At 69.2% G+C, this 57,671-nt stretch carries 44 protein-coding genes and 3 pseudogenes (1 of these 47 running past the window's edge); 16 read left to right on the top strand and 31 right to left on the bottom strand.

The genetic code is table 11. From position 1 onward, the window contains the following. From F4X11_02690 to F4X11_02660, 7 genes are all read right to left on the bottom strand, one after another. Window positions 1-1,725 carry the 5' portion of a response regulator gene (locus F4X11_02690; GenBank protein ID MYN63928.1) on the bottom strand. The gene continues 114 nt to the left of window position 1, outside the view, so 1,725 of the gene's 1,839 nt are visible here — the first part of the coding sequence; its start codon is at window positions 1,723-1,725; its stop codon lies beyond the left edge, outside the window. Between the two features lie 594 nt (window positions 1,726-2,319). Further along, window positions 2,320-3,348 (bottom strand): hypothetical protein, encoded by a 1,029-nt coding sequence (locus tag F4X11_02685; protein ID MYN63927.1) that lies wholly within the window; start codon window positions 3,346-3,348, stop codon window positions 2,320-2,322. Between the two features lie 489 nt (window positions 3,349-3,837). After that, window positions 3,838-5,268, bottom strand: a complete 1,431-nt coding sequence (locus F4X11_02680) for a caspase family protein (GenBank protein ID MYN63926.1) — start codon at window positions 5,266-5,268, stop codon at window positions 3,838-3,840. A 10-nt stretch (window positions 5,269-5,278) separates the two neighbouring features. Continuing rightward, window positions 5,279-5,620, bottom strand: a complete 342-nt coding sequence (locus F4X11_02675; protein ID MYN63925.1) for a hypothetical protein — start codon at window positions 5,618-5,620, stop codon at window positions 5,279-5,281. Between the two features lie 468 nt (window positions 5,621-6,088). Then, a complete protein-coding gene (locus F4X11_02670) occupies window positions 6,089-7,198 on the bottom strand; it encodes a lipase family protein (GenBank protein MYN63924.1) in 1,110 nt (369 codons plus the stop codon). Window positions 7,199-7,287: 89 nt separating this feature from the next. Continuing rightward, window positions 7,288-9,105, bottom strand: coding sequence for a PQQ-binding-like beta-propeller repeat protein (locus F4X11_02665; protein MYN63923.1), 1,818 nt, complete (start codon window positions 9,103-9,105; stop codon window positions 7,288-7,290). 109 nt (window positions 9,106-9,214) lie between these two features. Beyond that, window positions 9,215-9,571 carry a hypothetical protein gene (locus tag F4X11_02660; GenBank protein MYN63922.1) on the bottom strand — a complete coding sequence of 119 codons (357 nt, stop codon included), beginning with the start codon at window positions 9,569-9,571 and terminating at the stop codon, window positions 9,215-9,217. Window positions 9,572-9,795: 224 nt separating this feature from the next. On the opposite strand from F4X11_02660, the gene F4X11_02655 reads away from it, so the two are divergent. From F4X11_02655 to F4X11_02640, 4 genes are all read left to right on the top strand, one after another. Continuing rightward, a complete protein-coding gene (locus F4X11_02655; protein ID MYN63921.1) occupies window positions 9,796-11,043 on the top strand; it encodes an epoxide hydrolase 1 in 1,248 nt (415 codons plus the stop codon). Window positions 11,044-11,158: 115 nt separating this feature from the next. Next, complete coding sequence (locus F4X11_02650) at window positions 11,159-11,605, top strand: hypothetical protein (protein ID MYN63920.1); 447 nt, start codon at window positions 11,159-11,161, stop codon at window positions 11,603-11,605. A gap of 224 nt (window positions 11,606-11,829) precedes the next feature. Beyond that, window positions 11,830-13,215 carry an AAA family ATPase gene (locus F4X11_02645; protein ID MYN63919.1) on the top strand — a complete coding sequence of 462 codons (1,386 nt, stop codon included), beginning with the start codon at window positions 11,830-11,832 and terminating at the stop codon, window positions 13,213-13,215. Between the two features lie 12 nt (window positions 13,216-13,227). Then, window positions 13,228-13,671 carry a hypothetical protein gene (locus F4X11_02640; GenBank protein ID MYN63918.1) on the top strand — a complete coding sequence of 148 codons (444 nt, stop codon included), beginning with the start codon at window positions 13,228-13,230 and terminating at the stop codon, window positions 13,669-13,671. Between the two features lie 40 nt (window positions 13,672-13,711). On the opposite strand, the gene F4X11_02635 is transcribed toward F4X11_02640, so the two are convergent. The 3 genes and pseudogenes from F4X11_02635 to F4X11_02625 form a co-directional block, all read right to left on the bottom strand. Next, a complete protein-coding gene (locus tag F4X11_02635) occupies window positions 13,712-15,226 on the bottom strand; it encodes a sulfatase (GenBank protein ID MYN63917.1) in 1,515 nt (504 codons plus the stop codon). An 860-nt stretch (window positions 15,227-16,086) separates the two neighbouring features. Further along, window positions 16,087-17,049, bottom strand: a pseudogene (locus F4X11_02630) (SMP-30/gluconolactonase/LRE family protein). A gap of 97 nt (window positions 17,050-17,146) precedes the next feature. Beyond that, entirely contained in the window at window positions 17,147-18,223 is a 1,077-nt protein-coding gene (locus F4X11_02625; GenBank protein MYN63916.1) for a serine hydrolase, read from the bottom strand. A 194-nt stretch (window positions 18,224-18,417) separates the two neighbouring features. On the opposite strand from F4X11_02625, the gene F4X11_02620 reads away from it, so the two are divergent. Both F4X11_02620 and F4X11_02615 read left to right on the top strand, forming a co-directional pair. Then, entirely contained in the window at window positions 18,418-18,834 is a 417-nt protein-coding gene (locus F4X11_02620; GenBank protein ID MYN63915.1) for a YccF domain-containing protein, read from the top strand. Between the two features lie 57 nt (window positions 18,835-18,891). Further along, window positions 18,892-19,389: a hypothetical protein gene (locus F4X11_02615; protein ID MYN63914.1), complete on the top strand. Its 498-nt coding sequence runs from the start codon at window positions 18,892-18,894 to the stop codon at window positions 19,387-19,389. Window positions 19,390-19,466: 77 nt separating this feature from the next. Here F4X11_02615 and F4X11_02610 read toward each other — a convergent pair whose 3' ends face one another. Both F4X11_02610 and F4X11_02605 read right to left on the bottom strand, forming a co-directional pair. After that, entirely contained in the window at window positions 19,467-20,795 is a 1,329-nt protein-coding gene (locus tag F4X11_02610; protein ID MYN63913.1) for a glycosyltransferase family 4 protein, read from the bottom strand. Window positions 20,796-20,943: 148 nt separating this feature from the next. Next, on the bottom strand, window positions 20,944-22,305 hold the full coding sequence (locus tag F4X11_02605) for a PQQ-binding-like beta-propeller repeat protein (protein MYN63912.1): 1,362 nt from the start codon (window positions 22,303-22,305) through the stop codon (window positions 20,944-20,946). Window positions 22,306-22,526: 221 nt separating this feature from the next. Between F4X11_02605 and F4X11_02600 the strand changes: the two genes are divergently transcribed. Next, window positions 22,527-22,979 (top strand): FKBP-type peptidyl-prolyl cis-trans isomerase, encoded by a 453-nt coding sequence (locus tag F4X11_02600; protein ID MYN63911.1) that lies wholly within the window; start codon window positions 22,527-22,529, stop codon window positions 22,977-22,979. 18 nt (window positions 22,980-22,997) lie between these two features. Next, complete coding sequence (locus F4X11_02595; GenBank protein ID MYN63910.1) at window positions 22,998-23,453, top strand: hypothetical protein; 456 nt, start codon at window positions 22,998-23,000, stop codon at window positions 23,451-23,453. A gap of 246 nt (window positions 23,454-23,699) precedes the next feature. On the opposite strand, the pseudogene F4X11_02590 reads toward F4X11_02595, so the two are convergent. Continuing rightward, window positions 23,700-24,863, bottom strand: a pseudogene (locus F4X11_02590) (hypothetical protein). Window positions 24,864-24,989: 126 nt separating this feature from the next. Between F4X11_02590 and F4X11_02585 the strand changes: the two are divergent. From F4X11_02585 to F4X11_02575, 3 genes are all read left to right on the top strand, one after another. After that, the gene (locus tag F4X11_02585; protein MYN63909.1) at window positions 24,990-26,354 is read left to right on the top strand and encodes a HupE/UreJ family protein; all 1,365 of its coding nucleotides are present in this window, start codon (window positions 24,990-24,992) and stop codon (window positions 26,352-26,354) included. Window positions 26,355-26,529: 175 nt separating this feature from the next. After that, window positions 26,530-28,932 (top strand): carbohydrate binding family 9 domain-containing protein, encoded by a 2,403-nt coding sequence (locus tag F4X11_02580; protein ID MYN63908.1) that lies wholly within the window; start codon window positions 26,530-26,532, stop codon window positions 28,930-28,932. Between the two features lie 43 nt (window positions 28,933-28,975). After that, window positions 28,976-29,155: a hypothetical protein gene (locus tag F4X11_02575; GenBank protein MYN63907.1), complete on the top strand. Its 180-nt coding sequence runs from the start codon at window positions 28,976-28,978 to the stop codon at window positions 29,153-29,155. 29 nt (window positions 29,156-29,184) lie between these two features. On the opposite strand, the gene F4X11_02570 is transcribed toward F4X11_02575, so the two are convergent. The 4 genes from F4X11_02570 to F4X11_02555 all read right to left on the bottom strand — a co-directional run bounded on the left by F4X11_02570 (window position 29,185) and on the right by F4X11_02555 (window position 32,718). Beyond that, window positions 29,185-29,571, bottom strand: a complete 387-nt coding sequence (locus F4X11_02570) for a type II toxin-antitoxin system VapC family toxin (protein ID MYN63906.1) — start codon at window positions 29,569-29,571, stop codon at window positions 29,185-29,187. Continuing rightward, the gene (locus tag F4X11_02565) at window positions 29,564-30,304 is read right to left on the bottom strand and encodes an AbrB/MazE/SpoVT family DNA-binding domain-containing protein (protein ID MYN63905.1); all 741 of its coding nucleotides are present in this window, start codon (window positions 30,302-30,304) and stop codon (window positions 29,564-29,566) included. The genes F4X11_02570 and F4X11_02565 overlap by 8 nt, the downstream gene beginning before the upstream one ends. 110 nt (window positions 30,305-30,414) lie before the next feature. Continuing rightward, window positions 30,415-30,732 (bottom strand): hypothetical protein, encoded by a 318-nt coding sequence (locus F4X11_02560; protein ID MYN63904.1) that lies wholly within the window; start codon window positions 30,730-30,732, stop codon window positions 30,415-30,417. Window positions 30,733-30,786: 54 nt separating this feature from the next. Beyond that, window positions 30,787-32,718 (bottom strand): hypothetical protein, encoded by a 1,932-nt coding sequence (locus tag F4X11_02555; protein ID MYN63903.1) that lies wholly within the window; start codon window positions 32,716-32,718, stop codon window positions 30,787-30,789. Here F4X11_02555 and F4X11_02550 point away from each other — a divergent pair. Then, window positions 32,690-35,194 (top strand): CRTAC1 family protein, encoded by a 2,505-nt coding sequence (locus F4X11_02550; GenBank protein ID MYN63902.1) that lies wholly within the window; start codon window positions 32,690-32,692, stop codon window positions 35,192-35,194. The genes F4X11_02555 and F4X11_02550 overlap by 29 nt on opposite strands. A gap of 69 nt (window positions 35,195-35,263) precedes the next feature. On the opposite strand, the gene F4X11_02545 is transcribed toward F4X11_02550, so the two are convergent. The 7 genes from F4X11_02545 to F4X11_02515 all read right to left on the bottom strand — a co-directional run bounded on the left by F4X11_02545 (window position 35,264) and on the right by F4X11_02515 (window position 40,321). Further along, window positions 35,264-36,337, bottom strand: coding sequence for a hypothetical protein (locus F4X11_02545; GenBank protein ID MYN63901.1), 1,074 nt, complete (start codon window positions 36,335-36,337; stop codon window positions 35,264-35,266). A 300-nt stretch (window positions 36,338-36,637) separates the two neighbouring features. Beyond that, window positions 36,638-37,219, bottom strand: coding sequence for a hypothetical protein (locus F4X11_02540; GenBank protein MYN63900.1), 582 nt, complete (start codon window positions 37,217-37,219; stop codon window positions 36,638-36,640). 121 nt (window positions 37,220-37,340) lie between these two features. Then, window positions 37,341-38,204: a hypothetical protein gene (locus F4X11_02535; GenBank protein MYN63899.1), complete on the bottom strand. Its 864-nt coding sequence runs from the start codon at window positions 38,202-38,204 to the stop codon at window positions 37,341-37,343. Between the two features lie 135 nt (window positions 38,205-38,339). Then, window positions 38,340-38,783, bottom strand: a complete 444-nt coding sequence (locus tag F4X11_02530) for a hypothetical protein (protein ID MYN63898.1) — start codon at window positions 38,781-38,783, stop codon at window positions 38,340-38,342. A 243-nt stretch (window positions 38,784-39,026) separates the two neighbouring features. Beyond that, window positions 39,027-39,686 carry a matrixin family metalloprotease gene (locus F4X11_02525; protein ID MYN63897.1) on the bottom strand — a complete coding sequence of 220 codons (660 nt, stop codon included), beginning with the start codon at window positions 39,684-39,686 and terminating at the stop codon, window positions 39,027-39,029. 16 nt (window positions 39,687-39,702) lie between these two features. Further along, complete coding sequence (locus tag F4X11_02520) at window positions 39,703-40,128, bottom strand: type II toxin-antitoxin system VapC family toxin (GenBank protein MYN63896.1); 426 nt, start codon at window positions 40,126-40,128, stop codon at window positions 39,703-39,705. Then, a complete protein-coding gene (locus tag F4X11_02515; GenBank protein MYN63895.1) occupies window positions 40,079-40,321 on the bottom strand; it encodes an AbrB/MazE/SpoVT family DNA-binding domain-containing protein in 243 nt (80 codons plus the stop codon). The genes F4X11_02520 and F4X11_02515 overlap by 50 nt, the downstream gene beginning before the upstream one ends. Window positions 40,322-41,022: 701 nt before the next feature. On the opposite strand from F4X11_02515, the gene F4X11_02510 reads away from it, so the two are divergent. Beyond that, a complete protein-coding gene (locus F4X11_02510; protein MYN63894.1) occupies window positions 41,023-42,294 on the top strand; it encodes an ImmA/IrrE family metallo-endopeptidase in 1,272 nt (423 codons plus the stop codon). Window positions 42,295-42,351: 57 nt separating this feature from the next. Here the strand turns inward: F4X11_02510 and F4X11_02505 are convergent, their stop codons facing one another. Further along, window positions 42,352-43,536 (bottom strand): 2'-deoxycytidine 5'-triphosphate deaminase, encoded by a 1,185-nt coding sequence (locus F4X11_02505; protein ID MYN63893.1) that lies wholly within the window; start codon window positions 43,534-43,536, stop codon window positions 42,352-42,354. Window positions 43,537-43,727: 191 nt separating this feature from the next. Between F4X11_02505 and F4X11_02500 the strand changes: the two genes are divergently transcribed. Then, on the top strand, window positions 43,728-44,120 hold the full coding sequence (locus F4X11_02500; GenBank protein ID MYN63892.1) for a DUF2384 domain-containing protein: 393 nt from the start codon (window positions 43,728-43,730) through the stop codon (window positions 44,118-44,120). Then, a pseudogene (locus F4X11_02495) lies at window positions 44,080-44,458 on the top strand (hypothetical protein). The gene F4X11_02500 and the pseudogene F4X11_02495 overlap by 41 nt, the downstream one beginning before the upstream one ends. Before the next feature lie 4 nt (window positions 44,459-44,462). Here F4X11_02495 and F4X11_02490 read toward each other — a convergent pair. From F4X11_02490 to F4X11_02465, 6 genes are all read right to left on the bottom strand, one after another. Further along, window positions 44,463-46,013, bottom strand: a complete 1,551-nt coding sequence (locus F4X11_02490; GenBank protein MYN63891.1) for an ankyrin repeat domain-containing protein — start codon at window positions 46,011-46,013, stop codon at window positions 44,463-44,465. A gap of 99 nt (window positions 46,014-46,112) precedes the next feature. Next, on the bottom strand, window positions 46,113-47,465 hold the full coding sequence (locus tag F4X11_02485; protein MYN63890.1) for a DUF1552 domain-containing protein: 1,353 nt from the start codon (window positions 47,463-47,465) through the stop codon (window positions 46,113-46,115). Then, window positions 47,462-49,870, bottom strand: coding sequence for a DUF1592 domain-containing protein (locus F4X11_02480; protein ID MYN63889.1), 2,409 nt, complete (start codon window positions 49,868-49,870; stop codon window positions 47,462-47,464). The genes F4X11_02485 and F4X11_02480 overlap by 4 nt, the downstream gene beginning before the upstream one ends. Before the next feature lie 89 nt (window positions 49,871-49,959). Further along, a complete protein-coding gene (locus F4X11_02475; GenBank protein ID MYN63888.1) occupies window positions 49,960-51,231 on the bottom strand; it encodes an epoxide hydrolase in 1,272 nt (423 codons plus the stop codon). 88 nt (window positions 51,232-51,319) lie between these two features. Beyond that, window positions 51,320-52,672 (bottom strand): DUF1552 domain-containing protein, encoded by a 1,353-nt coding sequence (locus F4X11_02470; protein ID MYN63887.1) that lies wholly within the window; start codon window positions 52,670-52,672, stop codon window positions 51,320-51,322. Between the two features lie 83 nt (window positions 52,673-52,755). Continuing rightward, window positions 52,756-55,221 (bottom strand): DUF1592 domain-containing protein, encoded by a 2,466-nt coding sequence (locus tag F4X11_02465; protein ID MYN63886.1) that lies wholly within the window; start codon window positions 55,219-55,221, stop codon window positions 52,756-52,758. A 325-nt stretch (window positions 55,222-55,546) separates the two neighbouring features. Here F4X11_02465 and F4X11_02460 point away from each other — a divergent pair, with 325 nt between their 5' ends. Beyond that, the gene (locus F4X11_02460; protein MYN63885.1) at window positions 55,547-57,130 is read left to right on the top strand and encodes a hypothetical protein; all 1,584 of its coding nucleotides are present in this window, start codon (window positions 55,547-55,549) and stop codon (window positions 57,128-57,130) included. Window positions 57,131-57,671 lie beyond the last annotated feature (541 nt).

Raw genomic sequence — 57,671 nt, 5'->3', positions numbered from 1 at the left:
GTCGACTATCGCCCACCGCTCCAGGTCCGCCAGCGTTCCCGAGGTCGCGGGCGGCCCTCCCGGCGCGCCGGGAGAGGAAGGAGGGGGTGGGAGCACTTCGGAGGGAAGCGTGGCCGCCTGGAGCACGTCGGAAGTCTCCAGCACGAGACTGCGGCAGATGACGTTCTCCAGTTCGCGCACGTTGCCGGGCCATTCGTACCGCACCAGCAGGGCGATCGCGGCGGGGGAAATGGTCCGTACGGCTAAGTCCAGCCGGTCGGCGTGCTTTTTGCGGAAGTGCTCGGCCAGCAGCGGGATGTCCTCCTGGCGCGTCCGCAACGGCGGGACGTCGACAGGAAACACCGCGAGCCGATAGTACAGGTCCTCCCGAAACGCGCCCTCGCGCATCGCGGCTTCCAGATCGCGGTGCGTCGACGCGACCACGCGGACGTCGATCGGGATGGCGGCGGTCCCACCGACCCGGCGGATCTCGCGCTCCTGCAGCACCCGCAGCAACTTGGCCTGCAGGACGACGGGCATGTCGCCGATCTCGTCGAGCAGCAGCGTGCCGCCGTCGGCCTGCTCGAAGCACCCGGCGCGCCGCGCCGTCGCGCCGGAGAACGCGCCCCGCTCGTGCCCGAACATCTCGGTCTCCATCAGCGTCTCGGGCACCGAGGCGCAATTGATCGCGACGAACGGACCCTTCCTGCGCGGCCCGTTGAAGTGCAGGGCCCTGGCGACGAGCTCCTTGCCCGTGCCGCTCTCGCCCGTCACCAGCACGCCGACATCGCTGTCGACGACGCGCCGCATCAGGTCGCCCACCTTGCACATCCCCGGACTCGACCCGATGATTCCGCTGAAAGCGTAGGTGGCCTCGAGCTCGGAGCGCAGCCGGCCAACTTCCGCCTTCATCCGCTCGATCTCGATCTCGCGCGACACGTCCCGGTAGACAACCAGGTGGCCTATGCGCTCGCCACTGCTGTCGGACACCGGTTGCGTGAACTGGTAGAACAGCGCCGACCCCTGCGCCGCGGTGCGGCGCGGGTGCGGCTCGACCACGCGCGAGCGCGCGGTCGGACCGACCGTCGCTATCCGATTCGGTACTTGGAACTCCGGCGAGCACTCCCGGAACCGCCCGGCCGCAGCGCTCAGCGACAGCTCGCGCAACTCGTCGGGGGTCCGGTCGAACAGCGCCTCGTACCAACGGTTGGCGAAAACCAGCCGTTCCGTCCCGTCATACATCGCGATGGCGTCGCCGGTGGCGTCGAGCACGGCCTCCAGGCGGCGGTGAGAATCCGTCAGTTGCCGGCGCCCCTCGGCGAGGTCCCGCTCCAGGTTCCACTTCTTCACCAGCGACAGGCTGATCTGCTGGACCTCTTCGCGGGCGAAGGGCTTGCGGATGTACAGCAGCTTGTGCAGCAGGTCGACGTCGCCGATGATGGCGGAGAGCGGCTTGTCGGAGTACGCGGTCATGATGACGACCTCGAGGTTGCGGTCTACAGCCCGCATGCGGCGCACCGCCTCGACGCCGTCGATGCCCGGCGGCATGCGCACGTCGACGAAGGCGACGGCGATGGGCTCGTTCCGCTCGTGCGCCTGCGTGACGGCGGCATAGCCTTCCTGACCGCTCCGCGCGTGCCGCAGATCGAACGGCGGGAACCGGAGCCCGGACGAACGGTTCGGCGGATCCATGAAGGCCGCCACCAGGTCGTCCGACGCCGCCGTCGTGCGGCGCGGCAGCAGCATCTCCCGGAAGTCGTCGTGGATTTGTTCTTGATCGTCCACGACCAGAACGCGTGAATTCACCGGCCGGCCTCCTGGCAAGAACTAGCGTGGCGCACTCGGCGCCGGGATCGGCTGGTACCCAGCGAAATCTGAAACCGGAGCAAGGCCGGCCCCTCGACCCCGCGGTCACCGTCAGAGAGTCGGGCCTCGCTGGTCTCCGTCCACGCGCAATTCATACAAATGAAAGCACTTTCGTGTCATCTCTCATTTGGAGGAGATAGACGGGCCCGGATAGGAGCAAGAAAGGGTTTGCGCGGCCCTTCCGACAGCGTCGGGCCCCGAGCAATCGCCGACCCACGGGGGTCGATGCCGGTAAAGCCCGTCTTACCCCATGTTAGGGGTATAACGTGGCGCGGATAGGGCAAGAAAGTGCAGGCGCCGCCTGGCGCCGCCCTTGAACGGCTGGGGATGAAGGAAGAAGCGGGATAGGAGGAGCCCGGCTCGCTGCCGGCGGCCGTCGGCGGCGCGGCAGCGCCCACGCGGCCAGGACCCGCTGCGCCAGGGCGATTTGAAGCCGCTCGACGGACAGGCGACAAGCCGGTCGTCGGCGCCGTCTCAGCGCAGCGGAAAGGCGTACAAGGCCAGGACCCGCTGCACCAGGGCGATTTGCCCGGACAGGCCCTGCTGCTTGTAGACCTGCTTCAGCAGCCAGCGGACGTAGCTTTCCTTGTAGCCTGTCGTCGCGGCGATCTCGCGCACCGGCCGGCCCTCGGCCAACAGCGCCGACACCCGACCCTCCTGCGGCGTCAGGCCGAGCAGCGCCGACACCCGACCCGGGTCGATACGCGGACGGATCGCCGGGTCGACCACCAGCACCAGCGCCGCCGCCCGGCGGCCACCGAAGTCCGCCTGTGCGGGCTCCATGGGGTGTACATGAAGCTCCAGCCGCGACCGGAGCACGGGGCGCTGGATCCGTATCGAACCGCCGGCCGGCGGCGTCGCGCTTCCGAAGACCGGCAGCGCACGCTTCAGCAGCCGCTGCAGGCGGCCATCATCCGCCGGCAGCGAGGCGCGCAGGGCGCCGTCGCGGTCGGACAACCCCTCGCCGCGGCGCAGGATGTCCCGCGCGGGGTCGTTCGCCGCCAGCACGCGCCCGCCGCGGTCCAGGTGCAGGACGCCGATCCGGCTGTTCTCGATCAGGCCGGCCGTACCGGCGCCCAGCGCAGCGGCGCCGGCCAGCGCCTGGCGGACCAGGACGAACTGGCGGACATGCGGCAGCAAAAACTCGACCAACTCGAGTCGATCGGACTGCCAGTCACCGGTCGCGATCGGGTCGGCGAAGCCCCAGATGATCCGCAGGCCGTCCGGCCCGCCGAGGGGAATGCACAAGCCGTTCTGGCAGCGGCAGTGGAGCCATGCCTCGTTGTACGCCGCCGACGTCCTCAACTCCTCTTCGGTGTACAGGGCGGGGGTATGAACGACTTGGCCGGCGGGCAGCTTCCGGATGCGGGCCGGCGCTTCGTCGTGCGGGTAGTAGACATCGTAGTACTCGCGCGCCAGATCCGGTCGAGGCTCGCCACGGTACAGATACCGGACGAAGTGGACGCGCGCGTCGTCGCCCGTCCCTTCGCCGACTATAAGCACGTTGCCCGCGGTGCCTCAGGCCTCGTCGATCAGGGCGGCCGTGGCGGGCCAGTGGGCATCGTCGAGCGCGGCCTGATGCAGCGACGCAAGGATACGGTCGAAGGCATCGAGCGGGTTCACGACACGTCCTCCCACGCGACTGCTGGGCGCCGTCCGGCCCCCTCCGGGGCCCCAAGCCCGGAATGCCGAGCGTGAGGAAGACGCAGTCGCATCCTACACACGCGCCGGGAAGGCCGCCATCTCCCATTTACAGGCATGGCGTGGCGCGGGTGGGCAAGAGTATCGTCGAACATCGCGGTAATGACTGGTCGCGCAGTGGCGCGAGCATCCAATCGTCGATGGTGAGCAGGTCGAGCTTCGTCAACCGGACGAGCAGCCGCGCGGGCTATGTTCCGAGCAGCGCTACTGACGACAGTGCGGGCGCCGACGCCGACCGAAGAGGCCGTACGCAGGGCATCCCGCCACGCGCCGGTGCACGCAGCCCCCCGACTACTGCTGCCACAAGTTCTTCGCGACCCAGATGACGAGCGCCGCGAACGTCATCAAGAGGGTCGCCGTGAGCGCACGGCGACCGATGGAGGAGCTTCCCAGCAGGTAGACGGCGTCCCTCGCGCGCAGCCCTTCCATGATCTCGTACTCTTCCCATTCCTGGGGCGGCGACGACTTGGGTGCGAGCATGGGCAGCTTCGGCCGCCAGCGCCTGAACGCGAACAGGAGGACCGAGGCGGAGAACAACAGAACGGCGGCGCCCCCGGACATTCCGACGACTGTCCCGATGATCCATTCGGGGCTCCAAGCGTCCTCCGCCGCGGGATCGAACCAGAGCGCCGCGCCGGCCATCGCCAGACAGACCACGCTGAGCGCCATCGCACCGTACCCGATGTAGGTCTCCTCCTCCCAACTGAGCAGCAGTGTCTGGACCTCTCTCGGGACCTTGCCCCACTCGCCGTCCGTCAGTATGTACGGCGGGACCCGGATGCGCACGGGCTCCTGTTGCTCAACCGGCGGTCGTTTCTTGCGGGTCTTCGGGCCCGGCGACGACCCTCGATCCTCGTCGGTCCCGTCCGGTTCGGTGGTCGGGGCGGGGGGACGCGCAGCCCCGGCCAGCACGTTCGGGAAGAGCGGGATCACGTGCACTTGGCCGTCCTTCTGTCTCGGCGACGAGACGTGCGGGCGGATGACGTCGGTGAAACGCTTCTTGAGCCGCTCGCTGATCAGCTCGGCCAGGTCACCGAACGACAGCCTCTCCGGCGCGGCCTGGTCTCCTTCTCTCAGAATCCGCAGCAGCTCGCCCGTGAACACGGTGTCTCGCAGCCCCTCGGGCGCCAGCGCCGGGTCGCTGTTGCCGGCCGAGCACAGCAGTGCGATCCCGCTGGTCGGAAACGCATGCCGCGTCTTCTGGACGGCCACGTCGGCCGGCCCCGACGACAGGAATATCTTGAACGTCGCGGCGGAGAAACAGGCATCGAAGATCAGGTGACCGCGCAGGTTCCGAACCGCCGCCTTGATGGTCTTCGCCAGCGCCTCGATGCGGATGCTCGTCCCCTCGAAGTCCGGTCCGCGTGTCTTGCAGATCGGCAGATAGTAGTCCTTCGACTCCGAGAACGAGCCGTGGCCGACGTAGTAGAACAGCAGGTCCCGCACCGGCCGCTGCTCTTCCTGCAACGCGTCCTTCCTCTGGCTCAGAAAGCCGTGGACCCGCTCCAGAATCTGTTGGGGGTACGCCGACTGGTCGTCGATGACCGCCAGGACGTTGTCCCCGTCGATACCCAGCCCGTTCGGGTCCAGGAGGTACTCCTGCATCGCCTCGGCGGAGTGCCTGCACGCAGCGTTGTCTTCGTAGTCGCTGGCCTCCCACCGGCTGTTGCCCATGACCACCGCCAGCGCCCGCTGCGGGTCGAATTCGCCTTGCTCGCTCACACCGGCCTCCTCATGAACGTTCTCCGAACAGCGTCTCCGCCAGGCGCGCGACGTGCCGGCCGGCCAGGTTGTCGACCTCCACGACCGTGCCGTCGGGTCTGGTGAACCGCAATGAGGCCCTGGGATTCCGACTCAGGAACGCCTGGATGCCCCTCGCAATAGCCAGCGTCGCGCTGCTGCCCAGAACGATGGCGAGAATGGCGCCGCCGTCCAGATGCCCCTTGTTCCCACTTCGCCTCTCGACCGACACGGTGTGGTCCGAGTCCAGGAGCGTCTCGCGCAGGTCACTCGCGAGGACGTCCGCATCCGCCATCGACTCGCTGGCGACCTGGATCAGGTACGGACTGGCCAAGGCAACCTCCAGCACATGGCAACGTCAGTGACGGAGCCGTTGAAGCGTAGACCGCAATGCCCCTTACATACTCCGGCATGGCAAGGTCTGTCATCTCCCATTTGGGAGGCAGGCGAGTGGCGCGGGCGACATCGCGCTTGTGCTCCAGCCAGCCCGAATCGCATTGCGCCCCGGGGGCGCCGGGGAGAGACCGGTCGTCGGCACCCTGCGTACCCCAGCACGGAGGGTCTGTCATATCCCATTTGGGAGACAAGTGGAGTCAGGCCGGGAGTGAAGGAAACGGGAAGGGAGGTAGCAGCGGGGGCCGCGGTGACGTCCGGCATGCCGTCTTCGACGGCGACCTTCACCGCCGGCAACCCTGCTAGTGGTCCGTCACGCCCTAATCTTCGGACACGGACATGGGTTTACAGCCCGGAATCGTTGACGATAACGGCACCGCGCATCCGAAAATCTAGTCGTGGCGCAGCACTAGAGATCCTGTTGCCGCTTCTGCGCGAAGGCGCGCAGCTTCGCGCGGTAGAGTCCCATGTCGTGGTACTTGTCGCAACGCAGGCCGCGGTTGAACTCCCGGCGCAGTACCCGTCCGATCACGCGTCCGATCCGCACGAGCGGCGATACCGCGAACTCCACGCGAAGGTTCGGGAAGTCACCGGTCGGGCCCGCGGGGCAGACGTTGAGATAGCGCTGGTACCCGTAGTGACGGTATCCCTGGAACTTGACAAGGCCGTCCGCCAGTTTCTCCGCGGGGCTGATGACCGTACCGACGATCCGCAGCGCGTGCTTCGCAAGAGAGACGGTTCTATGGGACGGGGGCACGAACGGAACGGGATCGACGCCGTTGACCAGGCGGTAGACGGGCGTCCGGAACCGGTCCATGAGACCCGTGTCTCCAACCCGCGGCGCGCCGAACGTGTAGCACGCCGCGAGGCTGTCGCCGTTGAGGTACCAGGTCGCAAGCGTGGCCAGAGCGCCGCCCAGCGAGTGGCCGGTGATGAAGAGCGGCAGGTCTTCATCGCCCTCGAGCAGCGGGCCGATCTGCGCGCGAACGGAGAGAAACGCGTCGTTGAACCCCCGGTGCACGTTGCCCAGCACCCTGCCGCCCGAGCTGCACACCTGCGTCGTGGCCGCGTCCAGGTTCATCATCCAGTCCTTGACCCGCTGCGTCCCGCGGAACGCCAGCACGGCCATGCCGGGCCCGTCGTCGGGCCGTCTCACCGCGACATAGCCCTGCGTGTCGGTGGCGGCGTCGAACAGGACCCCCTTGAGGCGGAATTCTCCCGCGGCGAGAGCACGCCGGAGCAGTGCGTTGTTCTTGGTCGCTCCACCTTCGCGAGCCGGACCCAGCAGCGCCGCGAGCCCTCGCAGTCGCTCGACGATCTGTTCCGTGTCCGTGAGCTCGGCGAGTTCTCGCGCGAGGGACAGAATCGAGCTGTCGTCCTCCTGGTCGAATCTTGTGTAGGCGAGTTCCGCCATGATTGCCATGAGCCACGCCGCGCGGTCGCTGTAGGCTGCGCGTTTGACCGGCGCCCGCGGGTAGTCCCGGATGCGCCGCAGATCGTCTGCCGCGTCCTGGATCATGACGACTTCCGTTCAGTATCGTCCGGGCGGGGCGGAACGGACGAAGGCGGCCGAGGGCGCCTTGTCGGGACGGCGTCCTCGGCGCTTGGTCAAGGCAGCGTAAACACGAAAAGGTTGTTGCCCGAGCTCGGACGCAGCTCCGGGGTCAACCGGTTGAAGTGCGACGACGTCCCCGCGTTGCCCGTGCCGAACGCGATGTACTGCTTGCCGTCGACCGCGTAGCTGATCGGAAAGCCGCTGACGGGCGAGCCGAGGTTGATCTCCCACAGCACCTCGCCGGTCTCCTGGTCGAAGGCCCGGACCCGCCCGTTGACATCCCCGCCGAAGACCAGGCCGCCCCCGGTGGTCACGAGCGACAGCGTGCCCGCGCGCTGCTCGTGGAGCCAGACCGTCCTGCCGGTCTCCGCCGAGATCGCCCGCACGGTGCCCGCGTTCTCGTTGCCCGGCGCCAACTGGTGCCGGTAGGCGATGGCATAGGTGGTCGAGCGGTTCTCGGTCGGCAGGGTCGGGGTATCGTCGTTGAACACCCGCGTCGCGAGCATGCGCGCGCAGGTGTTGCGCAACGGCATGTACATCGTGTTGGTCAGCGGGCTGTAGGCGCCGGCCTCCCAGTCCTTGCCGCCGTTCCAGGTCGGGCAGGCGAAGACCTCCTGACCCACCGTGTTGAAGACCACCTCGGCGTTCTCCGTCACCTCCCCGGTCGCGCCGTCGATGCTGCTGATGACGTTCTGGGTGACGGTGGGGGTGGCCCACAGGAACTCGCCCGTCTCGCGGTCGAGCGTGTAGACGACGCCGGTCTTGCCGGGGATGCCGGTCAGCACCTTCCGGACCTCTCCCGGCCGCAGGCGCGGGTTGATCCAGCTCACCTCGGACGGGTCGGGCGCGACCGCGGTGTCGACGAGGATGCGCTCGAAGGGATGGTCGAGGTCCCAATGGTCGTTCAGGTGCTGGTAGTACCAACGGATCTCGCCGGTGTCGATGTCGAGCGCCAGCGTCGAGTTGTGGTACAGGTGCGTGTTGTCGACGCCGCCGAGCATGAACTTGGGGGCCGGCGAGGTGACCGACGTGCCCTGGTAGAACAACCGCAGCTCCGGGTCGTAGCTGCCGGCCACCCAGGTGCCGACGTGGATCCGCTCCTCGAAGGGCACGCCGCCCCACGTCTCGTCGCCCGGCTCGCCCGGGGCCGGCACCGTCCGCCGCCGCCACAGCTCCTCGCCGGTGCGTGCGTCGTGGGCCACGATCACGCACGACTCCGGCCCGCCCCGCGGCCGGCAGCTTCGCCCGGAGACGGCCCTGCCGTCGGCGATGATCGGCCCCGAGCTGTGTCCGGCCGGAATCACCTTGTAGTCGAAGATCTGCGTCTCCCAGGCGATCTCGCCGGTCGTGGCGTCGAGCCCGAAGAAGTAGTCGTCGTCGCTCGTGTTGACGATGAACCGGTCGTAGATGGAGATGTTCCGGTTGCTGCGCGCGTTGCCGCCGACGTACTCGTAGACGTCTTCGGGCAGGTCGCGCCGGTGCTGCCAGATCAGGTCGCCGGTCGCCCCGTCGATCGCCTCGATCACGTCGTTCGACTGCGGCATGTAGAGCACGCCGTTGTAGGCCAGCGGCGTGCCTTCCTGGCGCCCCTCGGCGAGCCCCCGCGTCCAGACCATGCGGATCCGGTGCACGTTGTCCCGGTCGATCTCGTCCAGCGGACTGTAGCCCCAGCCGTCCGGCGTCCGGCGCCACGACAGCCAGTCGCCGTCCGCCGGGTTCTGCAGCATCTCGTCGGTGACCGGGACGAACTCGGCGGATGACTGGGCACTGACCATGGTGGGCGCCGACAGGAGCGCCGTCACGAGGAGCGCGATTCCGATTGCGTGTCGTGATCCGCGGAACTGCATCTGCATCGTTCGGCTCCTCGTCATGGTTCACGTGTGATCCGCCGTAGCTCCTCCCACGACAGCCTCATGCGCAGCGCGCCTGGGACATGCTATCCCACCGCTGCCGCTGGCAGTCCCGCAGAAACCGATACGTCTACTGCTCGGCGAGCGGCAGGAAGATCGAGATCCGATCCTCGTCGCCGATGGCCCGCGAGATGTGCCCCTGGCCGGTGGTGTCCTCGGCGAGCAGGATGTGGCCGGGGTACAGCCGGACCTTGGTGCCGTCGCCGAACTCGACCTCGCTCTCCCCCGCCAGCGTGATCACGTACTGGCGGCGAGGCGCCGTGTGCCAGTCGATGAAGTACTCGGGCGAGGTGCGCCGGAACTGGACGCTGGTCACCGGAACCGGGTCGGACAGCTCGGTGGCGCCGCGCTGCGAGGTGAGCGGCACGTCGAGCTCCTCGACATGCGTCTGGCCGTCCGCGCCGGTGTAGATGCGGGACACCTTGATCGGCGTCCGCTCCTGGGCCGACGCGGCCGGCTCGTCGAGCCAGCGGACGCCGCCGGCGACGAACAGCGTCGGAATCCAGCCGAGGACGAGCGCGCGGTTCAGCCATGTCTTCAGCATCGGTCGGTCCCTCCTGGTCAGTCGTGGCATTATAGGGGCCACCCTGAACGAAAGGTGTGTTGATGATCATGCTCCGATTCGCCACGATTCGTAGCGCCCCGCCGCTGATGCTGGTGGCCGCCTTCGCTCTCGCCGCCGGCGTGCTCGCGACGACCGGAACCGCATCCGCCGCCCCGGCGCCGGGCCAGGAGGAGAGCGCGGCCGAGGACCCCGAGGCGATCCGCCCGTTCACGATAGACGTGCCCGACGCGGTGCTGGCCGACCTGAAGGACCGCCTGTCCCGGACGCGGCTGCCCGACGACCTGGTCGGCACCGAGTGGGACTACGGCACGAACCGCGAGTACCTGGAGGAGCTGATCGACTACTGGCGGGACGAGTTCAGTTGGCGCGACCAGGAGTGGCTGCTGAACGGCTTCGACCACTTCAAGACGGACATCGACGGGCTGGATGTCCATTTCATCCACCAGCGCTCGCCCCACGAGGACGCCCTGCCCCTGGTGATCACCCACGGCTGGCCCGGCTCGATCATGGAGTTCTACAAGATCATCCCGCTGCTGACGGACCCGACCAACTACGGGGGCGACGCTGCGGACGCGTTCCATGTGGTGGCCCCGTCGATCCCCGGCTACGGCTTCTCCGACAAGCCCACCGGCCGCGGCTACGGCCCCGAGAAGATGGCCGCGATCATCGGCAGGCTGATGGAGCGGCTCGGCTACGACCGCTACGGCACGCAGGGCGGCGACTGGGGCAGCATCATCAGCCGCTGGCAGGCCGCGCAGCATCCGGACCGCGTGGTCGGCGTGCACCTGAACATGGTGACGGCCGGTCCGCCCGCGGGCGTGGACGACCCGACGGCCGGCGTGCCGCCCGAGGAGCTGGCGCGCACCCGGGAGCGGCAGGCGTTCTTCGCGGACGAGCGCGGGTACAGCAACATCCAGGGCACGAAGCCGCAGACCCTCGGCTACGGCCTCAACGACTCGCCGGCGGGGCTGGCGGCCTGGATCGTCGAGAAGTTCCGGACCTGGTGCGACTGCGGCGGCGACGTCGAGAGCCAGTTCACCAGGGACGAGCTGCTGACGAACATCACCATCTACTGGGCGACCCAGACCATCACGTCGTCGACCCGCATCTACTACGAGTCGCGCCGCGCGACCAACCAGCCGGGCTACATCGAGACCCCGGTCGGGGCCGCCATCTTCCCGAAGGAGCTGTTCATCCCGCCGCGGGCGTGGGCGGAAGCGGCCTACAACGTGACGCACTGGACCGAGATGCCGCGCGGCGGACACTTCGCGGCGCTCGAGGAGCCGGAGCTGCTGACCGAGGACATCCGCGCGTTCTTCCGGAAACTGCGGTAGCCGCCGCAGGCGCGCGTTCGCGTTGTCGAAACAATCGGGCTACCATGACTGCCGTCCGCGCGCCGGGCGGCAGTCATCGTGGCCCGCGGCGCATCATCCGAACCCTGTTCCACTCATGAAGCCTATGCAGTCCGCACGCATCGCGAGCTATCCCTGTCGTATCGAGCGCGGCACGCCGAACTGGACCGTTTCGTTCCGCGACGTCCCGCAGGCCCTCGCGGCCGGACGCGGCGTCCCGGGAATCTTCGAGGTCGCCGAGAGCGCGCTGGTCGCGGCGCTGGGCACCCTCGACGCCAGCGCCGCGCACGGCCTGCCGGCGGCGAGCGTCCCGGCCCCCGGGGAGGTGATGGTCACCGTCCGCCTGGGCGGCCCCCCGCTCGTCCGCGTTTCGGCCCCGGAAGGGCCTCCGCCCGGCGAGTCGGACTCCACGGACGAGGACGTGCGCACCGTCTCCGGCGAGGTCGTCGACGTATCGTCGGAAACCGGTTTGGTAGCCACCCGGCGGCAGGGAGGCTTCTGGAGCTGGCTCACGGGCCTGTTCGGCGGCTCGCGCTCGTTCTGAGATGCGGCCGGGAAAACCCCATCCGCCCGAGCACGGCAACCACTCAGGGATCCGGCCAGGGCAGCCTGCAGGTGCCTCCACAGGGTATTTCCGGGTACCGTCGAACCGTCGCGCCGTCGTGCGCGGGTGCTACACTCGTGCGATGAGGACTTCTTCGACAGTAGCCTCGACGACGGCACGTGTTCGGATCTCCAGCTCAGCTTCCTGACAACAAGAAGTCGACCATGGATGATCCGCGCGAACTCATTCTGTGTGACGTGCGCTGCTTTCAGGATGCACAACGCGGCAACCTGCGGCCCATTACCCTGCTGGTGGGCGAAAACAGTACCGGCAAGACCACCTTTCTGGGATGTTACAGAGCCTTGCATCAGGCATTTACCGGATTCGACCTGGACAGCCTGCTGGACTTCAACGAGGAACCGTTCGTCATGGGCTCGTTTCGCGACATTGTCCGATCGAGACGCGGCCCCGGGGGCCGGATCGACCAATTCCAGCTTGGACTCTCGGTCGTGCCCAAGCCTACCGGTGAAATCCCATCGTACCGCGTGTTGATCACGTTTCGAGATGAGGACTCACAACCGGCCATCGCGTCGTTCCGTTTCGAGTTCGAGTCTGATTCGTTCCTGGAACTGGAACGCGGTCCGGAAGGAACCGTTTTGCGTACTCCCGATCACCAAGTGGAGACCGACTTTCCGTTTGGTCAGGCGGTGTTCCTTCTCGACTACCTGATGGCCCTGGTCGGCGACGAGAGACAGAAATTCTCTCCTCCATCCCAAGGTTTGCAGCCTGTGGCCGACTATCTGCGCGATCTGTTTTTACGCCACAAGCCGAAGACAAGGAGAACCCAGCGCGCGGACCGTAAGCGCATTGGAGTACTGCGTCCACAACTTCCGGAGCTGATTCCCATCGCGCCGCTCCGTTCGAAGCCCATGCGCACGTACAACCCCGTCAGCGAAACGGCCTCGCCTGAAGGTGGGCACATCCCGATGCTGATGATGCGGCTGAGTCGCACGAACCAGAGTCACTGGAAGTCACTTCACGACGATCTGGTTGCCTTTGGCCGCGGGTCGGGTTTGTTCTCCGACATCAAGGTCAAGCGCCACGGCCGGCAAATGAGCGATCCGTTTCAGCTACAGGTGAAGGTCCGAACCGGTCCGCACGCGAACATAACGGACGTCGGCTACGGAGTCAGCCAGAGTCTCCCGATCCTCGTGGACGTAATGGCGGCGACGGAATCGGATCGTGTCGGTGGTCGGCGGCGCCGTGATTCGGGCGGGCGGATGTTCCTGCTACAACAACCAGAAGTCCATCTGCACCCGCGTGGTCAGGCTGAACTGGCGAATCTGTTCGTCGACGCGTTCAAGAAAAGCGGGAGCCGATTCCTGATTGAAACGCATAGCGACTACATCGTTGATCGCATGCGCATTGCAGTCCGAAAAGAGACGCTCAAGTCCGATGACGTGTCCATTCTCTACTTCGAGCCTACCGGCAACGCAGTCACGATCCACAACATGACCCTGGACGACTACGGCAACCTGGAGGGCGCGCCGCCAGGCTATCGTGACTTCTTTTTGAAGGAAACCGACCAGCTACTCGGGTTCTCAGACTGAGAGACCGCGCGGATGTGCATCATTGTGGACGCCAATCGTCTCGGGGCATTCCTCGCTGATCCGGCCACCGAGGATGCCGCGCCAATACGGAACTGGCTGGACCGTGGCGGACGCATCGTCTATTCGACAGGCGGGGCCTTTGCCACGGAAGTGGGGTACCGCACGAGAGCCAAGCTGCTATCGTACGCGCAGGCCGGCAAGGCCAAACTCATTCCCGCGGACCAGTTCGCCGAAGATGAGCGCGCCATGAGAGACAGTACAGACCGGCGGTCCGATGATCCACACGTGCTCGCTCTGGCAAGATGGACCGGCGTCCGGCTTCTCTATACCGGCGACCCCGGCCTGATCGCGGACTTCAAGAACAAGAAACTCGTCGACCGCCCCAGAGGCAAGGTCTATTCGCGCGCGGCCAACGCGAGTCTGCTGACGCGGACGGCATGCACGCTACACGTGTGACACGTGAGAAGGAAGACAGCGATTCCGTACCGTCCATCCCCTACCACCCTTCTGCTACCGCCCGCCACGTCGGCTCGTCGAGGGCCCCCGTCTCCCGCAGGATTGCAGTCAACCGCTCCATGAGGCCGGCGAAGACCTCTGCCACGTCCGGAGCCACCCGCTGCGTGATCTGCCGGTCGACGGTGCCCGCCTGCGTCTCCACCCGCACGTCGCCGAGCAGGTTGCGCATCTCGTGCGGGTCGGCGTCGAGGTCGTAGAGCTCGTAGGGCTCCCACACGCCGTGGAAGCGGATGAGCTTGTAGCGGTCGCCGCGCACGCCCAGCACGGTGGGAGTCTGGGGAAACGCGCGCTCCCAGAAGTACTCGTAGAGGAACGCGTCCCGCCAGTCGTCCGACGTCCCGGCGAGGAGCCCATGAAACGAGCGGCCGTGCATCGTGTCGGGGATTGGAGCGCCGGCTGCCTCCAGGAACGTCGGACCGAAGTCGATGTTCAGGATCATCTCCGGCCTGCGCGCGCCGCCATCGAACAGATCCGGGCAGTGCACGATGAGCGGCACGCGGATCGACGCCTCGTACATCGTTCGCTTGTCGATCAGGCCGTGCTCGCCGAACTGGAAGCCGTTGTCCGAGGTGAAGACGAGCAGCGTGGAATCGAGCAACCCTTCGCGGCGCAGCGCCTCGACGACCCGCCCGACGCTGTCGTCGACGGCCATCAAGGCCTCGGCGTACTCGCGCACGAAGCGATTGAAGTCGGTCCGTCCGTCGTACATCCCGTCCACACCGTGCCAGCTATCGCGCTGGGCGCGCACCCAGGCCGGCTTGCCGGCGTAGTTGGCGTCGGTATCGGCCATCGACGCCGGGCGCGGATAGCGCGTGTCGACGTAGGCGCCGGCGTGGCGCTCGGCCGGGGTGAACGGGGCGTGGACGGCCTTGTGCGAGAGATACAGCAGGAACGGCCGGTCGTGGTCGCGCCGGATGAACTCGACCGCGTGGTCGGTGAGCAGGTCCGTCGTGTAGCCGGGAGTCTCGGTGCGCGCGCCGTTGATGTTCAGCGCCGGGTCCGTGTACGGCCCCTGCCCGCGGAACGAGACCCAGTGGTCGAAGCCGGGCCGCGGATCGTCGCGCGCGCCACCCATGTGCCACTTGCCGACGAACGCGGTCTCGTAGCCGGCGGCCTGCAATCCCTGCGGGAAGGTCGGTATCCCGGTTGGCATCGGGGTGCTGTTGTCGAGCACCTGGTGCGCGTGCGCGTACTGGCCGGAGAGGATCGACGCGCGCGACGGCGAGCAGAGCGACGTCGTGACGAACGCGTTCTCGAAGAGAACGCCGCCTTCCGCAAGGCGATCCAGGTTCGGCGTCCGGAAGTAGTCGTTCAGCAGCCCGAGCGCGTCGAAGCGCTGATCGTCGGTCAGGATGAAGACGATGTTGCGGCGTTCGTAGTCCGGGCCGGCGACCCCGGCCACGTGGCCAGTAGCGCTCCCCGACGAGAGGAACGCCGTAATGATCAAGATGAACCCCAGCCGACAGGGTCTCGGCCGTACTCGCTCACGTTGCATCGTTCTTCCGCCATCCAGGACGTGCTCTACCGACGACTCACATGCCCCAGACGGTGATCGGGGCCCGTGTCGGGCGGCGGGTCGCGGCGGAAGATCTTCTCCTCCCACGTCCGCTCCCTGGAGCGATCAGGTAGTGGTCTCCAGCCACTACGGGCCCGGCGATGTTGAACTCGCGCATGGCTGTCATTGTCGCAGCGCGCCGCGCCTCTCGTCGCTCTCCGACGAACCGGTCGCCGCCTGCGCGCCGCTCGTTCGCCCGGGACGAGGAAGGCCGGCGACACGACGCCGCCGGCCTTCACTACTCCCGCGAACGACCAACGGTGCGCGCGCTACGGCTGCACCGTCATCGCGTTGATCACCACCGGCGTGACCGGCACGTTCCCGTGCGCCCCCTGCGCGGTGGTCTGCACGCCGGCGATGGCGTCGACGACGTCCATCCCGTCGACGACCTCGCCGAAGACGGCATAGCCGTACGCATCCGGGGCCGTGCCGCGGTGATCGAGGCCGCGGCCCCCGTTGTTCGCGTGATTGATGAAGAACTGCGACGTCGCGCTGTTGACCGCGGCGGTGCGCGCCATCGCCACCGTGCCGCGCCGGTTGCCGAGGCCGTTGGTCGCCTCGTTGACAATCGCCTCGCGGGTGATCTTCGGAACCAGGTTGGTGCCCATGCCGCCGCCCTGGATCATGAAGTTCTCGATCACCCGGTGGAAGATGGTGTCCTCGTAGAAGCCGGCGTAGGCGTACTGCAGGAAGTTGCTGACGGAGACCGGCGCCTGGTCCGCGAACAGCTCCATCGTGACGTTGCCCATCGTCGTCTCCATGACCACGACCGGGTTGCCCGGGACCGCGCCCGCGGTGGCCAGGTCGATCCGGTAGACGCCGGTGCTCGCCGTCATGTAGAGCGTGCGTCCGTCGCCGCCCCAGGCGACGTTGGCGGTCACCTCCGGCATCAGGATCGTCCCGAGGTGTACGCCGTCCGGGCCGAACACCCAGACGCCGCCCGGCCCGGTGGCGAAGACGTTGCCGCGCAGGTCGACCTTCATGCCGTCGGCGCCCCCGGCCGCGGTCTGGTCGTTGACGTCGTAGAAGACGCGCCCGTTGGAGGCGCCCTCGTCGTCGACGTCGTACGCCATCCACACCTTGTTGTTCGCGTCGGAGTTGGCGACGTACAGAGTCGACTCGTCCGGCGAGAGCGCGATCCCGTTCGGGCGCGTCTGGTCGCTCACCAGCAGTTGCAGCTCGCCGTCCGGGCGCAGGCGGTAGATGCCGTTGAAGTCGAGCTCGCGCAGCGGCGACTCCTCCAGCCCCTCCAGGCCGTACGACGGATCCGTGAAGTAGAGCGAGCCGTCGGAGCCGAAGACGGCGTCGTTCGGGCTGTTGAGCCGGCTCCCCTCGTAGCCGTCGACCAGCACCGTGCGGCTGCCGTCCTCCTCCACCCGCGAGATGCGGCGGTTGCCGTGCTCGCAGATGATCAGCCTGCCCTCGGTGTCGAAGGTCAGGCCGTTGGACGAGATCGACCGCAGCCCCTCGCGGTCGCCCTCGAACACCGGATCGATGAACGGGCTGGCGCCGTCCGCCGCCGTCCACTGGTGGATGGCGTTGGCCCGCACGTCGGAGAAGAGCAGCCGCTGCTCGCCCCGGATCCAGACCGGCCCCTCCGTGAACGTATAGCCCTCGGCCACCTTCTCTATCGTGGCGCCGGTGGGGATCAACGAATCGAGCCGCCGGTCGATCCGGAGAATGGACCCCTCGCCGGCCGGCTCCCCGACCGGACCGGCGTCCACCTCCTCCGGCGGCGGTTCCGGCGCACCGCCGCACGCCATCGTCAAGAGCACGAACACGGCTACGAGCAGGCTGGTCGCTTTCGTCATGTCGTTCCTCACTTCCGTCCTCGATTGTGGTTCGTGCGTCGAAAGCCCCCTATTGCGCCGCTTCCGCCACCGCCCGCCGGATGGCGGGCACCAGGTCGCAGTCGATGAGGTCGTCCAGCTCGCGCCGGTGGCGCCGCCGCCCGGAACCCGGATTCGGCGACGACGTCGCCACGATCACCGCGTCCAGATCCGGAATCACGAAGATGAACTGCCCCCCGTAGCCCCAGGCGTAGTAGGTCCGATGCCCGGCCAGCGTGCGCATCCACCAGCCGTACCCGTATTGCCGCCCGCTGAACCGCGATCGGGTGCGCGGGACCGTCGACGCGCGGATCCACTCGCGCGAGATCACCTGCCGCCCGGCCCCGGTCCCGCCGCGCCGGAAGAGGTTGCCGACCGCCAGCATCGCCCGCGGCGTCAGGCCCATCTCGTTGCCGCCCAGGTAGACCCCTTGGGGATCCCGGGTCCAGGACGGCAGCGTGATGCCGAGAAGCCGCGCGAGATAGCGGCGGCCGAACTCCAGGGTGCTCATGCCCGTGGCGCGGGTCAGGATCGCGGACAGCAGATGCGTGCTGCCGGTGCTGTAGATCATCCGCCCGCCCGGCCGGTCGACCAGCGGCCGGCTCAGCGCATGCCGCACCCAGTGCCGGCTCCGCACCCAGCGCCCGTAGTTGCGGTTCGAGGTGGTCTCCAGACCCGCCCGCATGGAGAGCAGGTCGCCGACGGTGATGGACCGTTTCGCTGCTTCCGCGTCGGCCAGCTCGTCCGGGAAGAAGTCGACGATCGGCTGATCGACGCCCGCCAGGTAGCCCCGGTCGATGGCGATCCCGACCAGAATGGCGATGATGGTCTTCGACGCGGACTTGAGGTTGGCGGAACGGTGCGCCGCGGCGCCGTTGAAATAGTGCTCCTCGATCAGCTCGCCGCCGACCGAGACGAGCAGGCTGCGCAGGCGGGGCAAGCCGGCCGCGCGCTCGAGGATCCGCCCCCGGTGGAACTCGTTCAGGGCCGGTGCGCCGTTGGCGCCCGCGGTATGCGGCGCCGCCGATCCGATCAGGCACAGCAGAGCTATAAGCGCCGGACAACCGCCCGCCCACCGCCGCCGCCGCGCCCGCCCCGTGTGCCGCATCGGCCCATTCTATCGGTCAAACGAGCCTCGATGATCCGCCTTGACCGAAAGAGAGACCGGCGCCGGCGTCGGAAACGCAAGGCGCAACATCCGGTTTACCCTACCAGGGAAGACCGCGACGCCGGCCGGCTGCGGTGCGCCCCCGGGGGGTCTCGGTCCGCCGAACGGCCTGCAACACACCGAGGGGGAACGGGATGAGCACCATCGGCAACATCCTCTGGATACTGCTCGGCGGGATCTGGATGAGCATCGGCTGGGTAATCGCCGGGGTGATCATGTACGTGACCATAATCGGCATCCCCTGGGGACGCTCCTGCTTCGTCATCGCCCGCTTCACGTTGTTGCCGTTCGGGCACGAAGCCGTGCCCCGGCAGGTGGTGACCGGACAGGAAGACCTCGGCACGGGCACCGCCGGCCTCCTGGGCAACATCGTGTGGCTGCTGCTGGCCGGCTGGTGGCTGGCGCTGTGCCACGTGCTTGCGGGCCTGGCCATGTGCCTGACGATCATCGGCATCCCGTTCGGCATTCAACACTTCAAGCTCGCGGGGATATCCCTGATGCCCGTGGGCCAGACCATCGTGCCGAAGGGAATCGCCGCGCGGCTGCGGTAGCCGCGGTCGACGCAGCCGGATCGCGAGACGGTATCGAACCCTGACGCAAGGTGCTCCGTGTCCCCCACTACGCCCATCGTCGCCGTGACGATCTGGACCGCGCTGGCCCTCTACGTCGCCGGCGAGTACGGCCGGACACGACGGCCGCCGGCCCCATGGGCACGGCCGGTCTGGCTGCTCGGAGCGCTGACGTACCTGGCCCACGTGGCCGCGGCCTTCACGTTCCATCACGACTGGAGTCACGCGGCCGCGTACGCCCACACGGCGGCTCGCACCGAGGAGCTCTTCGGTCTCGACTGGGGCGGCGGCCTCTGGGTGAACTACGCGTTCACGGCGATCTGGATCGGGGAGGGTCTCCGGTGGCAGCTCCGCCCCGCACACTCCCAGCGGCGTCCCCGACTCCGGAGACTGGCCGTCCGCGCCTTCTTCCTGTTCATGATCGCCAACGGCGCCGTGATCTTCGTGGAGGGTCCCCGGCGCCTGCTCGGGGTCGGCGTGCTCGCCGTGCTGGTCTGGATCTGGCGCAGCGATGCACGCGCAGCGAACGCCGCGTAGGCCCGTGGGGACCGACTGCACGCGCCGGGGCAGCCGCTTCTCGTCTTCGGCGCCCCCCGGACGCCGCACCGCGGCGGCTAACGAACACCGACCGCGGTCGAGACCGGGTCCTCCGACGGCGAAGGGCAGACGCGCCGGTACACCTCGGCGGCGCGGCGCGCCATGACGTCGGCGGTGTACCGCTCGCGGACCCCGGACGCGGCCCGCGTGCCCAGTTCGACGCGCAGCCCGTCGTCCGTGCGCAACCGGTGCAGCTCGGCCGTCAGCGCCTCGACGTCTTCCGGCGGAACGAGCACTCCCCCGCCCGTGCGCTCGATCAGCTCCACGTAGGTGCCGCGTCTCGCCGCGACCACCGGCACACCGCACGCCATCGCCTCGACCAGGGACAGTCCCTTCGGATCGTCGTACGTCGCCGGCACGGCGAACACGTCGAGGCGCTGCAGGAACGCCACCTTGTCGTCGAGCTCGAGCACGCCCCGGTAGTGGATCTCGTCCTCGAGGCCCCACTCGCGGACCTGCCGGACCATGCCCTCCAGGTAGGCCTGGTGCTCCGGTCCGAGATAGCCCGCCAACTCCAGGCGGCAGCCCTCCAGGTCGCCCCGCGCGCGCAGCCGGTGGTAGGCGTCGCAGAGCAGGTGGATTCCCTTCTCGGGCGCGATGCGCCCGAGATAGCCGATCGTGAACGGCCGGGACTCGTCCCGCGCCGCCTCCGGGTAGCCGTCGGCGTTGATGCCCAACGGCACGACGTCCAGCTTCGCCCCGGGAATGTGCAGGTACCGCGCCATGTGGCCGGCGTAGTAGTCGCTGACGGCGACGAACCGATCGACCGACCGGGCGTGCTCGCGGATCAGCGCCAGCGCGCGGGAGCGGTACGGCTCGTCGAGATGGTCCAGGAAGATGTCCTCCCCCTGCAGCGTGCAGCAGATGCCGCAGCCGATCGCCTCCTTCAGCGCGGGGGCCAGCGAGATCAGCATGGAGTTGGAGATGTCGATCACGTCCGGCCGCGGCTCCGAGCGCAGCCAGTGCACGAGCTTGTCGAACTCCTTCCGCTGGTGGCCGTGCCGGCCCTCGAGCACCGAGACGGTGAGCTCCCCCAACTGCTCGGGCTGCGTCTGCACCCCGCGCTGCGAGACCGCGCGCAGCAGCCACGGCGATTCCCACAGGCGATCGATCAGCCAGGGCGTGCCGCGGAAGAGTCCGGAGTACTGCTCCAGGTAGACGCTGATCCCGCCGAAGAAGACCCGGTGCTCGCTGACGCTCGGCTCGTCGGTGCGCGGCGGCGTGTAGAGCGGAACCAGGAGCACCTCGTGCCCGAGCCGCCGCAGCGACTTCGCCAGCGTGTTGTCGCGGATGCAGCTTCCGCAGTACATGCCGCCAGCGCCGGCGGTGATAGAGATGATGCGCATCGGACTCGTGCGGCCCGCGTTGGCGCGCGAGAGACGGGCTCGCAGCGATTATAGCGTTGCGCCGATCCGCGGTGAGCTGCGGTGGGCGCGGACGACAGGCGCACGAGCGGCACGGCGGCGAGCGCCGCGCTCGCCGCCACCGCCACGCTCAGTCGGCGGCGATGCTGTAGAGGTACTGTCGTCCCCGCAGGTAGATCTCTTCCCCGACCACGGCCGGCGAGGCGTCGAAATCGTCGTCGAGGCGGTTCATCGACAGGATCTCGAACTCGGGGCCCGCCCGGGCGACCAGCGTGACGCCGTCCCGGCTCGTGACGTACAGCCGACCGCCGGCGACGACCGGCGAGGCGTACACGTCGCGAATCCCGGACAGCCGCACCGGACCGTACAGGTTCTCCCCGCTGGCGGCGTCGTAGGCCGAGAGGATGCCGGAGTTGCTCTTCGTGAAGTACAGGATGCCGTCGTGCAGGACCGGGGACGGCACGTAGGGCGTGTCGCGGTCCAGGGACCAGACGATGCCCCCGCCGCGCGAGATGTCGCCGCGCGCCGACGCGAGGTCGACGGCATAGAGCCGGTTGCCGCGATACCCGCTCATCAGGTACGCGATGCCCCCGGCGGCGACCGGGGACGGAATGGCGTTGGTGGTCACGCCCTCGCCTTCCCACAGCAGCGCGCCGGTCTCGAAGTCGTACCCGCGCACGCCGTCCGTCGCGCTGGTGACGACCTGCGTGCCGCCGGCATGCTCGACGACGAGCGGCGTCGACCAGGAGGTGCTCTCGTCCCGGTCCGTGCGCCACCGCTCCGCCCCCGTCCGCTTGTCGAGCGCCGTGATGAACGACTGCCCCTCGTGGTCCCACACGACGACGATGGCGTCGCCGTGGAGCGCCGGCGAGGCCCCCTCGCCGAAGCCCATGCGGATCCGCATGTCGCCGAAGTCGCGATCCCACAGCGGATTGCCGTCCATGTCGTAGCAGTAGAGGCCGCGCGAACCGAAGAAGGCGCACACCACCTCGCCGTCGGTCACCGCCGACCCCGACGCCCAGCTTCCCGTGTTGTGGCGGCCCTCGTGCGGCTGCTCGGTCACCGCGGTCCGCTCCCAGACCACGGAACCGTCGCGGCGGTCGAGGGCCACGACCACGAAGTTGAGCAGGTCGCCGGATCGCACCGTGCCCATGAAGCGGCGCCGGAGCCGCGAGAAGAAGCCGTTGCCGGCGCCGTCCCCGGGACCGGCCGGGATGGCCGTCAGGAGGAACACGTGGTCCCCCCACACGATGGGCGACGCCTGCCCGTACCCGGGAATCTCCGTCTTCCAGCGGACATTCTCGGTCTCGCTCCAGCTCGCCGGCGGGTCGCCGGCCGGCGCGGCGCCGGTGGCGAGCGGCCCGCGCCATTGGGGCCAGCCGGTGTCGGCGGCCACGTCGGACTGGGCGGCGGCGGGCGCCGCCGGACCCGCCAGGAAGGTCAGCGTCAGGGCGGCTACGAGCACACCGAACGAAAAGGTCTTCATTGCCATTTGCGACAGCCTCGCGGGACGTTCAGAATCAGCCAAGGGTACCGGATCGCAGAGCGCCAGGCGCGCCGATGACCATCACCCTGGTTCCGTCGTCGGACGGCACGCCAAGCGTACCGGATCAGAAGGCGCCAACCCCACCGCCGGCCAAGGCTGCGGTCACGGACCCGCACACGACCCGAACGAGCAATCTCGACAATGATAGTGGGATAAGATCCGCCACCATGATTATCAACACTTCGTCGCCGTCCGTTCTGATCCTGGTCGCCCTGCTCGTCGTCGGCTTCGCCGCCGCGGCCAGCGCGCAGCGCACCATCCCCGCACCGCCCGACGTCGCGGCGCCGCCGGACGACGCCGAACGCACCTCCTCCGGCCTCGCGTCGAAGGTCATCGAGGAAGGCACCGGGAGCAGGCGTCCCCGATCCAACTCGCGCGTGACCGTCCACTACACCGGCTGGCTGACCAACGGCCAGATGTTCGACAGCTCGCGGGTCCGCGGCACGCCCGCGATGTTCCCGCTCGACCGCGTGATCGCCGGCTGGACCGAGGGCGTGCAGTTGATGGTGGTCGGCGAGACGCGGCGCTTCTGGATTCCCGAGGATTTGGCCTACGGCGGACGCGCCGGCTTCCCGGCGGGCATGCTGGTCTTCGACGTCCAGCTCCTGCAGATCCAGTAACCGCAAAGGAGAACCGACATGCCCTTGACGAAGAGAGCGGCGCTCGGCGCCGCACCGGTCCTGGTCGCCGCGCTGGCCGTCGGCTTCGGCGCCGCCCCGGCGACCGCGCAGGACGCGGTCACCGAGAGCGACTACGAGGCGGCGATGCAGGAGCTGCGCTACCTCGCGACGGACACCTCGCTGCACATCGACGCGAGCTACTGGGGCGACGTCGGCGAGGACTCCGACAAGATCCGGGCCGAGCTGGCCAAGGTGGAATCCTTCTGGACGGCGCAGGAACAGCCCCAGGCGGTGGAATTCGCCACGCAGGCGATCGAGGCCGCGCGGTCTATCGGGCGCGCCTCGGGATCGCAGGATCGCAACGCCGCCACCACGGCGCTGGCCGAGCTGCGCAGCGTCTGCACATCGTGCCACGGCGAGTTCCGGGAGGAAACGGACGACGGCTTCCGGATCAAGCCGAGCGCCCTCAAGTAGACATCGCGGGGCGAAGCCGCCGACCGTGAGGCCGGCGCCGCGTACATGGGAAATGGCCGGTCCGGGCACCAAGCCCGAACCGGCCATTCATCTCTCCGCCGGAACGCGCCGCGCAGGAGTCTCGCGCGGCGAAACGCCCAGCGCGACCACGCGCCACGACGAAAGGTCGCGCTAGTTCGTGGGCCAGAGCACGCCCTGGCTCTTCTCGCCCTCGGCGCCCTCGGGCACCGGGCCCATCCCCTTGTAGACGAACTTCTGCACGCGCGATCCCTCGTAGGTCTCGGTCGTGTAGATGTTGCCATCGGAATCGACGGCGAGGCTGTGCACCGCGAAGAACATGCCCGGCTGGCGTCCGCCGTCGCCGAACGCGGTCAGCACCTTCAGCGACTTGCGCTCGATGATGTAGACCTTCATGTTCTGGCCGTCGGCCAGGTACATGTAGGTCTGGTCCTCGTCAGGCGAGAAGTCGAGGTCCCAGGTCGAGCCCTGCGCGCGGGTGTGGGTGCCGACGAGCAGCTCGTCGACGAAAGTCCCGTCCTTCTGGAAGACCTGCACGCGGTCCTCGGCGCGGTCGCAGACGTAGACGAGCCCGTCGTTCGCGATCACGCTGCAGTGCACCGGCCCGCGGAACTGCTGCGCCGGATCGTTGCCCGGCACGTAGGGGCCGCCGAAGTCGTAGTCGTCGTCCGGCACGTTGCCGTAGGCGCCCCAGCCGCGCTTGAACGCGCCGGTCTCGATGTCGACCACCGCGACGCGCTTGTTGTAGTAGCCGTCGGCGAAGTACGCCTCGTTCGCCTCGGGGTCGATCCCGATCTCGGCGACGCGGCCGTAGCTGTCCTCCGAGAGGCTGTCGCGCTGGAAGATCCGACGCCCGTCCTCCTCGCGGACCACGCGGGCGTTGTGCCGGCCGGCCTGCAGCAGGAACTCGCCGCTGCGCGTGAACTTCAGCACGTGCGCGTCGCCCTGTCCGTTGCCGCCGATCCAGACGTTGTCCATGTGGTCCACGGCGATCCCGTGGTTGGACTCGGGCCAGACGTAGTCGCCGGTCTCGGTGCCGGGACCGCCCCAACTGTCGACCAGGTTGCCCGACTTGTCGAAGACGAGGACGGGCGGACCGGGCTGGCAGCACTCGCTGACCGGCGGGTCCGTGACCATGCCGATCTCGGTGGCGCCCTGGAAGTTGTCCGGAGTGTTGCGGTGCAGGACCCAGACGTTGTCCTGCGCGTCGACGTCCACCCCGATGGTCGGGCCCATCAGCCAGTGGTTGGGCAGGTTCTTCGGCCACAGCGGGTCGACCTCGAACATCGGCGCCATGACCGCGTCGTCGTCTCCGTTCTGCCCGGCGGTCAGGACGACGCCGGCCAGGACGACGCCCAGGGCCAGCGGCACCAGAAACGCGTACTTCTTCATCTGTGTTCCTCCTTCTGGAACCGTGCGCCGCGTCCCGCCAAGTCCGTGGCCGTCCGGCGCGTTCAGTCGTAGCGACAGTCGAACAGTATACTTGGAAGCGACTTGGCAATTGGGGAGGCGGATCGAGTGCGAGATCGACGCAAGATGCTGCTGGCCGTCGGCACGCTGGCCCTGCTGCTGGCCGGAGCGACCGGCGGCGTGCAGGCGCACGACATCCCGAACGACGTGACCGTGCGCGCCTTCGTCAAGCCGGAAGGCGACCGGCTGCGCATGCTGGTGCGGGTTCCGCTCGAGGCGATGCTCGACATCAACTTCCCGCTCCGCGGCCCCGGCTATCTGGACATCGAAGGCGCCGAGCAACTCCTGCCCGACGCCGCCATGCTGTGGCTGGGCCAGGAGATCGAGCTGTACGAGGACGGCGTCCGGCTGCCGGAGCCCACGCTTTCCGCGGTGCGCCTCTCGCTGCCGTCCAACCGGGCGTTCAACACCTACGAGGACGCGCTCGCCCACGTCACGACCGGCGAGCGGCTGCCCCCGACCACGCAGATCATCTGGCGGCAGGCGCTATTGGACGTGCTGCTCGACTACGACACGACGTCCGCCGAATCCGCCTTCTCGATCCGGCCCGGCGTCGAGCGGCTGGGACTGCGGGTCATCTCGGTCATCCGCTTCATCACGCCGGCGGGCGCCGAGCGGGCGTTCGAGCTGCGCGGCGACCCGGGCGTCGTCACCCTCGACCCGCGCTGGCACCAGGCGGCCTGGAACTTCGTCGTCTCCGGCTTCGAGCACATCCTCGACGGCCTCGACCACCTGCTGTTCCTGCTCTGCCTGGTGATTCCGTTCCGCCGGTTCTGGGCGCTCGTGCCGATCGTGACCGGATTCACCGTGGCCCACTCGGTGACCCTCATCGCGTCGGCGTACGACATGGCGCCGAACACGCTGTGGTTCCCGCCGCTGGTCGAGACGCTCATCGCGCTCTCCATCGTCTACATGGCGTTCGAGAACATCGTGGCGGCCGGCTCCGGCGACGCCACCCGCATCCGCCGCCGCTGGGTGGTCGCCTTCGGCTTCGGCCTCGTGCACGGATTCGGCTTCTCGTTCGCGCTGCGCGAGACGCTGCAGTTCGCCGGCTCGCACCTGCTGACGTCGCTGCTGTCGTTCAACGTCGGCGTCGAGCTGGGCCAGTTGCTGGTGATCGCGCTCTGCGTGCCGGCCCTGGAGCTGCTCTTCCGCTACGGCGTCAACGAGCGCATGGGCACGATACTGATCTCGGCCCTCGTCGCCCACACCAGCCTGCACTGGATGGCCGAGCGCTACGAGACCTTGAGCCAGTACCCGCTCACGTGGGCGGCGATCGCCAGCGCGCTGCTGGACGGGATCATCCCGTGGCTGATCCTGTTCATGCTGGCCGCGGCCACCGCGTGGTACGGATTCAAGTACTGGCGGCAGCCGCCGGCGGAGGAGGTCGCGGCGGAACAGCGGACCGGCTGAGCGGCGGGCACGGCGCCCGTTCGGCGGGCATCGAGCTCGCCCGCGAACGAGCACACGGGAGTCGCACCGGGAGCGACGAACCCGCGGCCCGGCGAACGGGCCTCGTCGAGCACCAGGGATACGACTTGCACAACGACCACCGGGCGCGACGCGCTTCGCCCGGTCGACCACGACGATGCCCATGACCACTGTCCGTCGTTCGGTCCCCCTTCTCGCCGGCCTGCTGCTCGCCGCATCGCAGCCGGCCGGGGCGCAGTCCACGCCGGAGACGCCCCTCGGAACGCGCACCCTGTCCGGGGCCGACGCCGAGGCCGGCGCCCAGGCGGTCGAGCCGCCCCTCGTACTGGATGGAAACGGCGGGAGCGGCGGATTCGCCGTCATGCCGCCGAGCGAGTACTACCGGGTGGCGCCGGTCCGCGTCGAGAACGGCCCGCAGATCGACGGGCGCCTCGACGAGGAGGTCTGGCTGCAGGCCGCCGTCATCGACGATTTCGTGCAGCAGGAGCCGGCCGAGGGCGAGCCGGCCACCGAGCGGACGGTGGTCCGGCTGCTCTACGACGCCGAAGCCCTCTACCTCGGCGTCGAGGCCTACGACACCGAGCCCGACGGCGTCATCGCCACCGAGATGCGGCGCGACTCGCTGCGGCTGCTCGACGAGGACAACTTCCAGGTCATCCTCGACACCTTCCAGGACCGGCGCTCCGGCTACATGTTCGTCACCAGCCCGCTCGGCGCGAAGCTCGAGCAGCAGGTGGCCGAGGAGGGCGAGGGCGGCTGGCGGGGACGCAACAGCAACAACGTAAACATCAACTGGGACGGGGTCTGGGACGTCGTCTCCCGCCGCACCGCCGACGGCTGGATGGCCGAGATCGCGATCCCGATGGTGACGCTGCGCTTCCCCAGGACCGAGGAGCAGGTCTGGGGCGTCAACTTCATGCGCAACATCCGCCGCAAGAACGAGCAGGTGTACTGGGCGCCGATCTCGAAGGAGTACACGCTGACCCGCGTCAGCCTCGCCGGCACCATGCACGGCATCGGGGCGGTCAACCGCGGCCTCGACCTGCGCATGACCCCCTACATGCTCGCGGGCGGCCGCCAGGACCGCGCCACGGGTACCGTCGCCGGCGGCGGTCTCGACGGCTCGGGGTTCAACGACTACGGCCTCGACGTCAAGTACGGCGTGGCGTCGGGCCTCAACCTGGATCTGACCCTGAACACCGACTTCGCGCAGGTCGAGGTGGACGAGCAGCAGGTGAACCTGACGCGCTTTCCCCTCTTCTTCCCCGAGAAACGCGACTTCTTCCTCGAGAACGCCGGCATGTTCAACGTCGGGGCGCCGGGGAGCGGGTTCGGGCGGGTCGCCGACCTCTTCTTCACGCGGCGGATCGGCCTGTCGGCGGGCGGTCAGCCGACCCCCATCATCGGCGGCGCGCGGCTTACCGGGAAGGTCAACCGCCACAACGTCGCCGCGATGAACATCACGACGGGGTCCTTCGGCAACGCGGGCGACAACTTCTTCGTCGGCCGCTACAGCCGCGACATCCTCGCGCGCTCGAAGGTCGGCGGGATCGTGATCGACAAGCAGGCCGTCGGCAGCGTGTTCGCGCCCGACGCCGGCGGCGTCTCCCACTACAACCGCACGTTCGCGGCCGACACGACGCTCGCGGTGCACCGCAACCTGACGATGACCGGCTTCGTCGCCAAGACCCAGACTCCCGGCCTGACGAGCGGCGACATGGCCTCGTACGCGCGGGCCACGTGGCTGAGCCCGGCGTTTCACGTCTACACCGAGTTCGCCGACCTGCAGGAGAACTTCAACCCCGAGGTCGGCTTCGTCCCGCGCCTCGGCATCCGCACGTCGAAGTTCCACGGCGAGTGGAACCCGCGGCCCGGTCGCTTCAACATCCGGATGTTCGACCCGATGTGGAACATCACCTACACCACCGACCAGCACAACCGGCTGCTGACCCGGCGGATCCACAACATGATCGGGACCTACTTCGAGAACGGCTCGTCGGCCATGTTCTATTTCAACGACCACTTCGAGCAGCTCGACATCCCGTTCCCCATCCGCAACACCGGCGTTACGGTCCCGGCCGGCACCTACCGCTTCGGCGAATGGGTCTTCTCGTACCAGTCCGACCCGTCGCGGCGGCTGTACACCCGGACCCGGTATTCCCCGCAGACCTTCTTCGACGGCACCCGCACCGACATCCAGGCCACGGTCGGCCTGCGGGCCACGAGCCGCGTCTCGGCCGAGACCATCTTCAACCGCAGCGACGTCGACCTGCCGTGGGGGAACTTCGTCGCCGATCTCGCATCGCTGCGCCTGGACCTGACGCTGTCGCCGACGGTGACGCTGCGATCGCTGTCGCAGTACAACTCGCTGACCGGCGAGCTGAGCAACAGCATCCGCTTCAACTGGATCTACAGCCCGGGCAGCGACATCTACATCGCCTACGACGAGATGCGCCTCGACGACCTGTTCTACCTGAATCCCCACGTCCGCCGCTCGCCGTGGGGCGACGTGCGCAACCGCCAGATCGCCGTCAAGATGACCTACCTGCTATCGCGGTGAAGCGCTGACGCACGACCTCGGCAAGCTCGTCGACATCATCCGAGTGCGGGACGTTGCCGTCTCGAGGCACACCGAGCTGAAGGCGTTCAGCGCGTTCGCGGTGCACTACCGCTACGCGCCGTTGCCGGAAGACGCCCGGCCCATCGATCGTCCGGCGGCGATTCGGCGGGTGGAAGCGCTGATGCGACGGGTAAGGTCGCTCTTGCCCGACTCGGAGGAGTAGTCGGCGTCCGGCGTTGCAGCGGCGCACGCTCATGTGCGAATCACTTCGATCTCCACATCCACGCCGACGCCGCGCCACGCCCGGTCGGCGGTCAGCACCGGCAATCCGGTGGACTGGGCCAGCGCCAGGCAGGCACGATCGCCGAGAGCCAATCCGCGGCTGCGCGTGGCCGCCCGCAGCGCAGCCGCCGCCAGTGCCTGATTCGCGTCGAACGGGCGCATCTCGAATCCGAGACCGAGGACGACGCGCCGCAACCCGGCGCTGGACATGCCCCAGTCGACGAGCTTCGTACCTACCTCCGCAACGTTCACCGTGGATACGAGCGAGCGCGGGATCCGGCCGCGCACGATATCCGCGCCCGGCTCGCCCCTGACGAGCGCCAGGATCGCGGACGCATCCAGGACGCAATCAGCCATCGTCGGACTCGCGCGCGGCCTCCCGCCGCCGTTCGGAGATGAGCTCGTCGGCCAGACTAACGTCGGCCGGAACATGCCGCGCCACCAGGCGCTGGACCCGCCGGATCGCGGCGTCCGGTCCGCAGAGTCGCACCTCGTCCCCCTCCAGGTTCAGCACGACCGGATCCCCCTCCGAGACGCCGAGCGCGTCGAGAAAGTCCGCCGGCACGGTGACACGTCCACCGGCTGCGACGATCGACCGGACCGGGTCCGGCCCCGGCAGGTCATGATCCGGCTCGCCTTGCGCGGCATACGGATATGGGTACGCGACCGCAGGCGCGCTTGCCCGCTCGGGACCGCCGTCCCGAAGGCGGCCGGCTCGCCGGGCCGACAGCACGTTGTAGACATGCTGATAGCCCAGTCCGAGCGCGTTCGCGATCTGCGACCGGTCGAAGCCGGCGGCCGCAAGAGCACGGATTCGGGCCGCCTTGGTGGGAAGCCCCCGGATGAGTCCCGCCACCCGACTGCGCTCGGCCGCCGTGAGCAGAGACGCCGGCGCGGCCCGTTGCTCGTCGCGCTGCAAGACGTTGCGGGCGAACTGATACCGGATATCGAGTGATCGCGCGATGTCCGCCGTGCGCATGCCGAGGCGGTTCAACGCACGGATCTTGTCGGACTTCGTCGCATCCCCGTCCGCGACGAGCCGCACAGCGGCCGGATCGATCGGTCCGCGTGGAGCATGGGTCGCCTTCATCTCCCCTCCCGGAGATTGGTTGAGTAGGTATGATACTACCACCATTACCTATCCAACCCACGCCCGGACCGCGTGGTCGAGCGCACGTTGCGCGTGCTCCTCGTGTAGGCTCAATCGCCGCGCGAGCGGCGGCCGCTCTGCATGGCGGCGACGACACCGGCCCCGGCCACGACGCCGCCGGACAGCGCCGCGGCCCAGACCGGGAACTGCAGCCAGACGGCCGCCCCGGCCACGGCCGCGGCGGCCACCAGCGCCAGCAGCACGGTGGCGAGGTACTTGGGGATCCGGATCGTCGCGCGCGCCTCCCATACGTCCGCGCCGCCGTCGCCCAGCGAGTCCGACGGGCGATCACGGCGCGACCGGCCGCCCAGCACGAGCAGAACCAGCACGATGGCCCCGATGACGGCTATCTCGGAAAGACCCAGCATGGGCGCGCTCAGCCGGTCGGCGAACAGGACGGCGGTCGGAGCACCATGCGGCCGTCAGTCCTGCGTCGTGCTCGCGCTCCCGCGCGCCAACTCCACGATGGCATCGGCGTCGGCGGAAAGCAGCAGCCGCTCCGCCACCAGTTCGTCCGCCGCCTCGGAGACGGCCTGAACATAGGCGGCGTGGTTCGAGTAGCGCGCTTCGAGCGACGGGCGCGGATCGCCGGACGACTCGCGGTCGGCCTCGGTAGCCGCGAACGGGATGAACGAACCCGTCCCGGCGCACTGCCCTCCCTCGCCGAAGCCGGCCCGGCGCAGGTTCCAACCGGTGTGCGTCCCGACGGGAGCCGCGAGGTTGGGATGCCGCACCCCGTCCACCATGTTGCCGTCGGCGTCGATGCGCCCGACGAGCACTGTGTAGGCGTCACCGTACATCGGCGGCAGGGAGCGGTGGTCGGCGAGGTGCAGCGGGTTGTACGAGCCCGAGTACACGACACCCGGAATGTCGGGGAATCCGAGGTCGCCGGCGGCGACCAGCCCGCTGCCGGCCACCGTCGGGAAACGGCTCGCCGGCGGCTCGACGTCCCTGGTCACCCACTCGTGGAGCGCGACGCTCAGCGCCGTGCGGATCTGGGCCAGCGCCAGCGGATTGCTCGGGTTCTGGCACATGCCCCGGCTCGGCGGCCGCGTGTGGACGCCGGGACCGCCGCCGTGCTGCGTGCCCGACAGCAGATAGACGCGCACGTTCTCCGGCAGCTCGATGTGCTCGCCCGCCGGGTCGGTGACCACCAGCGACGAGCGCGCCTGCCACAGCTCGGCCTCGCCGTCGCTGTGCACGATCTTCGGGCAGGTGTTCGACGCCCCGCACCGTTCCAGCAATCCGTCCGTCCGGCCGCTGAGCGGGTCGGTCAGCGTGGCGTAGGTGAACGGGAACTGGTCGCCGGGGTACACGTGGTCCTCGTGCTGCTTCTGCCAGCGGCCCGGCTGGCCGAACTGGTAGTTGGTGAACGTCTTGCGCGAGCCGGCGATGTTGGGATGCATGCCGTCGAACACGATGCGGCCGGCGACGTCCTCGTTGAAGCCCAGGTAGAGGAAGTCGCGCAGCATCCGGCCGCTCTGCGAGATGCCGAGCGAGGTGGCGCTGGTCGGCAGGCCGGGCGCCGCCAGCGGGTTCGCGTTGCCGTTGCCGTCGGCCGCCTCGTAGCGCAGGAACGAGACGGCGTCGCGCATCGCGGCGAAGCCGAGCCCGAGCACGATGGGGTCCCTGGCTTCGTAGATGAACTCGTAGATCGCGCCGCCGTCGAAGCCGGCCGGGCGGTCGATCTCGATCTCCGTGTCGCTCACGTAGCGCCATTGCAGGGCGTCCGGCCGCATGCGGTCGGCGTCCTGCGTCGCGCGCACCGACAGCAACCCGCCCCGCGGCTCGAGAGAGGCGGCCGGATACGTCAGGCGCCCCCGCGAAACGGATTCGGCGTCGTTGAAGATGAACTCCTCGAGCGCGGGACCGACGATGGAGGAACCGTCCGGGTTCGACGCCGCCGGCAGGTAGGCGACGATGTTCGATCCGGTCGGCGTCAGGTCGCCCTGCCATCCCACCCGGACGAAGGCGAACCCCCGCTCGAGCAGGGCCGTCTCGGCCGCTCCGGCCCCGCCGCGGTTCGAAACCGTGTGGTAGAGGGCCCGGTTCCAGCGGCTCATGTCGATGGGACGGTAGATCTCCACCGTGGCGCGATACTCGACCCTTCCCGCGGCATTGCGCGGAGCCCGGTCCAGGTTCACGATGTGATCGTGACGGGCATCGGCGGGATCGACCGCGCCGGTCACGACGCCGCGCAGCAGCTCGTACTGCCCGACCTCCCCGAACGAGTCGCCGCCGAGCGCCGGCGACGCCACCACCTCCAGGTCGAAGTCGGTGATCTGCGCCAAGCCGCTTCCCGGCGCCAGGCACGCGACGACCGCGATGACGAGCGCGCGATTCATTCTGCTCATGATGCCTCCCCGCTCCCGGAACGATGATACTCCGCGGCTGCGCGCGGGGTGCCGGCGCGGACCCCGGCGAAGCGTTCCCGTCGACGCCGTGGCATCCCCGCGGCGCGCCGTTGACCGGCCCCCGCACGGCGGTAGAATGACTCGGGTGCCATTCATCCACGTCGCGCGTGCCGCCGCGCTCGCAGTCGCGGCGGCGGCCGGGCTCGATCTGGCCGGCCCCGTCGCTGCGCAACTCGCGAGGCCGTCCGAAGCCGTCTCGCCGGCGTCGGCGGCCGGCCATCAGCGCATGTTGGCGCTGCTGCGGACGATAGCGAACCAGACTCCCGATACGCACCCCTTCCTGGGAGACTGGCGGGCCAGGGAGCTCCGCGAGGAGTTGCGCGGACTGCCCGCCACGGACACCGGCCCCAACCGCTGGCGCGTGATGTTCCAGCTCTCCGGGGAGGAGCTGCGCCTCGGCAACGAAGCCGAGGCGATCCGGCTGCTCACCGACGCCCTGGCCCTGATCCCCGAGACCGACGAGAACCGCCCGGGGATCGATCTGACCAACTACAGCCTCGGGGTGGCCTACCTCCGGCTGGCCGAGACGCGGAACTGCGCGCTCCATCCGCATGCCGAGGCCTGCATCCTGCCGCTGCAGGGGCGAGGAATCCACAGCGATCAGACGCCGTCCCGCCAGGCCATCGCGGCCTTCACGGCGGTCCTGCGGAGCACGGAGAACGTGGCGTCGGGCGGCGTGCTGTCCGCGGCGGGCGCTCGCAACTGGGGCGCGGGCGCGCCCGCGCCCGTCGGAAACGACGGGACGCAGCAGTACCTCGCGGCACTCTGGCTGCTCAACGTCGCCTACATGACGGTAGGCGGTTACCCGGACGAGGTGCCCGAGCCGTACCGGCTGCCGCCGGAGACGTTCCGGTCGACCGGGACGATGCCCCGGTTCACGAACATCGCGCCGACCCTCGGTCTCGACACGTTCGACATGTGCGGCGGCGCGGTCGCCGACGACTTCGACGGCGACGGCCATCTCGACATCGTGGTCTCGACGTGGGGCACGCGGGGACAGATGCGCTACTTCAGGAACAACCGCAACGGGACCTTCACGGAACGCACCGCCGAAGCGGGCCTGCTCGGACTGTACGGCGGCCTGAACATGGTCCAGGCCGACTACGACAACGACGGCGACGTGGACCTGCTGGTCCTGCGCGGCGCGTGGCTGCGCGCGGCCGGCCGGCACCCGAACTCGCTGCTGCGGAACGACGGGAAGGGGACGTTCACCGACGTGACGTTCGACGCGGGACTCGGCGAGGTGCACTACCCGAGCCATACGGCAGCCTGGGGCGACTACGACAACGACGGCGACCTCGATCTCTACGTCGGCAACGAATCGTCGCGGACGCTCGTCGCGCCGAGCCAGCTCTTCCGCAACGACGGCGACGGCACGTTCACCGACGTCGCCGGGCCCGCCACCGTCATGAACTACGGGTACGCCAAGGCGGCGGTCTGGGGCGACTACGACGGCGACGGCCTCCAGGACCTGTACGTATCCAACTTCGGGGGGAGCAACCGGCTCTACCGCAACACCGGTCGCGGGTTCTTCATCGACGAGGCGCCGCGGCTCGGCGTGACCGGCCCGACCGGGAGCTTCCCGGCGTGGTTCTGGGACGTGGACAACGACGGGCAGCTCGATCTGTACGTCTCGGCCTATACGGCAGACATCGAGCACCTGGCGGCCCGCGCGCTCGGCCGGCCCGCCCCCACCGAGACGTCGCGGCTCTACCGCGGCATGGGCGGCGGACGCTTCCAGGACGTTACCGGCCGCTACGGCCTGACGGCGCCGACCGCGGCGATGGGCTCGAACTTCGGCGATCTCGACAACGACGGCTACCCGGACTTCTACCTGGGCACCGGCTATCCGCCCTATCACAGCGTGATGCCGAACGTGATGTACCGCAACCGGGAAGGACGCGGCTTCTCCGACGTAACCTACGCGGGCGGCTTCGGCCACCTCCAGAAGGGCCACGGCGTGGCCTTCGCGGATTTCGACAACGACGGCGATCAGGACGTGTTCCAGCAGATGGGAGGCGCCTATCCGGGCGACCGGTTCGGCAACGCCCTCTACGAGAACCCCGGCTTCGGGAACCACTGGATCACGATCCGCCTCGAGGGCGTCCGCTCCAACCGGTCGGCGATCGGCGCCCGCATCCGGGCCGTCGTCGCCGGCGAGCGGGGCGCCGGCCGGCGCTCCATCTACCGCCACGTGAACAGCGGCGGCAGCTTCGGCGGCAATCCGCTGCGCCAGACCATCGGGCTGGGCCGCGCTTCGCGCATCGAGCGGCTCGAAATCCTCTGGCCCGCAACCGGCATCACGCAGACGTTCAACGATGTGCCGGCGGATCGAGCCATCCACATCGTCGAGGGCGAGCGGGCCTACTCGACCCTCCCGCTGCGCTCGTTCACGCTCGGCTCGCAGGGACGATAGCCTCGACAGCCCCGCAACGGACCGTGCGTCCAGGTCGAACTCGGTGATCCGCGACGAGCGCGCGATTCGCTACAGGTGCTCGTTGCCCAGCACCCCGCCCTCGCCGGAGTAGCTGACGTCCTGCAACTGCAGCCGGACGCCGTCCGGCGCGTCCACCAGCACCTCCTTCGTCACCCCCTCGCGCAACCGCAGATGCGCGGTGACGCCGTGCTCGGCGAGCCGCTCCATGACCGCGTCGGGATCGAACGCCTCCACGCCGAGGCCGACGTGCAAGCGGAACGCCTCGGGTCCGCCCCCCTCGACGAGGGCCACGTGTTGCGGCCCCGCCCCCACCCGCAGCACGGGGATCGGGCGTCCTTCGTAGCCGGCCGTGCGCGGCCCCCCTTGCGGCTCCTGCCACGCGACCACCGGCATGGCCGTCAACCGCTGGTACCAGGCCAGAGCGCTCGACAGGTCGGATACGTGGTACTTGACGTGGTTGAGCGTCCTGACCGGTATCGGCGGCGGGTCTCCCGGCCGCCGTACCGCTTCGGCCGCGTTGTCGCAAACCTCTCCAAGGAAGCCCAGCCCGCCGCAGGCGATGATGGGGTTGAACTGCAGGGGCGCGCCGTCGGGGCCGTCGAAATTGACGCCGTTGATGGTCGTGCCCTCCCGCAGCACGGACCGGGCGAGCGCGGGCATCTCCGCGAGCCCCTCGAAGATCCGGTGGACGTTGAAGTCCTCGATGCCCCAGCAGAAGTGCGGCCGTCGCGCGGTCACGACCTGCAGGCTCTCCGGGCTCCGCTGCGACAGGGCCATGTACGCCGGCGGGTCCTCGGACACCCGCAGCACGGTCTGGCCTCCGCCGTAGTCCTGGAACGCGTGCCGCGGTATCGCCAGCACCCGTTCGTACCACTCGACGGTGCTCCGCAGGTCCGCGCAGCCGAAGCTGACGTGATTCAGGGTACTGACGCGGATCGGCAGTGACGACTCGGCCGTCACCGCACCCGCGGCCGGGACGCCCGGCACGCGGAGCGCGAGCGGCCGGGCCAGCGCCGTCGCGGGCCGTGCGACGGCTGCCGCGATGCCCGCAACGAGTAGCTGGCGGCGCGTTACCTTCCCCGTGCGCACGGTACTCGCCGGTTGGTCGATCCGCATTGCCATGAGACACCTCCGGTGTTGGTCGCGAGCACAATCCAGCCGTCCACCGTGACCAGAAGTCCGACGTCCGCAGATGGGAGATTACCCCGCGCGGAAGCGGCGTGCACGAGCGGCCGGGAACCGTTGCGAGAGGAAGTCGGGACGTGCCGTTGGTGCTGCGCGGCGCGCGCAAGGCGAGGGACCGCTCCGGCGACAGGGGCGCGAAGTCGACGGGGGGCGATCGCGAGCCGCCCGATGCGCTGGACGCAGCGGCGATCGCTGCGTTCCATGCCATCGGGCGACCCGTTCGAGGTCCGCGCCCTCCTATTGCGACGCGACCTCGTCGATCCAGATGCGGATCTGCCGCTCGTCCTCGGTAACCCGGACGATGTCGCCGCGGAGCTCGCCCAACCGCTCGACCGCGGCCCGCACGTCGAGCGTGTCGCCGCCCCCCGAGAGGAGCGCGTCGACCACGACGATCGGAAGCTGGACGTCAACGGTTTCGCTACCCTCCTCGTCGCGGTCCACCACCTGCACGGTGATCTGATCGCCGACGCGCGCGATGCGCACCGTCTCGTCCTCGCCGTCGACCGTCACGAACTCGGTATCGCCGACCTCCGTGAGCGCTCGCCAGAGGTCTCGCATGGCGCCGACGTTCAGTGGCACGTCCCGGCCGGCCAGACTGAGTTGCCCGTCCGCCAGAATGCGGTGCGGCACCAGGGCCAGCATCGGCTCCGCCGCCGACAGCGGCACGTTGACCCTGACGTTCTCGGAGCCGTCCTCGTCGGCCGTGACCTGCACGTGCAGCCACGGCTGTGGAGCCTCCTCCTGGGCGGCGGCGACACCGATGCCGCAAGCCAGCAGACCGGACAGAACGAACGCGGACCAGAAAGTACGAGTCGACATGGAAGTCCTCCCGGCCACACGGCCGACGACGGGCAGGAGTGCGCGTCCCCGTGCGGCCCATGTCACCGTAGACGGAGGACCCGGGGCCGAAGTTCGGATACCGGGTCTTCAAGGCCGCCAATCAGGGCAGGCCTTCGGCGTCGACCCGGTGCCGGCCACCCGACTGGACCCACGCGCTCCGAATGCGGCGACGGATCGACTTCATACCGAACAGCACGCTCGCGTCGAACTCGATCCGGGAGTCGGCGAGCCCCCACAGATCGGGTTGGATCCACTGCAGGTCGAACTGGCCCCTGGCATGCCGGAGCGTGCCGGCGATACCCCACAGCCAGCGGAAGGGATGCTGCATCTCGAAGGTGACCCGGGTCACGCGGTAGTCGTTCCGGGTGATCCAGAGGAAGCCGGACGAACGATTGAGCGCCTTGTCGATGCGGCGTTTGTCCTGCAACCGGCCAGTCCGGGGCACGAAGCGGATCACCCAGCACGGATCGCCCCGAACGACGTCCGTCCCGGCGAGCGCCGTCTGGTAGCGGTCCATCAACTTGCGGTCGAAGTCGACGTGCATCTCGTCGGGGTCGTAGCGCACGCCGCGCGCGGCGTGCCGTCTCGCCTCGCGGATGAACTCGGCCTTCCGGGCCTGCTCATCCCGCGCGTCCTCGGCGTCGAGAGAGCGTCCATCGCGCCCGATGAGCTCCGCGTAGAAGTGGCCCTCGAGTGGATAGTGCCGGCGCCGGCTCGTCTCGGTACGGGTGACGTTCCCTTCGGCGTCCAGCGACTCGACCGTTCCGGCGGTTACGTATTGGAAGTACCCGCCGAGCGCCAGATCCCGCTGCCTCGATGCCACGTCGAGGGCGCGTTCGACGATCATGGACGCGTCCACCCGGTCGCTGGCGACGAGCTCGCCGACCGCCTGCGCGGTGGCCGGGCCCGGCGCGCAGATCAGGCTCAGGCAGCACGCCGACGCGCACGCCGCTACGACCTGCATTCGTGGCATCACGAAACGGTTATCGGTTGCTTGTCGTCTTTTCGCCACCCGCGGTGTGACAAGAACCCACGGGCGCAGTGCGGCATGAATCGAGGCGCCGCCATACGGCCGGGCACCGGCGTGCCCGCCGCGGTACTACCAGGGGACGCTGTACGGGAGGCGACGGCCGCCGCCGAGGGCCAGGGCCGCCAGACCGCCGATGACCGGCGGTCCGTACCCGTTGGTGAGATAGCCGGACGTGAACATGATGCCGCTGGCGAACTGGAAGTTGAGGACCATGGCGAGCGCCACCGTCCCCGTCAGGCCCACCCGGAACCCGGCGATCAGCGCCGTGCCGGCCGCAAGCTCGCCCAGCACGACGAGCCGGGCGAACAGCGGCGCACCGGGCATCGCCACCCATTCGAGGTACCAGCGGCTGATCGCGACCGGCTCGAAGGAGAGCCACTGCTCGAGCTCGTAGGTGAGGTACGCGCTGTCCGCGAACCAGGCGAGCTTGCCGTACCCCATCAGGACGAGAAAGAGCCCCATGATCAGAGACAGGGCGCGCAAGCCGCCGGCGGGCGAGTAGAGAGTCGTCATGTTCCTTCGCCTGATCGGTCGCGGTCTCCGCGCATTGTAACGTCGGCAACTCGCCGTGCGACGACCGACGAGAACCCTTCAGGGCAGCGTGACCGATTCGATAGTGCCCACTGCCCGGTGCTCGAGCCACTCCGTCCGGATGCGGCGCCGGATCGACTTGATGCCTAACATCACCCGTACGTCGAACTCGATGCGAGAAACCGCCGGCATCCACAGGTTCGGCTCGGGCCGCTGGACACGAGGCTACCGTCGCCCGTGGAACGCGACGAGCCGCGCACGCTCCGCGTCGGTCAGCGGGAGGAACCCGGTCTCGTCCGGCTCGGACGTCAGCGGCTGACAGGGCCCGCACATCAGCGTGTGCGGAGACTCGTTGTGCAGCAGGCCGAGCGCGTGGCCCAACTCGTGGGCGACGACGTGGCGGCTCACCATCGCGTCGCCCCGGTCTAGCCCCCGCGCAAGGCGAATCACCACAAGGTATCGCGGCGGCGCGGTACGCGGAAGCGGCCACGTGTACGACAGGATGTTCTGGCGCGACAGCAGCACCACGATGTCGGCGTCCAGCCCCGTCAGTTCCCGTGGCGCGTCCGGCTCCGCCTCTCCGCCCGGCAGGCGCACCCCGCGCTGCGCCACGCTGCGGGCGTAGTTCTCCACGGTGCGGGCAATCGGCGAGGCGACGACGACCCGCGGCCCACGCAGACGGGTCTGCACGCCGAGCTCTTCCAACCTGTCGTTCCAGAACGCGATGGCCTCGCGCGCCGGCTCGATGCGATCGTCTTCCGTGGACGGAGCCAGCACGAGAATCGATCGGTCCGCGGCCACGGCCGTGGCCGGGCGGCACAGCGACATGGCCGCCGGGACCGCGATGGCAGCAATCAGCAACGACGCTCGCGTCGGGAATGGCATGACTCTCCGACCACCGTCACAGACGCCGGACGGCCGGCAACGTGGACATCCTGCGATCCAGCGTCAGCACTTCCAGACCGACGCGGGAGTACTCTTCCGCGATGAGACGGTCGAGAAGCCCTGCACCTCCGTGTGCTTCCAGGGCCGCAAGAACCGCCCGCCCGTTCAGAGGGGCGACCATCCCGCTGCGCAGCACGTCGAGCAGGCCGGCGCGAGCATCCGTCTTCGAGACGCCGTAGTGATGCTGGACGGCGACGTAGGCCTCGCCAATGACCTGGTTCGAAACCACGACCTCGGCGCCGGCGTCCTCGATCAGGGAGCGCAGCGTCTCGACGCAACGCTCGAACTCGGCTTCCGGCTCCCCCGCGACCAGCCGCACCAGAACCGACGTGTCAATCCCGAAGCGCGGGGTCATGCGGCTCGTCGCGGAACGCGCCGACATCGAAAGCACCCTGCCCGCCGCGGAGCTTGCCGCGCAGCGTGCCGAGCCGGTCGTAGTCGATGCGCCGGGGACGCAGGATGAAACCGTCCGGACCTTCCTGGAGCTCGATGCGGTCGCCCGGCCGCACGCCCAGCGCGTCCAGCACCCGGGCCGGAAAAGTCACCTGCCGCTTCGATGTAACGCGTACGAGCATGCCGCCCTCTGTCTTCCTTACACTATAGCATGCGTGGTAAGGCCACCACGAGGCAGCCGCCCTGCGCCCGCGGCCCTCGTCGCAGCGTCCGACCTTGGCCATCCGGCCGACGCCGACGGCCAGATAAACACGCCAACAGCCGAAATCGCATAAGATACGGTCGCCTTGAATCCCCGATCACCCGGCGAGGCCGACTCGCGCCGTCGGCGACCCGCGCCGGCTAAACGTCGTCGAAGGCGGGCCGCTCCGGTCAGGGACATGCGCCGACACCCGCAACGCAAACGTACATATAATGCATGGTGGGCGTTGTGAAGCGACCGACGTTCCAGCGCAACAATCCGAAGGTGCGCAAGATTCAATCGCCGCCGAACGGAATCGACCTGACGAAGGTGGCTCGGTCGTGCCGGTACGTCGGCAGCCCCTACCACAAGGACGCCGTGGGCTTTGCCGGGACGCCCCGCGGGCGCCGCCCCAGTGCGAGCATCTGCCCCCGCGAGTTGGTGAATCGGCACACCCTCGTCCAGCGATGGCTCCGGGATGCGGTGAGAGCCGGCCACGTCGGAGCGTGGTGATGGCGGCTATCCCCGCTACATCTGGCACCGCAGGGGCGACATCGTTTTCGAAGCACGGCAGGGATCTCCAGGTTCGGGCGAGTACCACGGGTATCCTCTGGATCCGACGCAACGGGTACGAGGTTTCGAATGAGTGTTCATTTTAGATTCGGCTGGGTCGACGCAGGACCGTCACCTGACAAGCTGGCCCAATCCACGATGGCCACGCTCTCCGTTGAAGCGGGCGGTGCCACGGTCACGTCCGTGCTGGATCGCGCGAACCGCATCTACAGCGACGAGGTTGTGGTCCCTCTCTTCAGCATCGCCGAGTGGTTGGTCGCCAACTGGTGGCACATCTGGTACGAGGTCGGGGATGCGAACGAGCAACGCCCTGCATTCGAATCCCGGCACAATCTGGCGTTCGCCGGCGACGGCTTCGTGCTTCCGAGTCTGAACATGATCCCCGCGTCCGGGCGCGTACACCTGCAGTGGAAGCGGTACAAGCCACGGCACGCTCGGATCGAGTTCGTCGATGAGGGGCGCCAGAGCGTCGAACGCGATGAGCTGGAATCGGAGCTCCGGAACCTCATCGACGGCGTAATCGAACGGCTCCACGGCAGGCCCGAGACCGGAGCAGCCGCGGACAGTCTCGGCCGAGCCTGGAATGCGGTCAACGACCTCGACGCCGACGAGCTCGAGTTCAGTCGCGCCGCGGCACTGCTTGGCATCGATCCTTTCGACGTGCGAGATTCCGTCGCCGATGCGATCGTTGCTTTCTGGGAACGCGCAGATCCAGCCATCCGAGAAGACGCCCTGGCGATCGCCAGCGAAAACTCATTGACACGCGTTGGCACGTGGCTGGATGAGGCCATCGAAACTCTCGCGAAAAACCAGAACGACAGCGACTGGGCCGACATTCGAAGCGGATTGCCGCCTTTGGCAACCGCTGAACCCTGGGCGCGAGGTTACGCACTAGCCCGTGCCGCTCGGGAACGGATCGGCGCAAGTGGCGGACCAGCCGACTTCGCCCAGCACGGACCGATGGCGATTCCCCACCACGATACGCAACCGCCGACATGGCGCATTCACGGCTTGGTAGGGACTGACACACCCGCCTGCATGACGGCGCCACGAGGCAAAGCGGGTAAGCGGTTTCTGATCGCCCGCGCCCTCGGCGACTACCTCGGTCGGTCTGCACCCGGCTTGGGCATGCTGAGTTCTCTGGCCACGGATCGTCAGGCACAATCGCGGGCGTTTGCCGCGGAGTTTCTGGTACCCGCCGAGTCATTGCGCCGACGGCTCTCAAGTGATTCGGTCGACGCAGAACGAACTGACGAGCTTGCGCAGGAGTTTTGCGTCTCCAGTGAGTTGATTCGTCGCCAAATCCAGAATCACGACTTGGCACGAGTAGTCGGATACTGAACCGTAGACGTGCGCACGGAAGCCGGCCGCCCACGAGCGCCGGCGAGGCTGCCGCGCTTATTCTCCTGACGACGGCGAGGATCGGCGAAACTGCTTGCTGAGCGCCAACTCTTGGCGCTGGTAGGACGAACCGATAGATTTTCCGTAGATCTTCTCCGGCACGTCGAGCACACGGCTGTAGACGAGCCGTCCGACGACCTGTCCGTGCTCGATCACGAACGGGGTCTCGTGCGCGCGGACCTCCAGCACGGCGCGCGTGCCGGTGATGTTGCTGTCGCCGTAGCCGAAACCGGGGTCGAAAAAGCCGGCGTAGTGGATCCGGAACTCGCCCACGGACGGATCGAAGGGCACCATCTCGGCCGCGCACTCCGGAGGCACCCGCACCCGCTCGCGCGACGCAAGAATGTAGAAGTCGCCGGGATTGAGGATGAGCCGGCCGTCGGGGGGACTGGGAATCGCGTCCCAGAACCGATCGATGTCGTAGTGGTCGACGTTCTTCAGGTCGACGAGCGGTGTGTTCTCCTTGCCTCTGTAGGCGACCACGTCGCCGTCCCGGTCACCCTTGAGGCTGACCGAGACGTTCAGGCCGTCCCGTATCAGGGCCTTGCCGGGATTCGTCTCGTCCAGGTAGATGAGGCCTCCCTCCTTCCTGTCCAGCCCCCTCAGGTGCGTGTCGGATGTCGGCGCGCGTTTCCGGATGAAACGAAGCTGGGAAAGGCTCAGACCCGGGTGCACGATGATGGAAAAAGTCCGGGGCACGATCTCGGCGTAGAGCGGTCCCACGTACCCGCCCTTCGGCACGTGCTCGAATGCGAATCCGTAGTCGGTGATCAGGCGAGTGAACACGTCCAGCCGGCCGGTGGTGCTCTTCGGGTTGGCCTTGGCCTCGAGCTCCTCGGGCAGCCGGAGCTGCTCCATCAGCGGCACCAGGTACACGCATTGCTTCTCCAGCACCGTCGCCCGGGTCAGGTCGAGCTCGGCCATGGCCAAGCCCTCCAGTTTGCGCCGAACCGTCGACTCCCGGCCGGGCAGGAAGCTCGCTTGCAGCCGATAGGCAACGAATCCGAGACGCAGGTCGAGGCTGGCAGGCTGAATCTGCCGCGGTTCGATGGGTTCGACCGCGTGGATCCTCCCCGCGCGGATGAGCTTCTCGATGTCCTGGGATGGCAGCACGCCTTCCTGGACGGACGAAACGCTGCTCGCGAATTCCGGAAAGAGCTCGAATGCGTAGTCGTCCGCCACCGTGACAACCTCTGCCGCTCGGCCAGGGTATCTCCCGCCGGCCGCCAGACTCTCCAGTCGACTGCTCTCGCACTTCGGGCGCGCCCCCACGACGAGCCCGCGGCCGGCTGTTGATCGTAGACCGAGACCGGCTGAGGTGGCAGACGCGATGAGATTTCCTGAGAGACTATGTCATGCAACAATCTCCACAGATGACGGCAGGACCTTCCGACCGCGCCCGCCACAGCGTTGCGCCGGACCCGGGTCGCGTCGTGACGAAGGCCGCCCTGCGCGCGGCCGAGGAGCTCGGGGTCACCGCCAGGGCGCTCGCCGCTGTCATCGGTGTGAGCGAAGCGACCCTGTCGCGCATGAAGAACGAGAGCTTCGCTCTTGCTCCGGGCACGAAGCCGTTCGAGCTCGCGGTCCTGTTCGTGCGGCTGTTCAGATCGCTCGACGCCATCGTCGGGGGCGATCCGCAGGTCGCACGCGCGTGGCTGAGCAACGCCAACGAGGCGCTCGATGGCCGCCCCGTCGACAAGATCCTGACCATTTCGGGGCTGATGGATGTCATCGCCTACCTGGACGCCCGCCGCGCTCGCGTCTGAATCAGCGCGCTACGACGGCAGAGGCTGGCGCCTGGTCGAAGCCCATCATCGGGTTTCGACCCTGAAACTGGTGGACACGCTGGAAGAGCAACGCATCCTCGAGAGCCTCATCGAGATGACGATACAGGTCCGTCCGCGCTCCGTGTGGCGGAGTCGGTCTGGCCGTGCTCTCCTGCAAGGCGTTCTCCGAACCACGCCCCGTCGAGCGCCATACCTGGCGCATTCGGATCGGCGCAGCCGGAGGGCAGGCGCTCTGCGAGTTCCCGCGACGCGAGGTCGAGTTTCCGCAGGGATCCTTCACGGATCCAAGACTGGCTGCGTTCGAGTGGCGCAGGTGACCCTTCAGCGCGGCGGCACGGCCGCGGGAGGTGGCTGCGGAGCCGGAGGCGTCGGCGCCGCGTAGATGTCGACGCCCTCGGCCTCCTCGTCGCTCGCCGGCGCGACGCCCGCCTCATCCATGACCCGTTCGAGCGCGGCGACGGTCACCGGTGACGGCTTGAAGTTGCCGAACCGGTAGCCCTGGGCGATCGTCAGGGGCGTCCAGCCGTAGCGGTTCTCCTCGTTCCAGACGTCGATCGCGGCGCCGTTGGCGGCGAGAAACTCGACCACCCGCGGGAGGTTCTTGTAGGCGGCGCCGTGCATGGCCGTCTCGCCGTTGTCGTCGACCGCGTTGATGTCGTCCCCGAGCTCGAGGAGCAGCTCCACCACCTCGAGCACCTCTTCCTCGGTGCCCGCGTCCTCGCCCGGCGAGCGCGTGCCGAGCCCCGCGGCGGCCATCAGCGGGGTGCTGAACTCGTCGTTCTTCGCGAGCGGATCGGCGCCGAGGTCGACCAGAGTCCGCATCAGCTCGGCGTCGGAGACCAGCGCCGCCAGCATGAACGGCGTCGATCCGACTTCATGGTGCCGCGTGGCGTTCAGGTTGCGCCGCTCGGTCATCCGCGCGTTCAGATCCGCGCCTTGCGCGGCGAGCTTGCGGACGAGATCGAGACTCGACATGCGGCCGGACCCGTACGGCGCGGGATCGTTGTCGCCGACCCCCGGCTTGCGCACCCGAGGTATCAGGTGCAACGCGGTATAGCCGGGGCCGGCGGCGTTCGGATCGGCGCCGGCGTCGAGCAGCGCGGCGGCGACGTCATAGTGGGCGTTGGTGACCGCCACCATCAGCGGCGTGGTGCCGACCCGGAGCGACGCGCCGGTGCGGTACGCCCGCTCTCGGCGGATCACCTCGTCGACCGTGCGGTTGACGTCCACGCCCGCGGCGAGCAGCGTCCGCACGACCCCCAGGTGCCCCTCGCGGACGGCGAACAGAAAGGGCGTGAATCCGGAATCGAGCGGGGTGCGAAAGTCGGCCCCGACCTCGACGAGCGTCTCCACGACGTCTGCATGCCCCTCGGCCACCGCCCACATCAGGGCGGTCTGTCCGCGCTCCGGCTCCCCCGCCGCAAGGTCGGCTCCCGCGGTCAGCAGCGCGCGGACCGCGCCTACCCGGCCGGTCCGTGCCGCCGTCATCAGGACGGTCTCGCCGCCGGGCAGCGTGGTGTTCGGATCGGCGCCGGCCGCCAGGAGCCGCTCGACCATCTCGACGTTCGCGTTCTCGGCCGCGAGCGAGAGCGGCGTGACGCCATACCGGTTCTCGGCATGCACGTCGGCGCCGGCCTCCACGAGCCGTCCCACCAGATCCGCGTCGTCGTGGTACGCGGCCCAGTGGAGCGCCGTCATGCCGTCCACCTGCCGCTCGTTGACGTCGGTCGACGCCTGCAGCAGGTCACCGACCGCGGCGAGATCCTGGCGCTGCACCGCGTCTGCCAGCGGCGCGTCGGCGCCGGCGGCGCCCAGTGGCGCGGCGAGCAGCGCCGCGGCGAGCCAAGCCCCCAAGTAGCGTGTACGGTGCATGCCTGTCTCTCCCAAGCCCTGTCGGCGTTTACCGGTACTGCTGCGCTCTCGAGTCCGGATAGTCTGCGCCGTCTTCCGCGGCGCAGACTCCCGGCCCCCTCAGCCCGCCAGCGACAGCGGATCGAGCAAGGTCTCGATTCGCCGCGTGCTGTCCGCGAACTTGTCCAGGCGCACGCCGACCGCATCGAGCAGCGCCAGGTGCAGGTTCGCCATCGGCTCGGGCTCCGCGTACTTCAGGTGCCGTCCGCCCTTCGACCGGCCCGCGCCGCCGCCCGCGACGACAACCGGCAGATTGGTGTGGTCGTGGACGTTCGGGTTGCCCATGCCGCTGCCGTACAGGTACAGCGAGTGGTCCAGCAGCGAGCCGTCTCCGTCCGGCACCTCGGCCAGCTTCTCCAGGAAGTAGCCGAACAGCGAGACGTGGTACTGGTTGATCTTCGCCAGCATCGCGAGCTTCGCCGGGTCGTTGCCGTGGTGCGATGTCGGGTGGTGCGGATCGGGCACGCCGATCTCGGTGTAGGTCCGGTTGCTCGCTTCGCGGGAGAGCTGGAACGTGACGACGCGGGTCACGTCGCCCTGCAGCGCCAGGAGCTGCAGGTCGAACATCAGCTTCGCGTGGTCGGCGTAGGCGGCCGGGACGCCGACGGGACGGTCGAGGTCCGGCAGCGGGTTGTCCAGGGTCTCCGACTCGGCCCGCTGGATGCGGCGCTCCACCTCGCGCACCGTGTCGAGGTACTCGCTGACCTTGGTCCGGTCGGCGGCGCCGAGCTGTCCCTGCAGGCGCGCGATGTCGTCCCGAACCCAGTCGAGCAGGCTGGCCCGGCGCCCGAGAGCGGCCCGCCGTTCCTCGGCGCTGCCCCCTTCGCCGAACAGCCGCTCGAACACAACGCGCGGATGCGCCTCGGACGGCAGCGGCGTGGTCGGCGAAGACCACGACAGGTTGTTCTGGTAGACGCAGGCGTAGCCGTTGTCGCACTGCCCCACCATGTCCATCAGGTCCATCGCCAGCTCGAGCGACGGCAGCCGCGTCTCCTGCCCCATCTGCTGCGCGGCGATCTGGTCGACCGTCGTGCCCAGGTAGTAGTCGCTGCTCTCGGTCCACTTCGCGGTGGCCGCGCTCAGGAACGCGGCGTTGGACGTGGCGTGCGTGCCCGGATAGGCGTTCCGCAGCTCCAGGTTGGTCAGGACGGTGAGCTGATCCTGCACCGGCGCCAGTGGGCTGAGGCTCGGCGACAGCTTCGCCAGCGCACCCGCCTCGCCCGGCGGGGTCCAGCTCTGGATGTGCGAGCCCATCGGGATGTAGACGAATCCGAGCCGCCGCACCGGGGCGGCCGGCGTGTTGGCCAGGGCCGTCATCGACGGCACCATCGCATCGAGGAGCGGAAGCGCGACCGTCGCGCCCATGCCCCGCAGGAACGTCCGCCGCGGCAAGGCCTTCTTCGAGATGATCATGATGCTTTCCTCATCTGGAACGGTGCGCTGTTGACGATCTCCATAACCAGCGACGAGAACCGGAAGTCGTCCGCCTCCGCTTCGCGCACGATCCGGCGGACGGCGGGCGCGTCGTAGTACTCGACCCCCCTCCCCGTGGCGAACGTCAGCAGCTTTTCGGCAAGGGTGGTGACGAACAGCTCCGGGCGGGCCAGCAGCGCTTCTTGCAGATCGCCCACGCCGTCGAAGGCCGAGCCGTCGAACAGCGTTCCGGAGGCGTCGATCGGCGCACCGGCGTCGGCGTCGCGCCAGCGTCCGACCGCGTCGTAGTTCTCGAATGCGAACCCGACCGGATCCATCAGCCGGTGGCAACTCGCGCAGGCGGGGTTGGCCCGGTGTCCCGCGAGCCGCTCGCGCATCGAAACCGCCCGCGCGCCGGTCCCCGTCTCCTCCAGCTCCGGCACGTTGGCGGGCGGCGGGGGCGGGGGCACGCCGAGCACGTTGTCGAGGATCCACTTGCCGCGGATCACGGGGGACGTGCGGGTGGCGTAGGACGTGACGAGCAGGATGCTCCCGTGGCGGAGGAGTCCACCCCGCGGGGCGTGATCCTCGTCGCCGTCGAACTCGACGCGGCGGAACCGGCTGCCGTAGACGTACGGTATGCCGTAGTGCTTGGCGAGGCGTTCGTTGACGAACGTGTAGTCCGCGCGCAGCAGGTCGAGCACGCTGCGGTCCTCGCGCATGACGCTGTCGACGAGCATCTCCGTCTCCTGCCGGAAGGCCTGCCGGAGGTTGTCGTCGAAGTCAGGGAAGACGCGCATGTCCGGCGCGATCGAGTCGAGGTTGCGCAGGTGCAGCCACTGCCCGGCGAAGTTCGTCACCAGGTTGCGCGAGCGCGGGTCGGCCAGCATCCGCCGCACCTGTTGCTCCAGAACCCTCGGGTCCCTGAGCATGCGCCGCTCGGCCAGGTCGAGCAGCTCGTCGTCCGGGATGCTGCTCCACAGGAAGAACGACAGCCGCGACGCCAGCTCCAGGTCGTCGAGGCGATAGGCCTCGCCCGGCTCGACGCCGTTCGGATCCTGCTCGATGCGAAAGAGGAACTCGGGGCTGACCAGCACGGCGGCCAGCGCCATCTCCACTCCCGCCTCGAACCCGTCCGCGGCGCGCGCCGCGCGGTAGAGATCGAACGGCCCCTGCAGGTCCGCCTCGGTCACCGGCCGGCGGTACGCCTGCCGCATCAGCTGCTTCAGGATCCGCGTCGCACAGGCGTCGTCCTCGTCCGGAGTGGCCGGCCGGCAGATGAGGATCGCGTCCCGGCTCGGCGTGCGGCCCGGCCCGGTCGCGTCGTACGGACCCGTGATCGATACCTCGTAGACGGCCGGCTGCAGGCGCGGGTGGCGGTAGTAGTTGAAGTGCGCCTCGTAGGGCTGCCGCGCCGTCTCCTTCAGCAGCGACGGCAGCTTCGGGAACGTGACCCCCAACGCGTGCCGTCCGGCGGTCACCGGCATCCGGACCTTCAGGTGCGCGTCCACGTTGTCGTGGGAGGGCTGATAGATCAGCGCCACGTCCTCCCGGTACGCCGGCCGCTCCACCGTGAACAGCTCCACGCGCTCGCCGTCCAGCAACAGCTCCACCTGGTGAGCCCCGGTCAGCCCTTCGACGTGCTCGTTGCGGTCGCGCGCCAGGCGCACCGACACCTCGTAGTGGCCGTCGACGGGAAACGTGTGCTCGACGAGGACGCCGCCGCGCGTGCCCACCGGCAGGCCGGCGATGTGCTTCTCCTGCGTCAGGTCCGGACGGAGCCGGACCGTGGTGCCGCCCGGCGCGCGGCCGGCCCGGCCGACGGCGAGCTGCGCGATCTTCTCGGCCGCCGAGACGTAGCGCTCGAGCAGCGTCGGCGACAGATTGCCGACCGTGATGTTGTCGAAGCCGAAGCTCGAGGAATCGCCCGGCAGCAGGTCGGTGACGTCGACTTCCAGCGCGAGCAGATCACGGACCGCGTTGTGATACTCGGTGCGGTTCAGCCGCCGGAACGTGTCCGCGCGGCCGGGGTTCGGCTGCGCCGCGGCCAGGCCGTCGAGGGCGCTCTCCAGCGATGCGAGCGCGGCCGTGTAGGCGGCCTCGTCGGGCCGGCGTCCGCCAGCCGGCGGCATCTGCCGTGCGCGCAGCTTGCGGGCGACCTTCTCCCACGCCTCCCGGTTGTCCCCGAGCGCCTGCGTGTTGATGGACTCGAGCGCAAGTCCGGCCGTCCGGGTCCGGTCGTTGTGGCACGAGAGGCAGTAGCGGTTGACCAGACTGTGGTGGGGCGCGTCGGCCGCCACCGCCGCGGTGGCCGACTCCTGCGCCTCGACGGAAGCGGCGGGGCTCCCGGCGCCCAACAGCCCGATGAGCATGACGACGATGCCGACTCGCCGAGGGTTCAGCATGCGTTTTCTCCTGCGCCGGGATTCCGCGGACGAAACCCGATCGCCGTATTCTAGGCGACCTTCGGCCGACGGCCAAGCGTCAAACTGTCCTACGCCGGCCGCAGCGGGCGGAAGAACGTCCGCAGGTCCTCGACAAGCAGCTCGGGCTCCTCGATGGCCGGGAAATGACCGCCGGTGTCGTGGACCGTCCAGTGCGTGACGTTCTCCGCCGGCTCGCTGAGGATTGACCGCGGCGGGTGCGCGCGCAGCGGGATGCCGACGAACTCCGCGAATCCCTGCGGAACCTGTACCGGCCCCACTGCCCCTCTACGCTGCCGCGAGCTGCCCAGCCCGTTCGCGTGGTAGTAGCGGACGCTGGTCCCGATGGTTCGCGTGTGCCAGTAGATGGAGATGAGCGTGAGGATCTGGTCCTTGCTGAAGCGCGTCTCCACGTCACCGTCGCAGTCGCTCCAGGAGCGGAGCTTCTCGGTGATCCAGGCCGCCAGTCCGATGGGAGAGTCGGTCAGGCCGAAAGCGAGGGTCTGCGGCTTCGTGCCCTGGATGCGCTGGTAGCCGGTCTCGTCGATGGACCAGAGGTTGGCGCGCGCGAGATAGTCGCGCTCGTCGTCGGTCTGCGGTTCCCGCTGCAGGCGCGGCGGCGCGCCGGGCGTGTGGACGCCGACCAGGCGGTCCGGGTAGCTGGCACCGAGCACGCGCGTGATGCCCGCACCCCAGTCGCTGCCGTAGGCGCCGAAGCGCTCGTAGCCGAGCCGGTCCATCAGGGCAACCCACAGCTCGGCCGTGCGCACGACGTCGGTCCCCTCGGCCGGCTCGCCCGAGAATCCGAAGCCGGGAATGGAGGGCACCACCACGTCGAACGCGTCGGCCGCGTCGCCGCCATGGGACGCCGGGTCGGCCAGCGCCATCACCGACGGGAGCATCTCCCAGACCGTGCCCGGCCAGCCGTGCGACATGACCAGCGCCAGCGGCGCAGGTCCGCGTCCGCGCTGGTGGACGAAGTGGAGTAGCTGACCGTCGATGCGGGTCGTGTAGTGGTCGAACGCGTTCAGCGCCGCCTCGTGAGTCCGCCAGTCGTACTGGTCGCGCCAGTAGGCGATCAGCTCTTCCAGATAGGCGCGGTCCGTCCCATGGGACCACGGCTCGCCCGGCGAGTCCGGCGGCCAGCGCGGAGACTGGAGACGGCGGCCCAGGTCATCCAGCTCGGTGTCGGCGACCCGCACCTCGAACGGCTCGATGCCGGCCGGGGCCGACGCCTGCCCTGCACCGGCGCTCCCGGCCCCGCCCGCCGCGTGGACCCTGGCCGGTCCGAACGAGACGCCACCCCGGGCTCCGACAGACGCCGACGCGCCAGCGGCGCCCATCATCTTCAGAAGCGTGCGCCGATCCAACCGTCGCTGCGATTCCGACGGGTCGGGCGGCAAGCGCAGCCGCAAGGCGACGATCTCCGGGTTACACATCCGTCAACCGGCCGAGCGGGCCCGTGCTGTCGCCGAACGTCTCCACGGGCAGCCCCAGCTTCTCCAGCACCGTGACCCACAGGTTCGCCAGCGGCGTGCCCTGCGGGTAGCGCACGTAGCGCCCGCCCTTGATGCCGGCCTTCGTCCCGCCCACCAGGGCGATCGGCAGGTCGTCGTAGAAGTGCGTGTTGCTGTCGCTGATGCCGGTGCCGTAGAGCATCAGCGTGTGGTCGAGCATCGTGCCGTCGCCCTCCGGCAGCGCGGCCAGCTTCTCCACCAGGTAGGCGAACTGCCGGAAGTGGTGCTCGTTGATCTTGTGCAGCCGTGCCAGCTTCGCCGGCTCGTCCTGGTGATGCGAGAGCGGGTGGTGCGAATCGGGCACCCCCACCTCGGGATACGCCCGGCCGCTGATCTCGCGCGCCAGCATGAACGTGCTGATGCGGGTCAGGTCGGTCTGCCAGGCAAGCCCCAGCAGATCCATCATCAGCCGCGCGTGCTCGGCGTAGTCGCTCGGGACGCCGACCGGCTGATCGACCACCGGCAGCTCGCGGGCGCTCTGCTGCTCGGCCATCTGGATGCGCCGCTCGATGTCGCGCAGCGCGTCGAGGTACTCGTCGAGCTTGTTGCGGTCGGTGGCGCCGATAACCAGCTCCAGATCGCCCAGGGCCTCGTTGACGCTGTCCAGGATGCTCCGGTCCCGCTTCATGCGGGCGAGCCGTGCGTCCGGGTCGGTGCTGCCGCTGGTGCCGAACAGCATCTCGAACACGGCGCGCGGATCGTTCTCCGTCGGCAGCGGCGTCGTCGGCGTGCGCCAGGAGATGGTGTTGGTGTAGGCGCAGGACGCGCCGCCGCAGGTCCCCAGCATGGAGTTCGGCTCGATCCCCAGCTCCAGCGACGTAATCTGCGTCTCCTTGGAGAGCTCCCGCGCCGCGATCTGGTCCATCGTGGTCTCGGCGTAGACGTCGGCGCCGTTGGTGTGCCGGAACGGCACGCAGGTCAGGAAGGTCCCGGCCGCGCGCGCGTGCGCGCCGCCTCCCTTGACCAGATTGGCCGCCTCGTCGTTCAGGCCGCCGCACATCAGGATCCGGTCCGCGAAGCTGCCGGCGGACTGCAGCGTGGGCGGCAGATCGTCCGCGGTGAGCGGCCCCTCCGCCTTCGGCGACCAGTACGGCATCGACATCCCGTTGGGCACGTAGAAGATGCCGAACCTCCGCACCGGCGCCGCGGCGGTCCTGCTGGTCGCGGTCAGCGCCGGGACCATGCAGTCGAGCAGCGGCAGCGCCACCGTCGCGCCGATCCCGCGCAACACGGTCCGGCGTGGCAGATGCATCTTGCTGATGAACATGCCTTCTCTCCCCTTGATGCGAACTCCGCGACGATTCCCCGCGCGCGCCATCGAAGGGCGTGCGCATCCTTCCAGTCCGCCTACTACTGCCCGGCCGCCGCGGGCGTCGCGCCGTCGCCGGCGTCCGGTATCCGCTGCATCCGGAACGGATCGCTCGACACGACCTGCTGCACGAGCGACGACCAGCGATAGCCGCCGCCCTCCAGTGCGCGCACCATCCGGCGGATCGCCGGTGCGTCGTAGTACATGACGCCGCGGCCGAGCGCGTAGGTCAGCAACTTCTCCGTCACCGTCCTGACGAACTCGCCGTCCCCCTCGCGCAGCAGCGCCTGGCGGAACGCGCGCGGGCTGTCGACGGTTGTCCCCGACAGCTCGATGGCGGCGTCGATGTCGGCCCCGCCGTCCTTGTCGCGCCAGCGCCCGATCGCGTCGAAGTTCTCGAGCGCGAAGCCGAGCGGGTCCATCCGTCGATGGCAATTGGCGCAGACCGGGTTCCTCCGGTGGGCCTCCATTCGCTCTCGCAGCGAGGTGGGCTGTGCCGCGTCGCTCTCCTCCAGCGGCGGGACGTTGGCCGGCGCCGGCGGGGGCGGCGCGCCGAGCAGCGCTTCCAGCACCCACTTCCCGCGCAGGACCACCGACGTCCGGTTGGCGTACGACGTTACGGTCAGCAGGCTCCCGTGACCGAGCAGCCCGTGCCGCCGGTCGTCGTTCCACGCCACGCGCCGGAAATGGCTGCCGTAGACATCCTCCACGCCGTAGTGCCGGGCCAACTGCTCGTTCAGGAACGTGTAGTCCGCCTCGAGCAGCTCGGGAATCGGGCGGTCGTGGCGCACCTGGCTCTCGAAGAACAGCTCGGTCTCGCGCACCATCGCCGCGCGCAGCGTGTCGTCGAACGCCGCGAACAGCCGGTCGTCCGGCTCGTGCGACCCGAGGTCGCGCATCTGCAGCCACTGGCCGACGAAGTCGTTCATGAAGCGGCTGGCGCGCCCGTCAGCCAGCATCCGCCGCACCTGGGCCGAGAGCACGGCCGGATCGCTCAGCCGGCGGATCGCCCCCAGGTCGATCAGCTCGTCGTCGGGCAGGCTGCGCCAGAGGAAGAACGACAGCCGCGACGCCAGCTCGATATCGCGCAGCGGATGGACCTCGCCGGGCCGCGCATCCACCGGCCGGGCCTCGACCCGGAGCAGGAACTGCGGCATCGCGAGCAGCGTCTCCAGCCCGCGCTCGACGCCCGCCTCGAAGTCGCGCTCGGCGCGTCCCTCGCGGTACGCGGCCAGCAGCGCCTCGACCTCCGTCCCGGTGACGGGACGGCGGTACGCGCGGCGCGCCAGCGACCCGAGGATCTCCCCCGCGCATGCCTCCTCCGCGGCCAGAGTCGCGTCGGCGGGGCGGCAGACGAAGATCCGCTGGCGGCTGGCCGTGTCCGCCGGCACCGCGCCGTCGAACGGACCGGCGATGTAGAGCATCCCGATGGCGGGCAGGTCGGTGACCGCCGCCGGGCTCGGGGCGGCGTCGGTGAACGAAACCGACACCAGGCGCGAGCCCGCCGCGAGCGGCAGGCGGAACGTCATCCCGCCGTCGGCGGTCATGCGGTACTCGTGCAACCGCTGTCCCGCGACGTCGTCCTCGCGCGGCGCGATCAGCGAGCCGGGATCCGGCCCGGGATACTCGCCGCCGACCTCGTAGCGCTGAACGAGCGCCCGGTCCACCCGCACCTCGATCTGATGCGCCCGCTCGCCGATCCCCTCGATGGCCTGGCTGGTGCCGTTGCGCTTCATCCGGATCGTGAAGACGTACTCGCCGTCGAGCGGGAAGTGATGGCGCACGGCGAGGCCGCCGTGGCTGGCGAACGGCATCCGCTCGTCGAGACGGACGTCGCGGCGCTCGAACCCCGTGCGATAGACCTGCATGACCGGCCTGTTGTCCGGGCTGCCGATCGCCGCACGGCTGATCTTGGTCGCGGCCGCGATGTAGCGGGACATCAGCGCCGGCGTGATGGACAACACCTCGGCGTTGTTGTCGAAGCCGAAGCCGGCCATGTCGCTCGGCAGCAGCGCCTCGCCGTCGACCTCCAGCCCCAGCAGGTCCTCGATGGCGTTGACGTACTCCACGCGGTTCAGCCGGCGCGAGACCACCCGTCCCGGATTGGGATCGGCGGCGGCCACCCGGTCGAGGGCCGTCTCGAGCGAGGTCGCGAAGGCATCGATGGCGGCGGGCGCCGGCCGCGGGCGCCCCTCCGGCGGCATCTGCCCGGCCCGCAGCTTGCGCACGACCTTCTCGAGCACGTCGGCGCTGCCGGCGACATCCTCGACGTCCAGCCGGTCGAGCATGAGGCCGGCCGTCTGCAGCCGCTCGTTGTGGCAGGTAATGCAGTAGCGGTCGAAGATCGCCCGCGAGAGGGGTTCGTCCGACGGCGCCGCTTGCCCCGCCGGCGCCCCTGCGGCCTCGGCCGGTGTGGCGCCCGCCGCCTCGAGGGGTGCGGCGTGCGGGAGCGCACCCGCGGCGATCACGATTCCGACGAGTCCCACGGCGCCCGAAAGCCTCGGCATGAACATGGTCGTCCGCCTCGTGGTCCGCGATCCGAAAAGCCTGTTTCTGTTAGAGGTCGGAACGCAGTATAGCCCGGAAACCGTCGCCTGGGGCTCCGTCGTTCCGCCCAACCAGACCATTCCGGAATTCTGCACCGCTTCTGCGGCGCAGACTTCCGGTACCGGAGGACTCGAGCGGGCCGGGCCGCCCCGTACTCGAATCAATCGGATGGACGGCTGCCGCCAGCCTGCGTATAGTGGGCGGCATCGGTCGACATCGTCGTAATCGACACGCGGAGCGTGAGGAGCCCGCGCCTTCGGTCACGGACTCCCGGGAGACAGGACGATGAGCGCCAGCATGTATCGATCGGCGGGTCTGTTCGTCATGGCGTCGGCGATGGCCGGTGTGGCGTTGCTCTTTGCCGCACAGGATGCGCGCGCGCAGGACACGCGCGTGGTGGAGGCCGCGGCCGCCCAGGACGCCGAGGCGGTTCGCACGCTCGTCGAGCGGGGCGCGGACGTCGACGCGCGGTGGGCGGACGGGTCCACCGCCCTGCTCTGGGCGGCCCACTGGAACGACCTCGACATGGCCGGGCTGCTGCTGGCCGCGGGCGCCGACGTGACCACGGCCGACGATCACGGCGTGACGCCGCTCGATCGGGCCGCCGAGAACGCGAGCCTCTCGATGGTCGAGACGCTGCTGGCGGCGGGCGCCGACGTCAACGCCGCTCGCGCCAGCGGGCTGACGCCGCTGATGGTGGCCGCGCGCACCGGGAGCCCGGCGGTCGTCGACGCGCTGCTGGCCGGCGGCGCGGAGGTGAACGCCCGCACCGGCGCCACGAGCGGCACGGCGCTGATGTGGGCGGTGGCCGGCTCGCACGCCGACGTGGCGCGCGCGCTTCTCGATGCCGGCGCCCAACCGGCGACGTCGACCGCCGACGGCTTCACGTCGCTGCTGTTCGCGGCGGCCAACGGCGACATCCCGATGGCCGAAGCGCTCATCGCCGCCGGCGTCGACGTCAACGACGCGGGAGCGGACGGCACCCATGCCCTGCCCTACGCCATCGCGAACGGCCAGGACGCGTTCGCCCGCTTCCTGCTCAGGCGGGGCGCCGACCCGAACGGCGCGATGGGCGGCATCCGCGCGCTGCACGTGGCTGCCGGCAACGTCGGCACCTGGCTCGGCGACTGGTCGCGCGGCCACGGCTACGGCGCGCGGTTCCGCGGGCGCAACCTGCCCCCGGATCGGCGGCTGTCCCTCGTGCAGGCGCTCCTCGAGCGCGGTGCCGACGTGGATGCGCGGATCACGACGTCGGCCATGTTCATGAGCTACATCGGCCACCCGACCAAGGGCGCGTTCGAAGGCTTCGCCACCGGCACCGGAGACCTGCGCGGAGCGACTCCTCTCTGGGTCGCGGCGTACGCGGCCAACAGCGGCGGCGGCGGAGCGCTGGAAATCATCCGGACCTTGCTGGCCGCGGGCGCCGACCAGCACGTGACGACCGACGACGGCACGACGCCGTTCATGGTGGCCGCAGGTCTCGGCCGCGCCACCTACACCCCGCGCGAGCCGCGCGGGGTCCGCTCCGAGAGCGCCGAGGCCGCGGTCCGTATCCTGCTGGAGGCGGGGGCCGACATCAACGCCGCCAACGAGGCCGACTTCACCGCTCTCCACGGCGCGGCGTACCGCGGGCTGAACGAGGTGATCGAGTACCTGGTGGCCGAGGGCGCCGACATAGACGCGCGCGATTTCCGCGGCCGCACGCCCTACCGCATCGCGGAGGGAACCAAGCAGTCGTTCCAGTTCCAGAGCTGGCCGGAGAGCGCGGCGCTGCTCGAGCGGCTCGGCGCCAACACGCGGCTGGGAATCCCGGGCACCGTGCAGGAGAAGATCCGCGACGTCCCCGCGGCTGCGAACGACCAGTTCTAGGCGTCTGCACCGCAGAACGCTCCATTCGGGGGCGCGCCACCCGGCATCAAGCCGAGCGGCACTCCCTACTTGCGCCGCGTGATCGACTCACGCAGGATCATCGGCGCTCGCCGGTCACCCCGTACGCCCTCGGAGGCTCCAGCCCTCGCGATACTCCTCGTCGAGGAACGCGTTCGCCTCCGGCACGTTCGTGACGCGCATCCGCTCGGCGTCCCACTCGATGGCGGCGCCGCTGCGAACGGCCAGGTTGCCGAGCAGCACGACCTCGGTCAGCGGACCGGCGTGCGCCTCGAAGCTGGACCCGGCCGCGCCGTTGTCCTTGCAGGCGTCGATCCACTCGCGGTAGACACCGGCCGAGCGCGGGTACTTCTTCGGCGGCGGGCTGGCCATCACGTCCTCGTGCAGCGCGGTGGGAAAGACGCGCGGCTCTCGGCCGTACATGTCGGCGCCGATCACGCCGTCGTCGCCCACGAACAGTTGCCCGCTGGCGCCGCCGGGCAGTCGTTCCCCTGCCGCCAGCTCGGGCGGGCGGGGGGCGGGG

This window comes from Acidobacteriota bacterium, assembly GCA_009861545.1.
In the GTDB taxonomy this organism is placed as follows: Bacteria; Acidobacteriota; Vicinamibacteria; order Vicinamibacterales; family UBA8438; genus WTFV01.
This window is presented reverse-complemented; position numbering and strand designations above follow the sequence as displayed.

Excerpts from the sequence above, each read along its gene's own strand:
- F4X11_02670 (MYN63924.1), bottom strand. The coding sequence starts at position 7,198 with ATGATCCAGGACGCGGCAGACGATCTGCGGCGCATCCGGGACTACCCG.
- F4X11_02665 (MYN63923.1), bottom strand. The coding sequence starts at position 9,105 with ATGACGAGGAGCCGAACGATGCAGATGCAGTTCCGCGGATCACGACAC.
- F4X11_02655 (MYN63921.1), top strand. The coding sequence starts at position 9,796 with ATGCTGGTGGCCGCCTTCGCTCTCGCCGCCGGCGTGCTCGCGACGACC.
- F4X11_02650 (MYN63920.1), top strand. The coding sequence starts at position 11,159 with ATGAAGCCTATGCAGTCCGCACGCATCGCGAGCTATCCCTGTCGTATC.
- F4X11_02645 (MYN63919.1), top strand. The coding sequence starts at position 11,830 with ATGGATGATCCGCGCGAACTCATTCTGTGTGACGTGCGCTGCTTTCAG.
- F4X11_02640 (MYN63918.1), top strand. The coding sequence starts at position 13,228 with ATGTGCATCATTGTGGACGCCAATCGTCTCGGGGCATTCCTCGCTGAT.
- F4X11_02635 (MYN63917.1), bottom strand. The coding sequence starts at position 15,226 with ATGCAACGTGAGCGAGTACGGCCGAGACCCTGTCGGCTGGGGTTCATC.
- F4X11_02625 (MYN63916.1), bottom strand. The coding sequence starts at position 18,223 with ATGCGGCACACGGGGCGGGCGCGGCGGCGGCGGTGGGCGGGCGGTTGT.
- F4X11_02620 (MYN63915.1), top strand. The coding sequence starts at position 18,418 with ATGAGCACCATCGGCAACATCCTCTGGATACTGCTCGGCGGGATCTGG.
- F4X11_02610 (MYN63913.1), bottom strand. The coding sequence starts at position 20,795 with ATGCGCATCATCTCTATCACCGCCGGCGCTGGCGGCATGTACTGCGGA.
- F4X11_02605 (MYN63912.1), bottom strand. The coding sequence starts at position 22,305 with ATGGCAATGAAGACCTTTTCGTTCGGTGTGCTCGTAGCCGCCCTGACG.
- F4X11_02600 (MYN63911.1), top strand. The coding sequence starts at position 22,527 with ATGATTATCAACACTTCGTCGCCGTCCGTTCTGATCCTGGTCGCCCTG.
- F4X11_02595 (MYN63910.1), top strand. The coding sequence starts at position 22,998 with ATGCCCTTGACGAAGAGAGCGGCGCTCGGCGCCGCACCGGTCCTGGTC.
- F4X11_02580 (MYN63908.1), top strand. The coding sequence starts at position 26,530 with ATGCCCATGACCACTGTCCGTCGTTCGGTCCCCCTTCTCGCCGGCCTG.
- F4X11_02570 (MYN63906.1), bottom strand. The coding sequence starts at position 29,571 with ATGGCTGATTGCGTCCTGGATGCGTCCGCGATCCTGGCGCTCGTCAGG.
- F4X11_02565 (MYN63905.1), bottom strand. The coding sequence starts at position 30,304 with ATGAAGGCGACCCATGCTCCACGCGGACCGATCGATCCGGCCGCTGTG.
- F4X11_02560 (MYN63904.1), bottom strand. The coding sequence starts at position 30,732 with ATGCTGGGTCTTTCCGAGATAGCCGTCATCGGGGCCATCGTGCTGGTT.
- F4X11_02550 (MYN63902.1), top strand. The coding sequence starts at position 32,690 with ATGACGAGCGCGCGATTCATTCTGCTCATGATGCCTCCCCGCTCCCGG.
- F4X11_02555 (MYN63903.1), bottom strand. The coding sequence starts at position 32,718 with ATGAGCAGAATGAATCGCGCGCTCGTCATCGCGGTCGTCGCGTGCCTG.
- F4X11_02545 (MYN63901.1), bottom strand. The coding sequence starts at position 36,337 with ATGGCAATGCGGATCGACCAACCGGCGAGTACCGTGCGCACGGGGAAG.
- F4X11_02540 (MYN63900.1), bottom strand. The coding sequence starts at position 37,219 with ATGTCGACTCGTACTTTCTGGTCCGCGTTCGTTCTGTCCGGTCTGCTG.
- F4X11_02535 (MYN63899.1), bottom strand. The coding sequence starts at position 38,204 with ATGCAGGTCGTAGCGGCGTGCGCGTCGGCGTGCTGCCTGAGCCTGATC.
- F4X11_02530 (MYN63898.1), bottom strand. The coding sequence starts at position 38,783 with ATGACGACTCTCTACTCGCCCGCCGGCGGCTTGCGCGCCCTGTCTCTG.
- F4X11_02525 (MYN63897.1), bottom strand. The coding sequence starts at position 39,686 with ATGCCATTCCCGACGCGAGCGTCGTTGCTGATTGCTGCCATCGCGGTC.
- F4X11_02520 (MYN63896.1), bottom strand. The coding sequence starts at position 40,128 with ATGTCGGCGCGTTCCGCGACGAGCCGCATGACCCCGCGCTTCGGGATT.
- F4X11_02515 (MYN63895.1), bottom strand. The coding sequence starts at position 40,321 with ATGCTCGTACGCGTTACATCGAAGCGGCAGGTGACTTTTCCGGCCCGG.
- F4X11_02510 (MYN63894.1), top strand. The coding sequence starts at position 41,023 with ATGAGTGTTCATTTTAGATTCGGCTGGGTCGACGCAGGACCGTCACCT.
- F4X11_02500 (MYN63892.1), top strand. The coding sequence starts at position 43,728 with ATGACGGCAGGACCTTCCGACCGCGCCCGCCACAGCGTTGCGCCGGAC.
- F4X11_02490 (MYN63891.1), bottom strand. The coding sequence starts at position 46,013 with ATGCACCGTACACGCTACTTGGGGGCTTGGCTCGCCGCGGCGCTGCTC.
- F4X11_02485 (MYN63890.1), bottom strand. The coding sequence starts at position 47,465 with ATGATCATCTCGAAGAAGGCCTTGCCGCGGCGGACGTTCCTGCGGGGC.
- F4X11_02480 (MYN63889.1), bottom strand. The coding sequence starts at position 49,870 with ATGCTGAACCCTCGGCGAGTCGGCATCGTCGTCATGCTCATCGGGCTG.
- F4X11_02475 (MYN63888.1), bottom strand. The coding sequence starts at position 51,231 with ATGGGCGCCGCTGGCGCGTCGGCGTCTGTCGGAGCCCGGGGTGGCGTC.
- F4X11_02470 (MYN63887.1), bottom strand. The coding sequence starts at position 52,672 with ATGTTCATCAGCAAGATGCATCTGCCACGCCGGACCGTGTTGCGCGGG.
- F4X11_02465 (MYN63886.1), bottom strand. The coding sequence starts at position 55,221 with ATGCCGAGGCTTTCGGGCGCCGTGGGACTCGTCGGAATCGTGATCGCC.
- F4X11_02460 (MYN63885.1), top strand. The coding sequence starts at position 55,547 with ATGAGCGCCAGCATGTATCGATCGGCGGGTCTGTTCGTCATGGCGTCG.